Raw genomic sequence first — 56,696 nt, 5'->3', positions numbered from 1 at the left:
TGTTTCTGTGACGCATATCCGTTCGCTGGCAAAACGATTCATCGACGTGCAGATATTGTGATGGCGCAAATGGTGCATGCGAATACCGTGCCACTGGCGACGACATTTTCTTCATCTCTGTATCTATTTTCTTCAATACGGAGTTCGGGTTTACCTTCGATGATTATCGGGCATACTCGCTCTCACGTTGCTGCTTTCAACCGGGTTGGTCGCGCGGCACCGGCCGCGGCCATCCCGGCAATGGCGAAGGTTCCTGGAGGAATGGTGTGGCCCTGTCAGGCAGTGGGGGCCGCAGCGAGTTGCGGATCAACGGGGGGACGACACTGTCATGGTCGATGGTGGGGTAGAAGACAGCGACGACAGCGGCCTGCGATCGATCGATCTGGCGACGCTGGGCGGCGTACTTCGCGTGTGCGATGTCGAACTGCTGCTGCTCGATGGCAACGGGCCGCGGGCGGCCTTCGCTTCGCGCGTGCATGAGGAAGCCCTGTTCTGCAGCATCAGTTGCGGTTTCCACTGCCGCGGCCGCTTCATGCTGCCACCCGACTGGGCGATGCTGGGGTATCTGCACGCCACCGATGAAACACTGAGCTGGTGCCACGGGGTGCCGCTTGCACCGGGGATGGCGCTGACGGTGATGCCCGAAGGCATCAGCGAGTTTACGCTCAGCCCCGGTACGCACATGACCCTGATGCTGGTGCCGGTCGCACGGGTGCAACGCAAGTTGACCGAACTGAGCCTGCGCAGCACACCGCCCGCGGGTCAGGCGCTTTCACTGTTCAATCTGGCGAACGATTCAGCGCCACTCGCCCATCATTATCAGCAGCTGCATCTTCAGCTCGGCCAGGGCGCTGGCCTGCAGCCGCAGGAAACCGAACGATTGCTGCACGAGCACGTGCAGGCCCTGCTCGGTGCAGGCGCCGCCGATCGCCCCGGCTGCAGCCGCGCCCGGCGCACGCATTATCTGATCGCGCAGCGGGCGGAGAACTTCATGCGGCTCAACCTGCGCCGCAATATCTACATGAACGAGATATGCGACGCAGCGGGTGTCAGCGAACGCGGCCTGCGCTATGCCTTCGAGGATCTGTTCGGAACTTCGCCCAACCGTTATCTGTCGATGCTGCGCCTGTGCGCTGCCTGCCGCAGCCTGTCCATGGCCGATTCCAGCCGCCGTTCGGTGAAGGCGATCGCCCTCAGCTGTGGCCTATGGGACCTCTCCCGCTTTGCCGACAACTACCGCAAGGTTTTCGGCGAGCTGCCGCGCGATACGCTGATGCGCGCTCCCGCGCAGATCGGCCAGCCGGCCTGAATCAAGCGCCGCAAGGGTTTCGGGGTGGTTTCTGCCGGAATTGCCCATGCGCTTGCCGATATCGTTGCCGCTTCTGCATAGCCCGCTGCCGATTCCGGCCGTGGATTTGCCGGAATGCGCGATTGCCGTGCCGGAATGAAGTGCGCAGCCACCGTTGCAAACGCTGAAATGTCAGTCACCTGCCTAACGGCAAGTCCACTGACATTCAAGTTGTTCGCCTACGGGGGAAGTGCTCATGAATCGCATCTACCGGCGTGTATGGAACCGCCAGCTCAATGCTCTGGTTGTGGCCTCGGAACTGGCCACCGGCGACAGCGGCGGCAGCGCCGTGCGGGATCCGCGCGCCCTCCTGCTGATGCCCACCACGCTCGCCCTGGCCCTGCTGTGTGTGCTGGCCAGTGGCCACGCGGGAGCATCCGAATCCAATCAGTCGCTGCGTGATCTGCAGGCTCTTGCAGCCAAGTACACCCAGCCGATGCCAGTCAAGGTCGATGCCGAGGTAGCCCTCGCGGCTGCCGCAAGCCAGGCCCAGAGCAGCCCGGCGATCAGCGCGGATGCGCGCGTCGGCCTGCAGTTGAGCACCGCGTCGCTGCCGGTGGTGCGTGACGTGCTGCCGGCCTCCGTGCAGGTCAAGCTGGCCGCGAACACGGCGCCGAAGCAGGTCGCCGTGCCAAGGCTTGCCGGTGATGTCCGAGCGAATGCCAACATCGGTCTTGGCGGCGCGCAGGTGGCATCAATCGATACCGGTGCAAAGGCGGCCGCCGGCATCAGCGGCGCGCCGACGGGCGCACTGCGGGGTCTGAAGGCTTCTGTGGATGGGGCGCTGGATTCGAAGCTGAAGGTGGCAGGCCACCAGGTCGACGCCCAGGGCCAGGTAAAGGCGACGGCGGCGATCACGCTGCCCGCCAAGGAGGAACTGCCGGGAGAAACCCACGATCGCGCGATCACCGCAGCATTCGATGCTGGTGCTGCCGGCAAGGTGCGCGTGCAGGCGCCGAATGGCCAGGAAGTGGTTGCCGATCGCAATCTGAAACTGGCCGGCCAGGCAACGGTTGCGGCGCAGAACAGCGCACTGGGTGTCGGTGGGCTGGTGGGTAGTGCGGTCGGCGCCGCAGGCAATGCAGTCGGTGGTGCGCTCAACGGCACCGTCGGTACGGTCGGCAGCGCGGTCGGTGGTGCCCTCAATGGCACGGTCGGCAGCGTGGGCGGCGCCGTAGGCGGCACGCTCAGCAACACCGTGGGCGCCGTGGGTGGCGCACTGAATGGCACCGTAGGCAGCGTCGGTGGTGCGGTCGGTGGAGCCCTCAATGGCACGGTCGGCAGCGTGGGCGGCGCCGTAGGCGGCACGCTCAACAACACTGTAGGCGTCGTGGGTGGCGCACTGAACGGCACCGTAGGCAGCGTCGGTGGTGCGGTCGGCGGCGCCCTCAATGGCACGGTCGGCAGCGTCGGCGGTGCCGTAGGCGGCACGCTAAACAACACCGTGGGCGCCGTCGGCGGCGCACTGAACGGCACCCTAGGTACCGTCGGTGGTGCGGTCGGCGGCGCCCTCAATGGCACGGTCGGCAGCGTGGGCGGCGCCGTAGGCGGCACGTTAAACAACACCGTAGGCGCCGTGGGCGGCGCACTGAACGGCGCCGTGGGCACCGTCGGTGGTGCGGTCGGCGGAGCCCTCAATGACACGGTCGGCAGCGTCGGCGGTGCCGTTGGCGGCACGCTCAACAACACCGTGGGCGCCGTGGGTGGCGCACTGAACGGCACCGTAGGCACCGTCGGTGGTGCGGTCGGCGGCGCCCTCAATGGCACGGTCGGCAGCGTGAGCGGCGCCGTGGGCGGAACGCTCAACAACACTGTAGGCGCCGTGGGTGGCGCACTGAATGGCACCGTAGGCAGTGTCGGCGGTGCCGTGGGCGGCGCACTGAACGGCGCCGTAGGCAGCGTCGGTGGTACGGTCGGTGGTGCCCTCAATGGCACCGTCGGCAGCGTGGGTGGCGCAGTCGGCGGCACGGTTGGCAGCGTCGGCACTGCGGTCGGCGGCACGCTCAACAACACCGTCGGTTCCGTCGGCGGTCTGCTCAATGGCGCCACCGGCTCCGGCACTGGCCTGGGTGGCCTGCTGGGCAACACGCTCGGCAACGTCGGCAGTGCCGTGGGCAACCTGCTCAACGGCAACCTCAATGGCACCCTCGGCAATCTGGGCAGCGCGGTCGGCGGCCTGGTCGGCGGCACGCTCGGCGGCCTCGGCCTGACCAAGCCCTCGGCGATCCCGCCCACCAGCCCGAAGGCGCCGGCTCCGGCCGATCCGAACGCGGGCCTGATCATCGGCACCGGCGGCCTGGTCGGCAATGTCGGGCAGCTGATCGGCCCGACCACCACCAGCCTGTTCGGTGGCGACGGCTACCTGAGCAACGGCAACCTCAAGCTCAGCAATGCCAACGTGATGCAGACCTACTCGACGGTCAATGTGCTGGGCCTGCCGGTGGTCAACCTGTCGCCCGTCGGCAGCACCCTCAACGGGCTGGGCGGTGCCGCTACCGGTGGCAGCTCGCACCTGACCCTGATCGGTGGCGTCACCTCCGACAGCTACATCTACAACATCAACAACGGCAATCCGGGCGGCCTGCTGGGCCTGCTGCTGCCGAAGGACTCGCCGGCGTGGGCCGCCAAGTGCCTGGACGTCGCCCTGGCTGACATCTCGTGCTGGGCCGTGAACGCCGCGCAGGACTACCAGGTGCTGATGGGCGATGGCGCCTTCGCCAACGGTTCGAAGGAAGTGGTGATCGGTGCCAATGCACGGCACGAATTGCCGAAGGTCGATGCCAACGTCGCCTTCCCGGGTGATGGGGTCAACGACCCGAGCAATCCGACCGGTGTGCCGACCGCCGACTACGCTGCGCGCATGGGCCATTCGGTGATCGTCGGCGACAGTGCCGTCGGTACCGCAAACGGGCAGACCCTGCTCGGTGCTGAAGCCACCTCCAACCAGGCCAACTCGGTCGCACTGGGCTACCGCTCGGCCGCACTGCGCGGCGCGCAGGCCAGCTACAGTGCTTACGGCCTGACTGCTCCGCAGGTTTCGGCGGGCGAAGTGTCGGTGGGCACCGCCGGTGGTGGCGAGCGCCAGATCACCAACGTGGCTGCCGGTAGCGTCAACACCGATGCGGTCAACGTAGCCCAGCTGAAGGGCGCGATCAGCCTGATCAACGGCGTGGCCGATGCCGCCGTCACCTACGACCTGGATGCTGGCGGCAATCCGAACTATCGCCGTGTCACGCTCGGGGCGGGCACCGGCACCACCACCATCGGCAACCTGGCCGGCGGCGCAGTCACTGCTGGCAGTCTGGAAGCGGTCAATGGCGGCCAGCTGGCGGCGACCAATGCTGCCATCGCCAGCTTCTTCGGCGGCCGCGCGGCCTTCGATCCGGCCAGCGGCGCGTTCACTGCACCGCTGTTCGAGATCAGCACCATCTCCACCGGCGGCGCCATCGCCAAGGGCCTGTATGAGAACGCCACCGATGCTTTCGCAGCGGTCGACGGCTCGCTGGTCAATCTCAACACGCAGATCACCGATATCCGCAACGGTGGCACCAAGTACCTGCGGGTGAACTCGACCGGTACCGAGGCGCTGGCCACCGGCGCCGACTCGATCGCGGTCGGTACCAACGCCCGCGCCACCGCCGCCAACAGTATCGCGGTGGGTGCCGGCAGCCTGGCCGACCGTGCCAACAGCGTGTCCATCGGTGCGGCCGGTGCCGAACGCCAGGTCACCAACATGGCCGCCGGTACCGCCGCGACCGATGCGGTCAACCTGGGCCAGCTGCAGGCGTCGGAGCAGGGCGCCCTGCGCTACGACCTCAACGGCGACGGCAGCGTCAACTACGCCAGTGCCACGCTGGGCCAGAGCGGCACCGCCACCACGCTGCGCAACCTGGGCCCGGGCCAGGTCAGTGCCACCAGCAGCGAGGCCATCAACGGTGCCCAGCTGTTTGCGGCCAACCAGGCCGTTGCCACCCACCTCGGTGGTGGCGCGGCGGTCAACGCCAGCGGCGTACTGACCGCACCGACCTATTCGATCAACAACGTGGCCGCCAACGGCACGATTACCAAGGGCAACTACAACGACGTCGGTACCGCGTTCGACGCGGTCAGCAATTCGCTGGCCAACGTTGCCGACCAGACCGGCGAGATCGACAAGCTGGCCGTGAAGTACGACGTCGACGCCAGCGGCAACGTGCTCAACAGCGTGACGCTGACCGGCACCGGCGCGGTGAAGATCACCAACGTCGCCGCCGGCAGCATCCTGGCTGGCAGCAGCGATGCCATCACCGGCGACCAGCTGTTCAGCACGAACGGCACCATTGCCAACTACTTCGGTGGCACCACCTCGTACAACGGCACCACCAACGTGTGGACCGCGCCGAAGTTCAGCATCTCCAGCATCGCCACCGATGGCACTTTCACCAGCGGCGACTACAACAATGTCACCGCCGCCTTCACTGCGGTGGACGGCTCGCTGAAGGTCCTCAACCAGCGCATCACCAACGGCGGCGGTGGCAGTGCCTACCTGGCGGTGAACTCGACTGCAGCGGCCGCAACGGCGGCCGGGGCGGAGGCGGTGGCGGTCGGCCCGCAGGCCAGTGCGGCCGGTGCCAACAGCGTGGCGGTCGGCAACGGCGCCAGCGCCAGTGCCGGCAACAGTGTGGCACTGGGTGCAGGTTCGGTGGCCAGCGTCGGTGCGCAGAGCGGCTACACCGGTGCCTACGGCCAGACCGGTGCCAGCAACTCGGCCGGTGAGGTCTCGGTCGGCAGTACTGGCAGCGAGCGCAAGATCACCCATGTCGCCGACGGTTCCGATACGTACGACGCAACCAACGTCGGCCAGCTGAAGAACGGCGTGAACTACGCCATCGACGAATCGAAGAAGTACACCGACCAGAAGATCCAGAACATCACCAACGTGGCCGGCAGCTTCCGCGCCAACAACACCAACAACCTGGCCGACCCGTCCGCCAGCGGTGCCAACTCGGCCGCCGGTGGTGCAGGCTCAACCGCAGCCGGCGCCAACTCGACCGCGCTGGGCAATGGTTCGCAGGCGCAGGCCGACAACTCGGTGGCGCTGGGTGCGGGTTCGGTGGCGAACCGGGCCAACACGGTCTCGGTGGGTGCCGCTGGTGCCGAACGCCAGGTGGTCAACGTGGCCGACGGTTCGCAGGCCACCGATGCGGTCAACGTACGCCAGCTGCAGGCCTCGCAGCAGGGCACGATCCGCTACGACACCACGGTGAACGGTGCGACCAACTACAACAGCGTCACCCTGGGCAGCACCAACAGCGGCCCGACCACGGTGCGCAACGTCGCCGCCGGCACCGCCGGTACCGACGCGGTCAACGTGGACCAGCTGAAGTCGGGCATGGCGCAGACCCTGGATTGGTCGAAGGCGTACACCGACGAGCGCATGGGCGGCTTCGAGCGCGACCTGCGCAAGACCGACAACCGCGCCTCGGCCGGTATCGCGTCGGCGATGGCCACCGCAGCGCTGCCGCAGCCCAGCGAAGCGGGCCGCAGCATGGCCTCGGTCGCCGCTGGCAGCTACAACGGCGAGTCGGGCGTGGCGATCGGTATCTCCGGTGTCTCTGAAGGTGGTCGCTGGATCTACAAGTTCAGCGGCTCCACCAACAGCCGTGGCGAGGCCGGTGTGGCCGTCGGTGCCGGCATCCAGTGGTGATCCCCGCGGCCGGGCCGCACGCGCGGCCCGGCATCGCGGAAACGTCCAAAGGGGGGAATGACATGAAACAGCATCGCATCGCCCGCACCGGCCAGATGGCCGCAGTGCTGGGCCTGGTCCTGGGGATGGGCCTGCTGGCCGCCTGCCGCAGCCATGCGCCGGCCGCCGACCGTCCTGCCGACACCACCGCCGTGCAGTTCCCGGAGGCGTCGAAGGCTTCGTTGAAGGAGGGCATCTATCCCGACGTCGCCGACCTGCGCAGATTCGCGCCGGGCATGAGCAAGCGGCAGCTGTATAGCTTGCTGGGCACGCCGCACTTCAACGAAGGCATGTGGGGCGTGCGCGAGTGGAACTACCTGTTCAACTTCCGCACCGCGCAGGGCGCGGAGTATTTCACCTGCCAGTTCCAGGTGCGCTTCGACAGCAAGGGCATCGCCCAGGGGGGCTACTGGAAGCCGGAATCGTGCGCGGCGGTGATCGAACCGCCACGGCCACCGGCGCCGCCTGCACCGGCACCGCTGCCGGAGCAACCCCTGCGGCTGTCGGCCGACGCCCTGTTCGGATTCGACAGCGCGGTACTCAGCGCCGAAGGCCAGCAGGCGGTGCAGGGCATCCTGGCGCAGGTGCGCGAGGCCGCGCAGGTGCAGTCGATCCGGGTGACCGGGTACACCGACCGTATCGGCAGTGCCAGCTACAACCAGACCCTGTCGCAGCGACGTGCCGAGGCCGTACGCAGCGCGCTGGTGCAGGGCGGGGTGCCTGCGGCCAGCATCAGCGCCGAAGGGCGGGGCGCAGCCGAGCCGATCGTGCAGTGCGAGCAGCGCAATCGGCGCGAGCTGATCGCCTGCCTGGCGCCGAACCGTCGCGTGCAGATCGCTGGGATCGCCCAACCGCGCTGAGAGTCCCGCACCGGGGCAATGCCCCGGTATCCCGAGTCCCCCCTGACCGTCGGCAGGACGTGGTTACGTCTCCCCCGTTGACCACGCCTGCCGGCGGCTCAGGTTTTCCATGGTGCACGCGATGAACGCTCAATTCCTGCCTCTTTCCATGAAGACGGAAACCACACTCAGCGTGTACGGCCAGCTCGGCAACCATGCCGTGGTACGCATTCCCGGGCGGCGCCTGCCGGGGCTGATCCTGCAGGCCGATACCGTGGCCGGGTTCCTGGCCCAGCTGCAGGAAGCCCAGGCCTGCCTGCGCAGTGGCCGCGCACAGCGTACCGACGCCGAGCTGGACATGCTGATCGACGTGCTGCAGCAGTGGTATGCGCTGATCGAATCGCGCCTGGCCGACGCCGGCGAGGCGCTGTAGGGAAAAAGGGGACGGAGGGGATTAAGTCGTTTCCGGCACACTCGGGGCAAGAACGACTTAATCCCCTCCGTCCCCTTTTCCTAGGCGCGGGCGCGGACCAGCCAGCAGGCGGCATCCACGCGTACGCGGTCGCCCTCGATGAACGGGGTGAATGCCGCTACCGCCTTGTTCCGGAGCGAGGTGGCCCGGTCTTCGGGCAGATTGCGCAGCGCCAGGCCCAACGGGCCCAGCTGGCCGACATAGGTCGGCAGGTCTTCGCGGGTGAGCGAGCAGGGCAGGTCTACCGCAACAACCTCCACGTCCTTCCAGCCGGCGGCCTGCAGCAGGTGCTGCACACGCTCGCCATCGGCAAAGGCGAACTGACCCGGTGCGCCGGGCGCGCGTGGGGGTAGATCGAGTTCATCGCCAATGGCGCGTTCGGCCGTTGTCATGAACGGGTTCTCCGCTGCGCTGCGCCAGGCGATGAAACGCAGGCCGGCACCCGGTCGCGCGGCACGGTGCAGGTTGGCGAAGGCGGCCTCGGTATCTTCGAAGAACATCACGCCCAACCGAGATTGGATCCAGTCGAAGTGCGCGGTGGGCAACGGATGCTGCTGTGCGTCGGCGACGATGAAGTCTGCGTCCAGTCCTGCCGCCTCGGCGCGTTGACGGGCCAGCGCCAGCATCGGCGCGGAGATGTCCAGGCCGGTGCAGTGCGCCGACGGGCGTGCGGCGGCTGAGGCCAGCAGGCTGGCACCGGTCCCGCAGCCTACATCCAGCAGTTGCGTGACGGTGTCGGTCAGTTCGTCGACCAGCAGGTCGGCCAGGGGTTGGAGCAGGCCGTCGAGGATGGCCTGCTGCGCAACCCAGGTCTGACCACCGGGGCCGTTCCACAGCGCGTTCTGATCAACGGGGGATGTACTGGTCATGGTCTTGCCTTGCGGGGAAGTCGCCCATAGGTTGGCGCTTGAAGGTCACTTGAGGTCAAGCCCGTGCGTGAACTGGATATCGGCGAGGTGGTCAAGCGCAGTGGCGTGCCGGCCTCGACCCTGCGCTACTACGAACAGCTTGGGCTGCTGCAGGCATTGGGCCGTCGCGGCCTGCGCCGGCAGTACGACGAGCGCGTGCTGGAACGGCTGGCGCTGATCGGTCTTGGCCAGGCGGCCGGGTTGTCGCTGCAGCAGATCGGGTTGTCGCTGCCGCCGCAGGATGGGTGCATCTCGCTGGACCGTGAGGCGCTGCTGGCACAGGCCGATGTGCTGCAGCGGCAGATCACCCAGTTGCAGCGGGTGCGCCGGCACCTGCAGCGCGCGGCGGCCTGCCCGGAAGCGCAGGACGCGCGGCAGTGCGGTTCATTCCGCAAGCTGCTGCGCGCACAGCAGCGCATGGCGGGTGGGTGAGAGAAGCATCCACGCATGGCGTGGATCTACTTCACCACGACCTCGGTAGATCCACGCCATGCGTGGATGAATCAATCGCGGGTGCTGACTTCCCAGGTGGCGTGCAGCACGCCCGGCACGTGTTCCATCCGCGCCAGCACCACATCCAGCTCATCGGCACTCACGGCGGTACTGACCAGCACCGCGATCACATCGGTGGGTGCATCGGCATGCTCGACGACCTGCACGTCGCCGACCGGATACTGCGCAGCCTCCAGCGCATCGACGAGGCGCTCGCGCACCCGCGGCACGGCTTCGGCATCCACGCTCAGGCGCACTTCGTAGGTCGCTTCGGTGGCGGCCTCGTTGATCGGGATACGGTTGATCGCATTCACCAGCGGCCGCAGCAGGGTGTTGCCGGCGATGATCAGTACGGTCAGCAGCACGCCTTCGGCCAGCATGTCCGCGCCGGTGCAGCTGCCCACCGCCGCCGAGCACCACAGGGTGGCGGCGGTGTTGAGGCCGCGAACGTTCATGCCTTCCTTCATGATCACGCCGGCACCTAGGAAGCCGACGCCGGAGACCACGTAGGAGATCACCCGCACCGCCTCGGCGCTGCCGGCGATGCGCATGCCCAGGTCGACGAAGGCGGCGGCGCCGACGGCGACCAGCACGTTGGTGCGCAGGCCGGCGGTGCGTTGCCGGTACTGGCGCTCGGCGCCGATCAGCGTGCCCAGCACGAAGGCGGCCAGCAGGCTCACCACGGTGTCGGCGAAGGGACCGGCCTGGAAGGTCTCGATGAAGCGCATGGCCGGAGTCTACCCGGTCGAGGTGACAGTAGAGCCACGCCACGCGTGGATTTCCAGCGGTCCACGCCACGCGTGGTTAGTCAGGTGCCAGAAACGACCTAATCCCCTCCGTCCCCTTTCTGCGGGATCAGTCGGTGTCCTCGACGCGCTCGCCCATCAGTTCGCGCTGGCGCTTGTCCAGTTCCTCGGCGTAGCGCTTGCGTACGAAGGCTTCGGAAACCACGCCCAGCACCTGGCCGTCGGCGGCGACCACGGCCAGTTCGTCGGCCTGGGTCTGGTCGAAGCGCTGCATCACGCTGACCACGTCCGCGGCCGGCGACAGCGACACACCACGGTTCTCGGCCAGCTCGCCAATCGTGGTTTCCGGCTTCACGCCGTCGCCGTAGACGCGCGGAATCTGCACGATGCCGGCGTAGTGGCCTTCGCTGTCGATCAGGATCACCCGGCTGCCCGAGCCCAGCGGGAAGCGCTGGCGGAACGCGGCGGCATCGAGATCGGCCGGCGCGGTAGCCACGCCCTTGCGCATCAGCCGGCCGGCGTTGAGGTTCTGCACCCAGCCGACGTCGCGGGCGCTCTTGATGGTCTCGCCCCGCAGGTGCATGCGCCAGGTCGAGAACGAGTAGCCGAACCACTGCCGCACCAGCGTGCTGGACACCAGCACCGCACTCATCACCACGCTGGTCAGCAGGAAGTCGTGGGTGCCTTCCAGCACCAGCATGGCCATGGTCATTGGCGCGCCGACCACCGCCGCGGCCAACGCTGCCATGCCGGCCAGCGCGGCGGACGTGGCGTCGACCACCGGCACGCCGGTGGCCATCGCCAGCAGGCCGGCGAACAGGGCGCCGACCAGGGTGCCCATGAACAGCGAGGCGAAGAACAGGCCGCCACGGAAACCAAACCCGAGAGAGATGCCGGAGGCCAGGCACTTCAGGGTCAGCAGGCCGCCGATCCAGATCAACGGCAGGTGGGTAGTCAGGTCCAGGTGCAGCGCGCCATGGCCGGACGAGAGCACCTGCGGGCTGGCCAGGGCCAGCGGGATCAGCAGCAGGCCGCCCACCACCGGGCGGCCCCACAGCGGCAATGGACTGCGCTTGACCGTGCCTTCGATCGAAGCGATCAGGCGCATGATGACAATGCCGACCATCGCGCAGCAGCAGCCGAGCAGGCCGTAGATGGCGTAGTCGGCGGCGCGCACGTCGATGGTAGAGGCAGCGGGCAGCAGGTAGGCCTCGATGCCAGCCTGGTCGGCCACGAACGCACCGGCCAGCGCGGCGACGGCCACCGGTGCCAGTGCGGCCGGGGTGTAGGCGCCGATGACGATCTCGAAGGCATAGAACGCACCAGCCAAGGGCGCACCGAAGGCGGCGGCGATGGCACCGGCGGCACCGGCACCGACCAGGATGCGCACGTCGTTGCGACGCAGGCGCATCACCCGGCCCAGCTGCGAGCCGCTGCCCGCGCCCATCTGCGTATACGAGGCCTCCAGCCCGACCGACGCGCCGCAGCCGTTGGACAGCAGGGTCTGGGTCAGCACGATCAGGTTGTCGCGCATCGACATGCGGCCGCCGTGCAGGGCATTGGCTTCCACCGCATCGAGCAGGGGGCGTTTAAGCCGCGTCGCCGCAAGGCTGACCAGGCCGACCAGCAGCCCGCCCAGTGGCAGCACCAGCAGCGCGGTCCAGGTCAGCGAGGGCAGGGAGCTCAGGCGCATACCTTCGTCCAGCCCATACAGCGTGCCCTGCAACCAGCGCGCGATGCCCGACTGCAGCAGGGTCAGGTAGCCGGCGATCAGGCCGACCAGCAGCGCGAGTGCGATGAACCACAGATCACTGCCACGCAGTCGCAGGCGCAGGCCCTGGAAGGCCAGATGCAGGCGCGATGGCAAAGCAGACGGTGACATGGTGGCGGCATGATACGCCGCCACCGTGATCGCCACCGTCACTGCATCGGGCGATTACCGCTTCAGAAGCGGTAGCGGCCCTGCACGTAGAAGGTACGCGGCGCGGCCACCATGCGGCCGGCGTTGCCATCGACGTTGCGGGTGTACCAGCGCTTGTCGGCCAGGTTGTTCACGCCCAGTGCGATCTCGCTGTCACCCAGTCCCGGCACCTGCCAGGCCACCTGCGCGTTCCACAGGCGAACACCCGGCACGCGGCCCACGCGCGCATCGGCGCTCTCGGCCCAGGTGTTGGCGGCGTCGGCGTACTGGCCGCTCTGGTGGGTGCTGGAGACATTGAAGGTCCAGCCGGCCAGTGCGTAGCGGGCGCCGACGCTGTCGGTGTCGCGCGCGTAGAAGGGCACGTCCAGGCCACGGTTGTCGCCGGACTGCTGGATCGCCTTGGTCCAGGTGTAGTTGGCGTACAGCTCCAGCCCGGCCAGCGCGCTGTCCTCGGCGAAGCGGTATTCCAGTGCGCTCTCCACACCCTTGTGATCGGTGGCGCCGATGTTCTGGAAAGTCGGCGGAGTGATCCCCGGCACCTGCAGGATCTGGTTGTCGAAGCGCATCTTGAACACGGTTACTTCCGCGCGCAGTGCACCGTCCTGCCAGCGCGCACCGAGTTCGGTGGTCTTTGCAACTTCCGGGTTCAGCGGATTGCTGGCGGTCTGCGAATTCAGCTGGATGTTCTGCACCGGCCCGAACGAGGTGGTGTAGTTGCCGAACACGGTCAGCTGCGGGGTCAGCAGGTAGGCGATGTTGAGCGAAGGCAGGGCCTTGTCGTTGCGGCTGCTGAAGGTCGTCGTGCCACCGGCCTGGCGGCGGTCCATGTCGATCCATTCCATGCGCACGCCCGGGGTGATCCGCCACTGGCCGATCGCAATGCGGTCGTCGATGTAGAACGCGTGGGCGTCGGTGGCGTTGTCGAAGCGGTTGGTGGCGCTGGCCACGCCGGTGCGGCGGGTGACGGTGTAGCTGCGGTCGTTGCCGCGTTCGCGCAGGAAGCGGTAGCCGGCGGTGATGTCGTGCACGCTGGCGCCCCAGTGCAGGCGCTGGGTGTAGCGCGGCTCGATGCCGAGCACGCGGTAGTCACGCGGCTGCACGGTCAGCTGGGTGTTGGCGGCGTTGATCAGCGAGCTGGCGCGGCTGCTTTCGTTGTAATAGGCCAGCACCTCGAACTCGCTGTTGGCCGACAGCGTATTGGTGTAGCCCAGGTCGATGCCGGTGCGGTGGCCCTTCCAGAAATCGGTGGGGCGGGTGTTCTGGAACGGATCGGCCTGGTACTGGGCGCGGGTCAGGCCGCCCGGGGTCAGCGAACGCACATCGTAGTAGGACAGTTTGGCGCGCAGTTCCTGCTGTTCGTCGATGGCATAGGCGAACTTCAGCGCGAGGTCGTTGAAGCGGTCATCGCTGCCCTGGCGCCAGCCGCGCCCGTCCTGGCCCGAGTAGAGCAGCGCCGCGCCCAGACCGTTGCCGCCGGTGCCGCCGAGGAAGGCGTTGTACTGGGTGCTGTCACCGCCGCCATGGTCGTAGGCGCTGTAGCGCACACCCGCTTCGCCGTGCAGGCCCGCGCCGGTCGGAATGGCGCGGGTGCTGAAGTTGATGATGCCGCCCACGTTCTGTGGGCCGTAGCGCACCGCGCCGCCGCCGCGCACCACGTCGATCGATTCGATGTTGGACAGGCTGGTCGGTGCGAACGACAGCTGTGGCTGGCCATACGGCGCCACCGCCAGCGGCACGCCGTCCAGCAGTACGGTCGAGCGTGGCGAGTAGCGCCCGGTCAGGCCGCGCACGCCGATGTTCAGCGAGACCGAGCTGCCGGCCGTGCCGGAGTTGTCGGTGACCTGCACGCCGGGGATGCGGCGCATGGCATCGCCGATGCTGGCCGCGCCGCTGGCCTCGATGCGCTGGCGGTCGACCACCGTGCGCGCGCCGGCGAAGCTCTTGACGCTGTCATGCAGGCCGGTGCCCAGCCAGCTGCCGGAAACCTGGATGCTGTCCAGCGTGGTGGCGCCGTCCTGGGCGAAGGCACGGGTGGCCGGGAGCAGGCACAGGGCGAGGGCGGCAGCCAGGGGCAGGCGGGCCGGTTGCAGGGCGTGGATGGGCATCGGTGCGGGTTGTGGAAGGTCGTAAATGAGAATTATTGCTGATTCCATTCGCTATTGGAATGCGCCTCCGGTTCATGCCGATGCCCCGGTGGTAGAGTGGGCGATTGCTTCCTGACCCGCTGAGATCCGCCATGTCCCAAGCTGCTTTCTACCCCGTCGGAACCCCTGGCCAGCCGTGGGGAGCGGCGGAGCGGGAGGCGTGGCGTGGCCGCCAGCAGCGCCTGCGTCGCTATGACGAAGAGGTGCTGCCGCGCATCGAGGCGTTGGCTTCGCGCTTTGACAAGGTGGCCTACGGCCAGCTCGACTACGCGGGCGAGACCTACACCTTGTTCGCCCTGCGCAGCCGCGACTGGAACCCGGCGCTGCCGGCTGCCCTGGTCACCGGTGGCGTGCACGGCTATGAGACCAGCGGCGTGATGGGCGCGCTGGAGTTCCTCGAAAAGCACGCCGCCGACTATGTCGGCAAGGCCAACCTGCTGGTGACGCCGTGCGTGAATCCGTGGGGCTTCGAGCGCATCAACCGCTGGAACTTCGATGCGATCGACCCGAACCGCAACTTCCGGGCCGACGGCCCGGCCCGCGAATCGACCGCCGTCATCGAACTGATCGCGCCGTACAAGGGCCAGTTCGTGCTGCACATCGACCTGCACGAAACCACAGACAGCGACGAGAGCGAGTTCCGCCCGGCGCTGGCCGCGCGTGACGGCAAGCCGTTCGAGCCGGGCCTGATTCCCGATGGGTTCTACCTGGTGGACGACAGCGAGAACCCACAACCGGCCTTCCAGCAGGCGGTCATCGCCGCGGTGGAGAAGGTCACCCACATCGCGCCGGCCGACGACAAGGGCGAGATCATCGGTTCGCCGGTGGTGGCCCATGGCGTGATCGAGTACCCGCTGGTGAAGCTGGGCCTGTGCGCCGGCATTACCGGCGCCAAGTACACCACCACCACCGAGGTCTACCCGGACAGCCCGCGGGCGACCCCGCAGCAGTGCAACGACGCGCAGGTGGCGGCGGTGTGCTCGGCGCTGGATTACGCGCTCGCCCATCATTGATCGGTAGTGCCGGCCGCTGGTCGGCAACCACGGGACACTGGGATTGCCGGCCAGCGGTCGGCACTACCTCATCCCAGTGCGTCGGCCCGCCACAGTGCGGCCGGTCCCGGCGGCATGTCGCAACGCCACAGCAGTGCAACGACGCGCAGGTGGCGGCAGTGTGCTGGGCGCTGGATTACGCGCTCGCCCATGGTTGATCGGTAGTGCCGGCCGCTGGCCGGCAACCACGGGACACTGGGATTGCCGGCCAGTGGCCGGCACTACCTCATCCCAGCGCGTCGGCCCACCACAGTGCGGCCGGTCCGGGCGGCGTGTCGCGGCGCCACAGCAGTGCAACGACGCGCAGGTGGCGGCGGTGTGCTCGGCGCTGGACTACGCGCTCGCCCATCGTTGATCGGTAGTGCCGGCCGCTGGCCGGCAACCACGGGACACTGGAATTGCCGGCCAGCGGCCGGCACTACCTCATCCAAGCGCGTCGGCCCACCACAGTGCGGCCGGTCCGGGAGGCGTGTCGCGGCGCCACAGCAGTGCAACGACGCGCAGGCGGCGGCGGCGTGCTCGGCGCTGGACTACGCGCTCGCCCATCGTTGATCGGTAGTGCCGGCCGCTGGCCGGCAACCACGGGACACTGGAATTGCCGGCCAGCGGCCGGCACTACCTCATCCAAGCGCGTCGGCCCACCACAGTGCGGCCGGTCCGGGAGGCGTGTCGCGGCGCCACAGCAGGTCGCTGTGGATGCGCCGCGGCCACCCGGGTAGGGTCAGTTCCACCAGTTGCCCGCGGTCGTAGCGTTGCACCAGCGCGCGGGGCAGCTCGGCCCAGCCAATGCCGTCCTCGGCCATCTCCATCACCATCAGGTAGTCGGTGGCGGTCCAGGCCAGGCCGGTGACCACGCGCGATTGATCGACTTCCGCGCTCAGGCGCACCTGCCGATGCCGCGCCAGCTGAGCGGCGGCGCGACGCCCGGCACTGGCCAGCGGATGCTCGCGCGCCACGTACACCGACAGTTCGCTGTGGTGGGCCAGCGGCCGGGCCATCAGGCCATCTGGATAGTGTTCCTGCCGTGGCAGCAGACCGAGCGCGGCGCGTCCGTTGCTCACCAGTTCCAGCACGTCCTCGCCCTCCGCATCCAGCCATTCCAGTTCGATCTCCGGGAAGGCCTCGGAGAAGCGCTGCAGGATCCGCTGTTCGGGATCAAGCTGGTAGACATCGGAGAACACCACGGTCAGTCGCGCTTCGACCGGTGCAGCCAGGCGCACGCTCAACTGCTGGAGGCGCGCATCGGCGGCCAGGATCTCCTGCGCGTGGCCAAGTACCTGTCGCCCGGCCTCGGTCAGCTGCGGGTAGCGCCCGCTGCGATCGAACAGACTCACGCCCAGGTCGGTTTCCAGGTGGGCAATGGCGGTACTGACTGTCGACTGGGTCTTGCGCAGGCGTCGCGCCGCAGCCGAGAACGAGCCCAGCGCCGCAGCTTCCACGAAGGCCTGCAGGGATTCGGGGGAGTAGGGCATTGATACATCGCTCCTGTCGATGGAATCCATTTTGATTCCACCGTAAAAGGCGATGATACTGGCCGCCGTCGCCCCTGTCTGCGGGGCGTTCCGGACCCTCCACGCTCGGCGTGGATCCATTGATGAGGCGGCGTGGTCCCCGCCCTGCAAGGAGCTTCACATGTCCCGTACTGTTCCCGCCCGTGGCGCGCTGGTCGCCTGGGCCTGCCTGACCGTGGCGATCGTCGCCGAAGTGGTCGGCACCTCGTTCATGGCCCACGCCGCCCGCGATGGCGGCTGGACCGGCTATCTGGTCATGGCCGGCGCGCTGGCGCTGTCCTACTTCTTCCTGGCGCAGTCGGTGCGCCGCATCGCGGTGGGCGTGGCCTACGCGGTATGGGAAGGCCTGGGCCTGACCCTGCTGACCGTGGTCGGCCTCGCCGTCTTCGGTGAAAGCCTGTCGCTGCAGCAGCTGGCCGGCCTGGTGCTGGCGGTGGTCGGCATCGTCTGCGTCACTCTCGGGGAGGCACACTGATGAACACCCTGGCCCTGTTTTTCGTGATCTGTTCGGCGCTGATCGACGTCGCCGCCAACATGATGGTGGCCAAGTCGGAGGGCTTCCGCCGCTGGCGCTGGGGCGTTGGAGCGATCGTCATGGTCTGGATTGCCTTTGCCCTGCTGGGCCAGGCTGTGCGCTACATGGACCTGGCCACCGCCTATGCAATGTGGGGGGCGATCGGCGTGATCGGTACCGCCACCTGCGGCCGCCTGCTGTTCGGCAATCGCCTGCGTCCGATCGGTTGGGTCGGCATCGCATTGGTGACCGTCGCGGTACTGCTGCTGAGTACCGCGAAGTAACGCGTCGCCGTGCCAACCAAGGCGGGCATCTACCGGTGCGGAAGCGCTGTGCCAACCCAGGTTGGCACCTGCCAGAGCGTGAGCCGCCGCAGGCAAGCGCCCCGAAGGATCTCTCCGGGGCGTAGCTGTTTCTAGCAGTTAGAACCGTGCGGTGAAGTTCAGCCGCGTGGTGCGGCCCGGGCCGGGCATCAGGCTCATCGCCAGCGTGTCCATGTAGTAGGTGTTGCGCAGGTTGCTGACCACCAGTTCAACTTCGGCCTTCGGGGTGAACTGCCAGCGCGCATAGAAGTCATAGATCGCGGTCGGCAGGTAGATGTTCTGCAGGCCGGTCGAGCCGGTGGTGTTCCAGGGCTTGTCCAGTTCATGGGTGGGGCCGCTGTTGTAGGTGCGGCGGATGCCGGTATCCAATCGCTTGTCGAACAGGCGGACGCCCAGCGTGCTGTGGATCGAGTACTTCGGCGGGTTCTGCGCGTTGACGAACGAGGTGCCGAAGCCGCCGTCCACGCAGTCCGGCGTGGTGTCCAGCTTGCTCCATTTCGCATACGGGTCTTCGCGCAGGCGTTTGGCGGTGGCCGCATCGCAGGTGCGCGCGCGCTGGTAATAGCTGGCCGACAGGTCCAGGTAGGCAATGCCGGCGTCATAACCGGACTGCAGCTCGTAGCCCGACACCGTGTAGTTGTCGACATTGTCGACGTAGAAGGCCCAGTTGCTGGAATCGAAGCGGCGGGTGATGGCGTTGTCGATATCGTTCTTGAACCAGGCCACCTTGAACGCCAGCCGGTCACCGTCGCGCCACAGGTCCTGCTTCAGCAGGCTGAAGCCGATATCCCAGGAGCGGTTCTTTTCCGGCTTCAGGTCGGCCACCGGCGCCGAGGTGCTGTTGCCCAGCGTCGATTCGAACAGGCTGGGCATCTTCCAGCCCTGCGCGTACTTCACGTAGAAGAACGTGTCTGCGTCGAGGTTGAAGCGCGCCTCGGCATAGGGTGCGAAGCCGTGGCCCGAGCGCCGGATCGCCGGCTTGTAGCCCCAGGCGGTGGGAATCTGCTTGGTGTAGAAGCCATTGGCACCCCGCGGATCGCGGATGAAGCCGTCGAAGTCGTAGGTCTGGCCCAGCGTGCTGTCGCCATAGGGCGTGGCGCGCAGCGAGTCATACGTATAGTTGCCCTGTGCATCCGGGTACCACTCCTTGTACCAGCCCGGCAGCAGCTGGCCGCCCTTGCTCAGGCGCGCGAAGGTATAGCGCAGGTCGCGCGATTCACTGACGAAGGCCACGCGGTTGCGGTCGCGGGTGCGGTAGTCGATGAAGCGGCCGCCGGCCGTCAGCGACAGCCAGTCCCACGGCTGCCATTGCAACGACGCCACCACGCTGGCCTCGCGGCGCGTGCCCGATCGCAGGTAACGGTTGTTGTTGTAGTCCACCGGCAGCACCGGCGAGTTGGGTGCGGTGTCTTCATGCTGGAAGGACGCGCCATAGCGCAGCGTCCAGTCGCCCAGATCATTGCTGAAACGCGTGGTATTGCTGCTGTCCACGCCCCAACGCCGGGTCTTCACGTCCGACTGCAGCCCAGGGCCATAGGTCTCGCCCAGCGTGTCGGGCATCTGGTCGGAGGCCATTTCCTTGAACAGCGGCGTATTGGCGATATTGCTGTTGAACATGCGGCTGGTGGCCGTGGTGAACCACAGCGTGCTGCTCAGGTCCAGCCACGGGTGCGCCTCGGGGCGGTAGCGATGGCGCAGCGAAGTGGCGTTGACCCGCATCTTCCCGGGCTCGAACTGGAACATGGTGTTGGCCTTGTCCACGTAGGTCACCCATTCGTTGGACTCACCCACGCGGCCGATCGCGGACGGCATGATTTCGCCGAAGCTGGAGTTGAAGAAGCGGTGGCTCAGCTCCAGGCGCTGGTCGGGGTTGGGTGCCCAGGTGAGTTTCAGCAACGCCGATTCGTTGTCGGTGTGCGTGTTCAGGACTTCATCGCCCGGGTGGTACAGCTTGGAAACGGCCTGGCTGGACATGCCGGTACCGCCGCTGGACAGGTGCTGGTCGTCGTAGCGGTGGGCGCCGTTGCTGCCGGCGAAGTAGTTGCCCTGGCGGCGCCGTGCGTAGGCTGCGACAAGCTGCCAGTCTTCGCCGCGCTGGGCGAAGGCGACGCTGCCGTTCCAGTCGCGCGGGTCGCGCAGGCTGTTGCGGTTGTCGCTGCCGCGCGCGATCTGCTTGAAGGTGCGGGTGCGGTCGATGCTGTTGTCGGCCACGCCGCCGCGCACGCGCAGTCCCCAGGCCTGGCCGTCATCGAGGATGTCATCGACGTTCAACGTTTCCATGTAGACCACGCCACCGATCGCGCTGGCGGCATTGGCGGCCAGGCTCGGCCCCTTCTCGATGCTGACCGCACTGATCAGATCGGGATCGAGATAGCTGCGCTGCTGCACGCCAACATAGCCGCGGTACACGTCGATGGCCTGCTGGCCGCCATCAATGATCACCGGGACCCGGTTCTGGCCCTGCAGGCCACGGATGTTGACGTCCAGCGCGCCGCCATTGCGTACGTCTCCGGTGTGCACGCCGACTGCGCCGGCCAGCACATCGCCGATCGACTGGCCGCGGAAGCGTTCCAGCTGTTGGTGGTCCAGATGCACGCGCGAGCCGCTGTCGCGGTAGACGGCGTCGGCATCGGCCAGCCCCCACGGCGAAGCGCCTTCGCTGGCCTGGCCGGTCACACGCAGGGTGCCGATCTGGCGTACGCCGGCGTCGGTGGCCGGGGCGGCCTGCAGCACCACGCCGCTGGCATCACGCTGGAACGAAAGGCCGGTGCCGGTGAGCAGCTGTGCCAGCGCGGCCTCGGTGTTGAACGAGGCCTGCACGCCACCGCTGTGCCGGCCGCGGGTCAGGCGCGCATCGGCAGCGATGGACAGGCCGGACTGCTGACCGAACGCGGTCAAGGCCTGGTCAAGCGGACCGGCCGGGATCTGCCAGCGAACGGCGGAGGCAGCATTCTGTGCGTGGGCGGCGGCCGGCAACAGGCACGGCGTGGCCAGGGCCAGGCACAGCGCGATGGCAAGCGGGCGAGGGGAAGGGCAGGGTAGTTTCATGGGGGCGGCGACATCCGCAATGGGCTCCCTTGTAGTGCCCGCCGAGCGCGCAGAAAGGGAACCGCGATTTCAACGCGGACGCACAACGGTCCACCATGGCCAGCGCTGCTCGATGCGGATCGGCAGGGCGCGCGCCAGCAGTTTCAGGGCCTGCAGGCTGTCCAGGCGCGGCAATACCGCGGTGACATTCAATGCGGACAGTGCCGGATCACAGCCCAGATAGCCCCGATGGTGACGGGCCAGTTCGTCGATCACCCGGATCAGTTGCGTGTCCTGCACCTGCAGGCGTCCGTCCTGCCAGTCGCCGCGCAGAGGATCGGCAGCGACCGTTGTGAGTCCCCCCATCGGTCCGATCTGCAGCGCACTTCCCGCAGGCACATCCAGCGCCGCGCCGAACATCGGCAGGCACCGCACCACGCCTTCGAACACGTCCAACCGGCTGTGCTGGGCTTCGCGGCCGACCGCGAAGCGGGTGCCGATCGGCTGCAGGCGCGCGCCGGGTACATGCACGCTCAGGGGCAGGCCGACGAATGCGGGGTGGTGGCCGGTCTGCAGCAGCAGTTCGCCGCGCAGCAGATGCAGGGCGCGGTTGCCGTTGCCGATGTCGACGGTCACTTCGCTGCCGGCGTTGAGCCACAACTGGCTGCCATCGGCCAGCGTCCAATGACCGGTGCGCCCGGCAGCGGTGCGTTGCGTCTGCAGGTGGCGCTGCGCCTGCAGCGCGTGCAGGCCGAGAAGCGAGACCGCACCGATGCCGAGGGCGCCACCGAGACTGCGAAGCGCGCGGCGGCGGCGATGGCCGGCGGCATCGAGCGCCGTTGCTGCCGCCGGTGCCGACAGCGGGGCGAACGACTGCCAGACCGCCTCGACCCGGCGCCAGGCGTCGGCGTGACCGGCGTCGGCCTGCAGCCACGCACGCCAGTGTTGCTGGTCGTCGTCGCTCCAGCCCTGTTGGCGCAGCGCGAACCACTCTGCCGCCTGCTCCAGCGCCGGGCCGGCCACTGCCGCGCTCATGCCGCCGCGTCGCCGGACAGGCGCAGGCAATGCAGCATCGCCTGCGCCATGTACTTCTTGACCATGCGCTCGGACACGCCCAGCTGTCGGCCGATCTCCGCATAGCCCAGTCCGGACAGCCGGGCCAGCAGGAAGGCACGCCGTGGCCGCTCGGCCAGGCAGGACAGCATGTCAGCGATGGCATGCAGGAGCTGCAGCGCCTGCGTGCGCTCCTCCGCAGAGGGATGCACCGGCTCCGGTTGTGCGGCCAGCGCGGTCAGATAGGCGCGCTCCAGGTCCGCGCGCTGCCAGTGATTGACCAGCAGCGCTTGCGCGATGGTGCTGAGATAGGCGCGCGGCAGGCGCAGTTCGGACGGATCGACGCGCCGGCTGAGCAGGCGCAGGAAGGTGTCCTGGGTCAGATCGGCGGCGCAGTCGGCGTTGTGGGTGCGGCGGCGCAGCCAGCCCAGCAGCCAGCCATGGTGTTCGCGGTAGAACCCCGCCAGCGCGGTGCTGGAGGCGGCGGGCACGGCCATCGGCACGGGTCATTAATGAGAATGATTCCCATTCTAGGGTGATCGGGCGGCGCACGACAAATCCTGCGCATGCCGCAGCAGGAGAGATCGCCGGATTTGCGATGCCCGGCGTGCTCGCCGACACTGCGGCTTTCCACAAGGAGTGCCCGCATGTTCAGCCACATCACCGTAGGAACGAACGACATGGATGCCGCGCGCCGCTTCTACGATGCCCTGTTCGCCGCGATGGGGGCACGTCCGGGTGTGTTCGACGAAAAGGGTCGGCTGCTGTACTTCAAGGATGGGCGGATGTTCGGCGTCACCGCGCCCATCGATGGGCAGCCTGCATGCCATGCCAACGGCGGCACCATTGGTTTCACCCTCGACAGTGCCAAGGCCGTGCGCGGTTGGCAGGATGCTGGCGTGGCCCATGGCGGTACGGCCATCGAAGACCCGGCTGGCATCCGCAGCATGGCCGGGCGCCAGCTGTTCCTGGCCTACCTGCGCGACCCGGACGGCAACAAGCTGTGCGCGGTGCATGTGGTGCATGTGATGTCGTGATTGGACAGTACGCGCGTGGCCGCGATGCACGCGGTCCGCGCGCGGCTGCGCTCGCAGGTACGCTTCGGCGCGCGCGTGATAACACGGAATGGCGGGCCGGGCCTGTGACCACAGGCCGCAACTTCATGCTCTGTCCACTGCGGTTCAGCCAGAATCGACCGGCTAACCCTTTGATCTACCGGAGAACGCCGCCCCATGGATGTACTGGAGCCGCAACAATCCCCGGTGCGCACCCTTCGGCCTGTGTTCGCCTTCGCGGCGATCGTTGTCGTGGCGTTCGCGCTGTTCGTCAGCCTGTTCCCGCTTGGTGCGGGCCGCCTTCTGCTGAAGGCACAGGACTGGGCCGCACTCAATGTCGGCTGGTATTACCTGCTGGCGATGACCCTCTACCTGGTGTTCGTGGTCGGCGTGGCGCTGTCCAAGTACGGTGGCATCAAGCTCGGCGCCGACCATGACGAGCCGGAGTTCAGCTACCTTTCCTGGGCCGGCATGCTGTTCGCTGCCGGCATCAGCATCACCCTGTTCTTCTTCTGCGTTTCCGAACCGCTGACCCACTACCTGCAGCCGCCGCAGGGCGATCCGGCCGCGGGCGAGGCCGGCGCGCGCCAGGCCATGCAGCTGCTGTTCCTGCACTGGGGCCTGCACGGCTGGGGTGTGTTCGCGCTGGCGGCGATGGCGATGGCCTACTTCGCCTACCGCCACAACCTGCCGCTGGCCCTGCGCTCGGCGCTGTACCCGCTGATCGGCAAGCGTATCAACGGGCCGATCGGCTACACCGTAGACGCGCTGGGCATCGTCGCCACCGTGTTCGGCATTGGTGCCGACATGGGCTTCGGGGTGCTGCACCTGAATGCCGGTCTTGCGCACCTGTTCAACATCCCGCATTCCAACCTGGTGCAGATCATCCTGGTGGTCAGCATGATGGGCGCGGCGGTGGCCGTGGCCGTTTCAGGCGTGGAGAAGGGCGTGCGCTGGATGGCCAACATCAACATGCTGCTGGCGATCGCGCTGGTGCTGTTCATGCTGTGCGCCGGCCCCACCCAGTACCTGCTCAGCACGCTGATGCAGAACCTGGGCGACTACCTCGGCAGCGTGGTCGGCAAGAGTTTCGATGTGTACGCCTATGGCGGCCGACCGGAATGGCTGGGCGGCTGGACGGTGTTCTACTGGGCCTGGTGGATCGGCTGGGCGCCGTTCGTCGGCCTGTTCATCGCGCGCATCTCGCGTGGCCGCACCATCCGCGAATTCGTGTTCGGCGTGCTGCTGATTCCGCTGGGCTTCACCCTGGCCTGGCTGTCGATCTTCGGCAACAGCGCGCTGGACCAGGTGCTGCACCACGGCCAGCAGCAACTGGCACAACTGGCGGTGGATGATCCACCGACGGTGCTGTATGCACTGCTGGATGGCTACCCGTGGAGCCGCACAGTGATCGCAGTGACGGTGCTGGTCAGCTTCATCTTCTTCGTGACCTCGGCCGACTCGGGAGCGGTGGTGTTGTCCACGCTGTCCTCGCACGGCGGCGCGCCGGAGGATGATGGTCCGCGTTGGCTTCGCGTGTTCTGGGGCACGGTGATCGCAGTGCTGACCGCCGGGCTGCTGCTGGCTGGGAGCATCGATGCGCTGAAATCGGCGGTGGTGCTGGCCTCGCTGCCGTTCTCGGCGATCCTGCTGCTGATGATGTGGGGGCTGACCCGCGCCTTCAGTGACGAGTCGCACCGCAAGCGCGCGCTGCAGTACCGGCCCTCGCCGCTGATCGGCGACGATCGCCATCACCAGGGCTGGCGTCAGCGCCTGAGCCAGGCCATGCACTTCCCGGTGCGCGACCAGGTCTACCGCTTCATGGACGATACGGTGAAGCCGGCGATGGAAGCGGTGGCCGAACAGCTGCGCGGGCAGGGCTGGGATGTATCCACCCGCTTCGAGGCCGGCGACATGGAGCTGACGGTGAACCACGGCGAGCAGCAGGACTTCCTGTACCGGGTGATCCTGAGCGGCTACCTGACCCCGTCGTTCGCCGCCCAGCAGCTGCGCAACCAGCGCTACTACCGCGCTGAAGTGCATCTGTTCGAAGGCAGCCAGGACTACGACCTGGTGGGCTACAGCCGCAAGCAGATCATCAACGACATCATCAGCCAGTACGAACGGCACCTGCAGTTCCTGCACCTGAGCCGGTGATGCGGTGGGTGCGGACCGTTGGTCCGCACACCCCTGCAGAGCCGAGCCCATGCTCGGCTCTGCAGGTGGCGCATCAGAACCGGTAGCGCGCCCCCAACGAGACGAACTGCCCGCGCAGGTTGTACTGGCTGATGTCGAAACCATTGGAGCCACCGGCCGGGTCGAACGGCGGGTCCTTGTCGGTCAGGTTCAGCACCGACAGCGACAGCGTGGTGTTGGGAATCCCTTCGTACGCCACGTACAGGTCCAGCTGGTGATACGGCTTGATGCGATCACGCAGGCCGGGGTTGCTGGTCGCTGTCGCCACGCGCTGGTCATAGCCGCTCACGTACTGCAGGCTCAGCGTGCTGCTCCAGTCGCCCACTGCCCAGTTCAGCGACGTAGTGCCGCGGGTGCGCGGCAGTGCGCCGTGGCGGTTGTTGCCGGCCCCTTCATACGGTGCCTGACCGGCCACCAGCGGCTGCTTGAAGCTGAGCAGATGGGTCCAGCTGCCGGCCACGGTGAAGTTGCCCCAGCCTTCGGTGCGGAAGGTGCGGTTGGCTTCCAGGTCCAGCCCCGAGGTAGTCAGCTCGCCCTGGTTGGCATACTGGTTGGTGATGAACTGGATGCGCCCCTGTGCATCACGCTGCACGCGGCCGGGGAACAGCGTCGGGTTGTCGACGATGAACTGCGCGCTGTCCGGCTTGACCAGGTTGTCCTGCTCGATGCGGTACCAGTCCAGGCCGATGTTGGTATCGCCATCGGGCGACCACACCGCGCCCACGTTGAAGTTGCGCGAGCGTTCGGCCTTCAGGTCCGGATTGCCGGTGCGGATGTTGGTCACGCCACGGCTGCCACCGGGCTGCAACGGATCCAGCGGATCGATCACCGAGCCGTAGCTGACGGTCTGGCCCGGCGCGATCTCCGGCAGCGACGGTGCACGGAAGCCACGCGAGAACGAACCACGCAGCAGCAGGCTGTCCAGCGGCTGCCAGCGCAGCGCCACCTTCGGCGAGAACGCGTTGCCGAAGTCGTCATAGTGATCGCCACGACCGGCCACCTGCAGCTCCAGCGTGCGGTGCAGCGGCACGCTCAGTTCGGCGTAGGCGGCGCTGACCTGACGCTCGCCGTTGACCACGTTGATGGCCGGGCGCAGTTCGGTGCCCGACAGCACCTGCGCACTGGTGCGCGCGTCCAGTGATTCCTTGCGGAACTCGGCACCCCAGGCGAAGCCGACCGCGCCGGCCGGCAGCTCCCACAGCGAGGTCGAGGCCTTCACGTTCAACGAATGCAGCTTGTACCAGCCCGGACGCTTGGTCTGCAGGCGCAGTGCATCCAGCGCGCCCGGCGTGCTGGACGGGTTGAGGAAGTTGTAGCTGCCATCGCGCAGGATCTGCCCGAACGCGTAGCGGTTGACGAAGTTGTCGACGTATTCGCGCTGCGCGCTCTGCGAGGTCAGCGCCGCCACTTCCCAGTCCCATCGCTCGCCGCTGCCACGCACGCCGGCCAAGGCGCGGTAGAACACCTGGGTGTTGTCCTTCAGGCGCGGGCCGAGGTCGAAGAACGTGTACTCGAACGGCAGCGGCGTGCTGCCCGGGTTGTTCGGGTGGCCGACCGGCAGCACCGCCGGCACGTCGATCAGGGTGCCGGTGGCCGGGTTGTACGCGCGCAGGCCGGGGCCGACGGTCAGCGGCGCGCTGAAGATCTGGTCGGCCTTGTTGTGGCTGTACAGCACATCGGCGAAGGCTTCGACGCTGTCGTTGAAGCGGTAGGTCGCGCTCAACGACGCCTGCAGGCGCTCGGCGCCGGGCTGCAGGGTCTTGAACGGCTGGGCGTTGAAGGCGCAGGCCTGGCCGGGCAGGGTGCTGCCGAAATCGCTGTACGGGCGCAGCTGGCTGCCATCCGGGCAGTTGGCGAACGGTTGCGGTGCGCGCGGGTTGGACAGCCAGTTGCCACCGGCGGTGGACCAACCGGCCAGGCGACCGCCGGGCTTGTCGCGGAAATCGCCGCTGCGGGTGTAGGCACGCTGGTCGGCGTCGAGGCGATCACGCTTGAGCAGGTCCAGCCCGAACAGCACGTTCCAGCCCTGCTGTTCGAGGTCACCGAAGCCAGCCAGCAGGCTGGCCTTGCGCTCGTTCAGGCCGCCCTGGGTGGCGGTACCGAAGCCGCCGCCGACTTCCACGCCCTGGAAGTTCTTGCGCAGGATGATGTTGATGACACCGGCGATGGCATCGGAACCGTACACCGCCGAAGCGCCGTCCTTCAGCACTTCGATGCGTTCGACCGCGCTGATCGGCAGCGCGTTGAGGTCGACGAAGGTGTCCTGGGTGTTGAGCGCGAAACCGAAGTTGGAGACGCGGTAGCCGTTGACCAGCACCAGCGTGTTCTTCGGAGACAGGCCACGCAGGCCGATCGAGGCCGAGCCGGCGGCGAAGCTGCCGGTGTACTGTTCGTCGAAGCTGTTGCCGGCATTGGCCGACAGGTTGCGCAGCACGTCGGTGAGGGTGGAGCGGCCGGTCTGCTCGATCTGTTCGCGGCTGACGATCTGCACCGGGTTCGGCCCGGCGGTATCGCTGCGCTTGATGTTGGAGCCGGTCACCAGCACGGCGCCGAGGGTGGTGCTGTCCTTGCCGGTGTCGGCGGATTCAGCGGCGCCGGCTGCGCCGGCGGTGAGGCCCAGCGCGATCGCGCCGGCAAGCAGGTTCAGGGTGGTGCGGTACATGGAAGCGACAACGCCGAACGGGGGAGGAGCCGTCAGTACCGCACGCAGGCACGTGCGCCTTCCAATGACGAAAGCGCATTCAGTTATACATCACAGGTTCTTAACGAAAGTCGGTGCCTCCGTTGGAGCAGACCCACTCGGTGGGTGCGGCACCGATCTTTGGTGGGTGCGGACCGTTGGTCCGCACACCCTGCAGGGTCACAGCCCTTTCCCTGTGGAAAGAAGCCTTATCCCCCCGCGCTACGCGCGAGAGTCGACTGACAGTCGACTCTACCGGGACAGCGCCATTACCGGGACAGCGCCATCCGCTGAGGCATCAAGGCCGCAGCAGCACCTTGCCGTTACGGCCCGAACCGGCGCCAGCCTTCGCTGCCTGGGCGATGTCGTCCAGTGCGAAGATCTGCTCCACCGGCAGGGTCAGTTCGCCGCTCGCCGCACGCTTCAGCAGTTCGCCAACCAGCCGGCGCTTGTCCTCCACCGCCATCGCCTGGCTGACCTTGCTGCCCCAGAAACCCTTCACCGTGGCTTCCTTGTAGATCAGGCCGCCGGCGGGAATGCGCATCGGTTCGCCGCTCATCACACCGAACGACACCAGGGTGCCGTGGTGGCCGAGCAGGTCGACCAGGTCACCGCTGGCGTCGCCGCCGATGGAGTCCACCGCGGCCGCGGCCTGTGCTTCGCCGGTCGCTTCACGCACGCGATCCTTCCAGCCGTCCACCGAGGTGTCGAATACATGATCGATGCCCAGCGCCTGCAGCTGCGCGACTGCATCGGCATTGCGCACCAGGTTGGCCACATGCACGCCACGCGCCCGAGCCAGCATCGCCAGCGACTTGCCCACCGCGCCGTTGGCGGTGTTCTGCACGATCCACTGGCCCGGCTCGACGTGCAGGAACTCCAGCAGCATCAGCGCGCTCAGCGGCATGGCAATCAGCTGCGCGGCCATTTCGTCCGGGATCGTCTCAGGCATCGGAATCACCATGCGTGCCGGGGCGATGAAGGCCTCGGCCCAGGTGCCGTGCACCGAGGCAGCGGCCACCCGCTGGCCGATCTGCAGGCCGTCGACGCCATCGCCGAGTGCGTCGACCACGCCCAGTGCTTCACTGCCACCGATCGCCGGCAGGGTCGGCTTGTAGCCGTACAGGCCGCGCACGGTCAGCAGGTCGTGGTTGTGGATCGAGGCCAGCACGGTGCGGATGCGCACCTCGCCGGGGCCGGGCTCGGGCAGGGCGGCGTCGGCGATGGCAAGGACGTCGGCCGGATCGCCGAAGGAGGGGTACTGGGCAGCGCGCATGGGCGGTGTTCCGGGGAAAGTTGATGTTGTACCGAACTGGGGACGCAGGCGCTGTCGACAAGGCGCCGCAGGTGCAACACGGCATCCTGCGACTGATCGTCGCGACATGTGTTGATTACCGCATCTTGTGTTGACGAGTTCGGATATCCCCACTATGTTGTGGCCGTCACTCCCGGTCAGCCGCCGCCGCCGGACATGCAGCAAACGTCCCGCGGCCCGCCCCTGAGGCTTGCCGTGTCGACGCGGCCGCCATCGTGCGGACGCAGGTCGCCCCCACGGCCCGGATACCGGCCGCAGGCGCAGGCAGATGCCGACGACCTACGTTCCCGTGCCCTGGCAATCCACCCGTTCGCCCCGTGCGCCGGTATCGCGTTCAGGGCCGCCATGGCATCGACCGCCAACGCGCGCGCGCGCCTGGAGTTTCACCACCATGACCGACAGTACCTTCCGCGTGGCCGATCTGGCCGGCGCTGGCGACGCCTTGCGCGCCGGTGGCGAGCGCGTGCCGACCTGGATCACCAAGGAGGCCGGCAACCGCCGCCTGCCGTTCGAGGCCGAACGCCTGCAGCGCAGCATCGACGCCGTGCATGCCGAGTTCCCGCAGCTGGACGTGAGCGACTACCGCCGTGTAGTGCAGTCGATGGTCGAACGCAAGCCGAGCATCAGTGCCGATGACCTGGTCGATCTGCTGATCCGCGAGGCCGAGTCGCGGGTGGACCTGGTTGCACCCGAGTGGGAACAGTTTGCCGCGCGCATCTACCTGCGCCGCCTGTACAAGCGCGCCAGCCGCAACCGCTTCTACGACGTCGGCCTGAAGTACGGCTCGTATGTGGGCCTGCAGGAAAGCCTGGCCGACCGCGGCATCTACAGCAACGACATCCTACGCTGCTACTCGAAGGAAGAATTGCAGCAGGCCGGCGAGATGATCGATCCGGAGCGCGACCGACTGTTCGCCTACAACGGCCTGTACCTGCTGGCCACGCGCTATCTGGCCAGCGATCGCAGCCGCGAGGTCTACGAGCTGCCGCAGGAGCGTTGGCTGACCATCGCGCTGTACCTCATGCAGGAAGAAAAACCGCGTGAGCGGCGCATGCAGCTGGTCGGCGAGGCGTATTGGGCGCTGTCCAACCTGTACATGACGGTCGCCACACCAACGTTGGCCAATGCCGGCAAGGTGGGTGGGCAACTGTCCAGTTGCTTCATCGACACGGTGGACGACAGCCTGCAGGGCATCTATGACTCCAACACCGATATCGCCCGTGTGTCAAAGCATGGCGGCGGCGTTGGCGCCTACCTGGGCTATGTGCGCAGCAGTGGCGCACCGATCCGTGGCGTGGCCAATTCCTCTGGCGGCGTGGTGCCGTGGATCAAGCAGCTCAACAACACCGCGGTGTCGGTCGACCAGCTTGGCCAGCGCAAGGGCGCGGTGGCGGTGTACCTGGACATCTGGCACCGCGACATCGAAGCGTTCATGGACCTGCGCCTCAACAATGGCGACCAGCGCCTGCGCGCGCACGATGTGTTCACCTCGGTGTGCGTGCCGGACCTGTTCATGGAGGCGGTGGAGCGCCGCGCCGACTGGTACCTGTTCGACCCGCACGAGGTGAAGCAGGCAAAGGGCTGGTACCTGCAGGACTTCTACGACGAGAAGCGCGGCGCGGGCAGCTTCCGCGACCGCTACGCCGAACTGGTGGCCGACGAGCGCATCAGCCGCCGCACGGTGAAGGCCATCGATCTGTTCAAGCGGATCATGCTCAGCCAGCTGGAGACCGGCAACCCGTTCCTGTTCTACCGCGACGAGGTCAATCGCCGGAACCCGAACAAGCACGCGGGCATGATCTATTCCAGCAACCTGTGCACCGAGATCCTGCAGAACATGAGCCCGACGCGGATGATCCAGGAGATCGTCAGCGGCGACCAGATCGTCACCACACGCCGTGCCGGCGATTTCGTGGTCTGCAACCTGTCCTCGATCAACCTCGGCCGGGCGATCAGCGCACCGGATGACCTGCTGGCCACCGATGTACTGGAGCGCCTGATCCCGATCCAGGTGCGCATGCTCGACAACGTGATCGACCTCAATGCGTTGCCGGTGCCGCAGGCCACGATCACCAATCGCAAGTATCGCGCCATCGGCCTGGGCACGTTCGGTTGGCACCACCTGCTGGCGCAGCAGACAATCCAATGGGAATCACCGGATGCCGAGGCGTTGGCCGACCGGCTCTACGAACGCATCAATTTCCTGACCATCCAGGCCAGCGCGCAGCTGGCGAAGGAGAAGGGCAGCTACCCGATGTTCGCGGGTAGTGACTGGCACAACGGGCGTTACTTCCGTGACCGCGACTACAGTGGCGCCGCGTGGGACAGCCTGGCCCACGAAGTGGCCACGCACGGCCTGCGCAACGGCTGGCTGCTGGCGGTGGCGCCGAACATGAGCACGGCGCAGATTGCCGGTTCCACCGCCTCCATCGACCCGATCTACAGCGCGTTCTACTACGAGGAAAAGAAGGACTTCCGGCGGCCGGTGGCGGCGCCGGGCCTGTCGCTGGAAACCTGGCCGTACTACGAGAAGGGTGCCTACAAGGTCGACCAGTTCGCCAGCGTGCGCCAGAACGCGCGCCGCCAGCGCCATGTCGACCAGTCGATCAGCTTCAACCTGTACGTGCCCAGCACGATCCGCGCCAGCACGTTGCTGGAGCTGCACCTGAGCGCCTGGCGCGAAGGCCTGAAGACCACCTACTACGTGCGCTCCAACGACATCGACATCAGCGAATGCGAGTGGTGCTCCAGCTGATCAATGGTAGTGCCGGCCGCTGGCCGGAAACCCCGTGATCTTCGGTAGTGCCGGCCGCTGGCCGGCAATCCCGCGATCTTCGGTAGTGCCGGCCGCTGGCCGGAAACCCCGTGATCTTCGGTAGTGCCGGCCGCTGGCCGGCAACCCCGTGATCTTCGGTAGTGCCGGCCGCTGGCCGGCAACACGATAGAAAGAGAACGAAGGCAGAAAACCATGGCAACTCCCCTCGACCGCATCAAGATCCTCGAACCGCGCCATCCCAACCGCAGCACCGGCATCATCAACGGCCGCACCAGCGGCATCCTCAACTGGAACGACATCCCGTACCCGTCGTTCTATCGGGCCTACAAGGAGCTGTCCACCAACTTCTGGATTCCCGACGAGGTCGACATGAAGCTGGACGCTCGCCAGTACGGTGAGCTGAACGCGCGCGAGAAGAACGCCTACGACTCGATCATCGGCCTGCTCGCCACGCTGGATTCACCGCAGACGCGCTTCATCTACAACGTCGCGGAGTACATCACCGACCCGGCCGCGCACGCCAATGCGGCGATCATCGGGCAGCAGGAAGTGATCCACAACGAGAGCTACAGCTACGTGCTGGCCTCGATCACCGACCTGCCGAACCAGAACCGCATCTTCGAGATCGCCCGCACCCATCCGACCATCATCAAGCGCAATGCGCCGATCATGGGGGCGTATGACGATTTCATGCGCGAGAAGACCGCCGAGACCTTGCTCAAGTCATTGATCCAGTCCTCGATCCTGGAGGGCATCAATTTCTATTCCGGGTTCGCATACTTCTACAACATGGTGCGGCAGAACCGCATGAACGGCACCGGCAAGATCATCAGCTTCATCAACCGCGACGAGCTGGCGCATACCAAATTCATCAGCGAGCTGATCCGCGCCATCATCGGCGAGAACCCGGAGCTGCAGACCAATGAGCTGACCGCCTACGTACACCAATCGTTCGAGCATGCCATCGAGCTGGAGACGCAGTGGTCGTCGGAGGTGCTGGATGGTATCGACGGCATCGACGTGGACGAGATGGTGCGCTACGTGAAGTACCGCGCCAACAAGATGGCCGGCATGCTCGGCATCGAACGCCTGTACAGCGATACCACCGACAACGTGATGCCGTGGATCAAGGCCTACGCCGACAACTTCACCGAAACCAAGACCGACTTCTTCGAGATGCGCAATGCAAGTTACAAGAAGACCAACGTCGACAACGGCTTCGACGACCTGTGAGTCCGGCGCCGCGCTGAGCATCCTGGTGGTGGTCGCCTCGTTGAGCGGCAACACCCGCGAGCTCGGCCGGCAGATTGCCGAGCGCTGCCGCGCTGCCGGCCATTCGGTTCACTGGCAGGAGGCTGACGACCTGCGCCAGGCGCCGCCGCTGGCGGCCGATGAGGCCGACCTGGTGCTGCTGGGCTGCTGGACCGACAACGCCGGCCGCACGCCGTCGGAGATGAAGGCATGGGTGGCCGGCATCGCCGAGCGCGGCGAGCGGCCGCGGCAGCTGGCGGTGTTCGGCACCGGCGAAACGCAGTGGGGGCAGGAGTACTACTGCGGCGCCGTGCACCGCCTGATCCGCTACTTCCGCAGCGACTATCCGCCGCTGGAAATCGAACAGATGCCGCATGGTAAACGCCATGCGGGGGCCATCGAGGCCTGGACCGACGCGGTCCTGGCCCACTATTGGAGCAACACCGATGCAGATCATCGACGCCACCACGCCTGAGCAGTTCCGGCAGCTGCTGGCCGAGCACCCGCGGGTGCTGGTGGATTTCCACAAGGACCAGTGCCCGGGGTGCCGGATGCTGGAGATGTCGTTGCACCGGGTGGCCAACAGCGTGGCGGGGCAGGGCACGACCCTGCTGCGCGTGCAGCTGGAAGTGCTGGGTGAGGCGTTCTTCAGGGAGCTGGGGCTGCGGCAGACGCCGACGCTGTCGCTGTTCCGTGACGGTGACGAACGTACGCGCCTGGCCGGATTCCAGTCGCCTCAGCAGATCGAGGCCGCGATCGCGTTGCATCTGTAGCGTGGAGATGGTGGGGTCGGATCCCTTGCCAGAGGCAAGGGCTCTGGCCCCGCATCGTGTAAAGGCATCCACGCATGGCGTGGATCTACTTGGGGCAGGACCGAGCCCGGCGTTTGGCATCACCCGCCGCTGAAGGTATCCACCAGCAGCTTCACGTTCAATACCACGATCACCAGCGCGATCACCCAGGCGATCGCGCCCAGCCAGCGCGGTGCGACCAAGGCGCCCATCGTCATCTTGTCGGTTACGATCCGCACCAGTGGGATGATCGCGAACGGCAGCTGCATCGACAGCACCACCTGGCTCAGCACCAGCAGCTTTACCGCGCCCTGGTCGCCGAACAGCATGATCACCACCACCACCGGAATGATTGCCAGTGCGCGCGTGATCAGCCGCCGCAGCCACGGCGGCAGGCGCAGGTGCAGGAAACCTTCCATTACGATCTGGCCGGCCAGCGTGGCGGTCACTGTCGAATTCAGGCCCGACGCCAGCAGGGCCACCGCGAACAACGTCGCCGCCGCCCCCACGCCCAGCATCGGCGCCAGCAGCTGGTGGGCCTGCTCGATGTCTTCCACGTCGAAACGGCCATTGGCATGGAACACCGCCGCCGCCAGGATCAGGATGCTGGCGTTGATGAACAATGCGAGGGTCAGCGCAAGGGTACTGTCGGTCACCGCCCAGCGCAGCGCGCTGCGACGGCCCTCATCGGTGCGCGGGTAGGCACGGGTCTGCACGATCGACGAATGCAGGTACAGGTTGTGCGGCATCACCGTGGCACCAATGATGGCGATCGCGATGTACAGCGCGTGCGGATCGGTCACTACCTGTGCGCGCGGAATGAAGCCGCCCAGCACGTCCATCACCGGCGGTGCGGCCAGCGCGATCTGCACCATGAAGCAGCCGAAGATCACCATCAGCAGTGCGATCACGAAGGCTTCCAGCGCACGGAAACCGCGGTTCATCAGCAGCAGCACCAGCAGTGTGTCCAGGGCAGTGATCACCGCGCCCCACAGCAGCGGCAGGTCGAACAACAGCTTCAGCGCGATCGCGGTGCCGATCACTTCGGCCAGGTCGCAGGCGATGATCGCCGCCTCGCACAGCGCCCACAGCGCCAGGTTCACCGGTTTCGGGTAGCGCGCGCGGCAGGCCTGGGCCAGGTCCATGCCGGTGGCGATGCCGAGCCGCGCCGAAAGCGCCTGCAGGATCACCGCCATCAGGTTGGAGATGAGGATGACCGACAGCAGCAGGTAGCCGAAGCGCGAACCGCCGGCGAGGTCGGTGGCCCAGTTGCCCGGGTCCATGTAGCCGACCGAGATCATGTAGCCCGGGCCGAGGAAGGCCAGCAGGCGGAACCACCAGTGACCCTTGTCGGGCACCGCCACCGAGGCGTTGAGCGCGCCCAGGCTGGCCGCAGTGGAGGCCGAAGGGTCGCGGGGTGCCAGGGTGTTCATGGGTCCGAATATAGCTCCTGCTATAGTCATTAGCAATGTGAAACAATCGTCTTTATCGCGTTACTGGTCCAGAATTCAGGTTCAACACCGGATCACCCCGGAAGGACAGGCGCAGGCGTGGGCAAGACCGACGATTCGACATCGCTGAAAAGCACCCCCTTGATCGAGGCCGAGCGCCAGGTCGAGAGCTTCCGGCAAGTGCGCGAGGCGCACCGGATGGAGCTGGTGGAGGACTATGTCGAGCTGATCTCGGACCTGCTGGCCGACGGCGGCGAGGCCCGCCAGGTCGACATCGCCACCCGCCTGGGCGTGGCCCAGCCCACCGTGGCGAAGATGCTGCGGCGTCTGGCCCGCGATGGCTGGGTGGTGCAGCGGCCGTACCGCGGCGTGTTCCTGACCCCGGAAGGCGAGGCGCTGGCCCATGCCAGCCGCCAGCGTCATCAGACCGTGGAGCGTTTCCTGCTGGCGCTGGGCGTGGACGCGGATACCGCGCGGCGCGATGCCGAGGGCATCGAGCACCATGTGAGCGAGCAGACGCTGGCGTTGTTCGAAGCGTTCGTGCGCAAGGCCGAGGGCGGGGCGCCGTAACGGTAGCGCCGGGCCATGCCCGGCGGCATTTCGCGCGACCCTACAATCCAGGCGGGCAGCGTGCCTGTTCCTGCGCGCACGCCCGTTTCGTCCATTCCTTCAACACCGGCTGCAGGCCTTCATAGCGCCGGCCTTGCCAGCCATTGGCCAGCACCTGGCCGTCGGCATCGATCAGTACCAGATTCGGCGGTGCCAGCCCAGCCAACGCCTGCAGTGCCGGCATGCGCGCGGTGCGGCGCGGGTCCAGCACCGGCCACGGCATGTCCTGCGCGTGCATGTAGCGGCGCAGCGCGGCCTCGCTCTCATCCAGGCTGACGTACACCACTTCGGTATCGGCGCCGGCCTCGCGCAACGCGTCGCGTACGCTGCGCAAGGTGGGTACAAAGGCATGGCACGGTGCGCACCAGTCGGCGCCGAAGTACAACGCCACCAGCTTCGGCGGCGGCGTCCATTGCATCGGCCGCAGCGAGCGCTGTTCCGGCCGCATCAGCGAGGCCGAAACCTGCGCGTGCAGGTCCGTGGCCATTGCGGGTGCGCCCAGCAACAGGGCGCTGACCAGCGACAACGTTCGCAGCAGCTCAGAACGCATAGCGCAGGTTGACGTACCACGAGCGCGCGAAACGCGGCCCGTAGACATAGTCGCTGTCGCGCAGCGCGCCCACTTCCAGATCCTTCTGGCGCTGATCGAACACGTTCTTGACGCCAGCGGCTACCGACACTTCCTGCTGCGCCTGCGCGCCCAGATGCCGGTGCCAGCGTGCCCCGAGATCGGTGACCAGGAACGAGCGCGTACGGTGCAGCTCGCCCAGCCGGTTGTTCAGCACCGACATCGGCCCGGTATGGCGCAGCGCGACGAAGGTCTCCCACGGTTTGGCCGGCATCCAGCTCAGCTGGGCCAGGCCGGTCCAGCGTGGGGTCTTCAGGTAGTCGCGGCTTTCGATCACGGTGTCGCCACCATCGCCGGTGTCGTCGAAGATGCGCTGTGGTTCGCGGAAGCGCGAGCGGTACCACGAGGCACCGGCGGTCAGGCGCCACTGCGGAGACGGCTGCCAGCCGAGGTTGGTTTCCGCGCCCAGCACGTTTGAGCCGGAGGCGTTGTAGCGCAGCTGGCTCAATTGCCCGTCATCGCCACGCTGGATCTCACCCAATGCGAAGGTGTCGCGGATGCGTGCATAGGAGGCCGTGGCATCCCAGCTCCACACCGGATTGGCCGGGTCCGAGCGCCAGTCGAAGCCGAACAGGGTGGTCAACGCGCGCTCTTCCTTCAGGCCGTCGGTATTGCGCACGCGCACCTGCTCGCCCCCCAGCGTGTCGACATGCACGTCCTCGACGAAGATCTCCGGAGCACGGAAGCCGGTGGCGATGCCCGCCCGCCACTTCAGGTTGGATGTGGCCTGCCAGGCCAGTGCGATGCGCGGCGAGAACACCGCGCTGTCCAGCTCCGAGCTCTTGTCCACGCGTGCACCCAACACCAGGTCGACGTTGTCGCGCAGGCTCCACTCGTCCTGGATGAAGGCGCCCAGGTTGTGGAAGGTCGCATCCTCCAGCACCGCAAGACGCTGCCCGTCACCGGTGCGGTTGTCGTCACGCAGCGCCTCGTGCTTGTACTGCACGCCGAAGGCCAGCGCGTGCGCACCCAACCGCCAGTTCAACTGGCTGTCGATGTAGTGCAGCGGGTTGTGGGTGCGGCCGTACTGGCGCCACGAACGCGAGGCCGCGCTGCCGGCCACGTTCGGGTCCAGCTGCGACGGGTCATAGCCGGGCGCGGACGGATCGGTGACTACGTCGCCCAGACCGCCGTAGAAGCTGTCGCGGTCAATGTCGGCGAAGGCGTAGGCGAGGCGGAAATCGACGTTGGCATTGACTTCCTGGTCCCACGACACGCTGCCGCGGCGGTATTTCGTGTCCAGCGATTCGGCGATGTTGGCCAGGTATTCCGGCTGGTCCAGGCGGTTGCCGCCACGCCGGGTTTCATCGGTCACCTGCAGGTCCAGGCGCAGCCGCGTGCCCGGCGTGGGCGCATACCAGGCCTGGAGCCCGCCGACCTTGAGGTTCTTGCGGGTGATTTCGGTGTAGCCGTCACCGTTGTAGTCGATGCCGCTGTTCCAGTTGCGTTGGGCAATCACTGACAGGCCGGCGTCTGCTTCCTTGGCCACCAGGTCCAGTCGCACGTCGGCGTTCTTCTGCGGCGTGCCTTTCAATACATCCACGCCGGCCTGCACATGGCCACCGCTGCGCGCCGGCAGCGGCGGAATCAGGTTGATCACACCGGCAACCGCACCCGGCCCATACAGCGCCGAACCACCACCCTTGACCACTTCGATGCGGTCGACGAACCCGGCCGGGATCTGTTCCAGGCCGTACACGCTGCCCAGCGTGGACAGCAGCGGGATGCCATCGAACAACAGCTGGTTGTAGGCGCCGGGCAGGCCCAGCAGCTGTACTTCGCTGGTGTTGCAGTTCTGGCAGTTGCTTTCCACGCGCAGGCCGTTGATCAGCTCGGCGGCACGCGAGAAGTCGGTGGCCGCGCGCAGCGCGATGTCTTCCTTGCGCAGCACTTCGGTGCGGATCGGGACATCGGACAGCAGGCGTTCGCTGCGGGTGGCGGTGCTGACCTTCACCTGCACGCGATCCAGCTCGGTCGGCTTCGGTGTGGCGGCCAGTGCGGGCAGCGGCAGGGTCAGGGCGATGGCGGCGGCCAGGGGCAGCCGATGGAAGAGGGGTGTGGCAACGGGCATGAGGGCGTCGTCCTTGGGAGAGGAAAGGCGGCGAGGGCGACCTGGCTGACGCATATGAAAGCAGAGGGTTATAGAGATAGCAAAGGCTATATAAATAAGTCGATGCAATCACGAAGCCGAAAGCGGGATCAGAACATCGCGGACGACGGTGTTATAACATTACAAATTAGCGCCAGAACCCTGCCGGATGTCATGCCCGGCAGGGTGCGAGAGGAGTTCAGGAACGCCGCCCCAGGCCTGGGCCCGGGGCGGCGTTGGCCTTACCAGGCGGCGCGCAGGCCCACCTGGGCACCATGGTTGCGGTAGCCGCTGTCGCCACGTTGCACACGCAGGTCACCCCATGCGCTCCAACGCTGGCCCAGCTGCAGCTGGGCACCGGCCTGCACTTCGTAACGGTTCTCCGGCGTCTTCGCGCTCAACGACTCGCTGTTGAAGCGCATGGCCTCATCGCGCTGCCCGCGCAGCCAGTTCGCCGCCAGGAACGGCTGCACGCGGTTGCCCTGCAGCGTGCTCTGGCCAAACAGGCGCAGGCCGAGGCGGCTGTTGAGGCCGCCGCCGCGACCGTCTTCGACCGTGGTGCCATTGTTTTCGACCAGGCTGTCGCCGTCGTAGTCGGTCCAGGTCAGCTGCGCCTGCGGCTGCAGGTACAGCGTGCTGGCCTCACTGCTGCGGATGGCCCAGGCATAACCGGCTTCCAGCGATGCACTGCGGGTCCTGGAATCGTAGGTCTCGCGGGCGATGCCTTCGCCCTGCACCTCGTTGTCGAAGCGCGCCGCCTGCAGCCAGCCGTCCACATACAGGCCGGCACTGCTCTGTGCATCCTGCACCCAGCCCAGGTAGACACCGGCCGACTTGCCCTTGACCTTGCCGCGGGTGCCATAACCGCTCAGCGTCGACACCGCCTGCGTGGTCGCTTCGCCGGTGCCGAGCATCACGCCGACCTGACCGCGTCCATCGCCCCAGCGCCAGACGTCGCTGCCCAGCTGCAGGGTGTTGATGTGGGTACGGGCATCGACCTGGCCGGCCACGTTCGCCTGCAGCTGGTCACGCCCGGCGCGCACCCAGGTGCCGATGCGGGCGCGGTCGAAGCCGGGCTCGCCGCGGTCATGGCGGCGCAACTGGAACATCTGCACGGCCGCGGCCTGGTTGGCCAGGTAGGCGCCCGGTTCCGGACGCAGCACGGGGACCGGATCGGTGGGATCGGTGGGATCAACCGGGTCCACAGGGTCGACCGGATCCACCGGATCCACCGGACCAGTGCCCTGGCACTCCGGCAGCGACGGATTGATATCGCACGGATTGCCGGTGTAGGCCGAGGTCAGGTACCAGTTGCCGTTGGCGGCGCCGGGCATGCCCTTGCGCAGGAAATACTCGTACATGCCGCCGATGGCGCGGCCCTGCATGGCAAAGGTTGCGGTGGAGGTGCCATCGACCTGCACCAGCGGAATGCCGTTGACGGTCTGCGCACCGGCGCCGTTGATGTTGTTGACCACGATCCGGGTGCTGCCGCTGGCATCGCCGGTGACGTGCACCTTGGAGGTTGGCGCATCATCGCCGGCCATCACCGTATTGAAGTGCAGCGTGCCGCCCTGGCCGACATAGTTGCCGTTGACGGTCAGCTGGCGGAACTCACCCGGCCCGAGCAGGATGTCGCTGCCCGCGCCGAGGGTGAGGTTGCCGACGTTGCTGTCACCGGACAGCATCCAGCGGCCGCCCTGGTCGACGATGACGTCGGCCGGGCCGAGGATGCGGCCGGTGAGGTCGAGGCCGTCAAGGAAGCGCAGCGTGCCGCTGGCGGTATCGGCAATGGTGAAGTTCCCGGCCAGCGTGGAAGTTCGGCCGGTAAAGTCGAACAGGGCACCTGCATTGGCCTGCAGGAGGTTGCCGTTGCCACCCTTCAGCGTGGCGCCGTTCTGCACGATGAAGCGGTTGACCTGCGGAGTTGAGCCCGCGGCTTGGGCGCTGAGCGCTGCGCCAGCGGTTCCTTCCACGGAGGAGCCATCGATAAGCACGTACCACCCATCCGGGCCCATGGTGGGTTGGCCGCCGGCGTTGAGTCGGCTGTAGATGCCATCCTGTGCGCCGACGACGGAAGAACCGCTGCGCAGTTCCAGAATGCCCGCCAGCATCTCGACGCCGTGCACATTGCCAGCAAAGGCCGTCGATGAGGCACGGATGGTTCCGCCACCCGAAATGCGCGATGCCGTGAAAGAACTTTCGACGCGGCTGTTTGAAATGGCGATGACTGTGCGCGTCGATGCCGGGTTGGACAGTACGGCACCGGTGTTCAGGCCGACCAGCGTGCTGCCTCGGATGTCGCCTACGGAATCCGTCAACGTGACCTGGCCGGCGGATGCGTTGCTGAGGGTGAGTGCCGAAACTTGCGAATTTACTGAGCCGACGCGAGTGCCATCGACGGTCAGCTGCGAATTGCCGCGGAGCGTGAAGTCCTCCCCGACCCAGACATGGCCCGGAACGACCGTAGCGGATGCGCCGTTGGTCAGATCAACGGCCGCGGCCTCCATGGAGGGCACGAGAATCAGCCCGGCGAGTGCAAGCGCCAACCGCGAACGGACAAAAGTGGAAGGAAACTTCGGCGTGAACTGCATCATGCGCATGGGTGTTTCTCCTTGAAGCTTACTGGGGTGGACCCGCATCCGCAGGACCGGAGGCGGCACTGTGCGGATCGGGTCTTGCCTGGGCCATGCAATTAATCTGAAACGACTGCAGCGGTACTTGCCGGATTCAAACCCCGTTCAATAACTCACCAAACTGAATGGAGTGCGCGGTCTGAATAATTCAGCGTGCATGAGATCTCAGTGAATGGCGCGTGCAGGATCTCCAACCTGCGCATTCGCGACACAGTTCTGTGATGGCGCCCACGGTTCACCGGCACGGCAGTGCCGTGTGGGAGGCTGGAGTCCAGGTGTGTGCGGGTCAGAGCCCTTTCCTCTGGAAAGGGATCCGACCCAGGGGCCTCGATCAGCCGCGGCGGAACGCGGCGGGGGTGCGGGCGCCGACGATGATCATGCGGATCATCGTGGAGATCTGCTCGACCAGTTCCGGATCCTTCTCCGGCGGCAGGTCCATGGCGGTGGCGCCCATCGCGAACACCAGCCGGGTGATGGCCTTGGCCACCAGTTCCGGGGCATGCAGTACGGCGCCATCCAGTGCGGCCAGGCGTACCAGGTCGTGCTGCAGCTCTTCTTCGAAGTAGTGCAGCTCGCGTTCGACCGCGTGCTTGAAGTCGTCCGAGCCGACCGCGCCTTCGCGCAGCAGCACGTGCAGCAGCTTGTCGTCGGCGCGCAGCTGCTCCATGAAGGTCTCCACGGAAACGCGCACCACGCTGGTGGCGGTGGAGGTGGCGCGCTGGCGGGCCTCGCCGATGATGGTGCGCAGCGAGCGGCCGGCGGCGTCGATCAGCGCCACGGCCAGTTCATCCATGTCGCGGAACTGACGGTAGAAGCTGTTCGGCGCGATGCCGGCCTCACGTGCCACTTCGCGCAGGCTGAGCGTGGACAGGCTGCGGTGCGGCCCGATCAGTTTCAGGGCGGCGGCCAGCAGATCCTCGCGGCTCACCGTACGGCGGGCCGGGCTGTTGGCATCTTCGGGCGTCGACAAGGCGGTGGCGGCGGCCATGGGGGTTCCGGTGGGGCGAGGCTGAATCATACCCAATCCGGTTCAATATACACATGTATACACAGGTGTATGTGCGCCCGTATAGTTCGCTCATGAGCGCTGTCGTCCGTCCGTCCCTGTTCTCTCCGTACCGCTGGGTCTCGCCGTCGCTGTTCGATTTCTGGGCGGGCCAGCTCAATCCCCTGTGGACCCTGCGCGAGCCGGTGGCCCGCCTGGTCCGGCGTGAGCCGGCCGGCGAGGGCGCGGCGACCCTGGTCCTGCGCACCAACCGGCACTGGGCCGGCATGCGCGCTGGCCAGCACGTCACCCTCGGCGTCGAGATTGAAGGACGCCTGTGGCAGCGCAGCTACAGCCCCACCGCACTGGGTCGGCGCGAGCTGGCGATCACCGTCAAGGCGGTCGATGGCGGCCGGGTCAGCCAGCACCTGGTGAACCATGCGCAGGCGGGCGAACTGTTTCGCCTCGATGCCGCCTTCGGCGAGTTCCATATGCCGGCCGCGGCGCCGGTGCTGCTGCTGGCTGCCGGCAGTGGCATCACGCCGATGCGCAGCCTGTTGCGCGACGCCTGCCAGCGCCCGCTGGCAGCGCCGGTGGACCTGTTCTACTGGGAGCGCACCGCTGCCCATCTGCAGTTCCGTGATGAGCTGCAGGCGCTGGCCGCGGCGCATCCGAACCTGCGCGTGCACCTGCTGACCACCCGCGAGGGTGAGGTGCCGGCCGCGCGAATCGATATCCATGATCTGCAGGTGGCCGGCGATGACACGCCGCTGGCGCAGCGCCATGTGCTGGCCTGCGGCCCGGACGGCTTTGTTGCCGCCGCGCGTGAACGCCTGGCGCAGCAGGTGGCTGGCTTCCAGGCCGAAGCCTTCACCCCGCCGGCGCCGCTGCGCGGTGCCAGCAGCGAAGGCGAGGTGTCGCTGACGCTTGCGCGCAGTGGCCGCCAGCTGAGCGTGCCGCGTGGCCGCTCGCTGCTGGAAAGCCTCGAAGCCCATGGCATCAAGCCCAAGCATGGTTGCCGCATGGGCATCTGCAATACCTGCACCTGTGATCGCGTCAGTGGCGCCACCCGCCATCTGCGCACCGGCGACCTGCAGTCCGAATCGGCACAGCCGGTGCGGATCTGCGTGAGCGCACCGACCACCGACCTGACTTTGGATCTCTGAGGACGCCTGCCATGACCCGCGCTACCGACCGTGCCCTGAGTACTGCCGAGATGCATGCCTTCGGTGAGGAACTGGACGCGATCCGCGACCGTGTGATCGGCAGCCTCGGCGCCTCCGATACCCGCTACATCCGCCGCGTGGCTGCCGCCGTGCGCTGGTTCGGCGTGGGTGGCCGTGGCCTGCTGTTCCTTGCGGCGTTCTCGCCACTGTTCTGGATGCCGCTGCTGTGGCCGGCTGCGATCACCGGCACGCTGCTGCTGGCGCTGTCGAAGATCCTGGAGAACATGGAGCTGGGCCACAACGTCATGCACGGCCAGTTCGACTGGACCGGCGACCCCAAGCTCAACGGCAACACCTACGAGTGGGACATCGTTGCCACCGCCGACAACTGGCGCAAGACCCACAATTTCCGCCACCACACCTACACCAACGTGCGTGGCATGGACGATGACATCGGCTATGGCCTGCTGCGCATCTTCCCGGAACAGCGCTGGAAGCCGTTCTACCTGCTGCAGCCGATCATCGCACCGATCTTCGCGCTGCTGTTCCAGTGGGGCGTGGCCGCGCAGGACCTGCGCCTGGGCCGTTGGCTGAAGGGCCGCATCAGCGGCCGTGCGATGTGGATGCAGACCCGCCCGGTGGCGCGGAAAATGGCCCGCCAGGTGCTGAAGGACTACGTGTTCTTCCCGCTGCTGGCCGGCCCGTTCTTCCTCACCGTGATGCTGGGCAACATGGTGGCCAACGGCCTGCGCAACATCTGGACCTACGTGATCATCTTCTGCGGCCACTTCACCGCCGAATCGGAAACCTTCCCGAAGGAATGCCTGCGCAATGAATCGCGCGGCCACTGGTACCTGCGCCAGCTGCGCGGGTCGTCCAACATCAGTGGCGGCTTCCTGATCAACGTGCTGTCGGGCAACCTCAGCCACCAGATCGAGCACCACTTCTACCCGGACCTGCCGGCCAACCGCTATGCGGCCATCGCCAAGGAAGTGAAGGACATCTGCCGCCGTTACGGCCAGCACTACAACAACGGCTCGCTGCCGCGCCAGTTCGGGCAGGTGGTCTGGCGCATCCTGCGCCACGCGTTCCCGAGCAAGCCGCGCCGCCTGCCGATGTCGGACATCATGTCCGCACCGGCATCGGCCAACGCGGGCTGATCGACTCAGCCCGCTTTCGCCAGGTCCGCCTGCTCGCGGTCCAGGCGTCGCAGGAACACCTGCATTTCCTTGCGTGCCTGCTGGTCGCCCTTGCTGCCGGCCACGCTCAGGCCGCGTTGCCATGCTTCGCGCGCCGCCTGCGGCTGGCCACTGGCCAGCCAGGCCTTGCCCAGCAGCTTCCACGCCGCCGAGTACTGCGGATCAAGCACCACGCAACGGCCCAGATGGGTGGCCGCGCGCACCGGATTGCCGGCATCCAGCCAGCCCTTGCCCAGGCCGAAGCGCAGCAGCGCGCCGTCCTTGCCGGCGGCGAGCATGCATTCCAGAGCCTCGATGTTCATCAGCGCACCTCCACCAGCAGCTCGGCCGGGCCGGGCTGGAAGCGGCCGCGATGGAACAGCAGCGGCGCGCCGCCGTTCTCGTGCACTTCGATGATGCGGCCGGCCAGCAGCAGGTGATCGCCCACCGGCCACTGGGCGTGGCGGGTACAGGTGAGATGGGCGACCGCACCGGCGATGCGCGGTGGGGCGTCCTCGTCGTCATCCAGCAATGCCAGGCCGTCGAAGCGGTTGCGCACCTGCGGATCGGCAAAGCGCCGGGCCAGCGCTTCCTGGTCGGCCGCCAGCACGCTGATCGCAAAGCGGGTGGCGCGCTGGAAGGTGGACAGGCTCTGCGCGTGCAATGCGAGGTTCCACAGCACCAGGGGCGGCTGCAATGACACCGGCACGAACGAATTGATGGTCAGGCCGATGGGCTTGCCCTGCGCATCGCGTGCGCAGACGATGGCCACGCCGGTAGGAAAGTGGCCGAGCAGCCGCCGCAGTGCGCGCGGCGGCATCTGGACCGACGGCACCGGGGCCGGGGCGGGGAAGACCCCCGCCCACGGCCCGGCGTACGGCAGTGTCTCGCCGCTCATGAGGCCCTGGCCTGGCGGTAGCGCCGGCCGACCTCGGCCCAGTTGATGATGTTGAAGAACGCACCGATGTAGTCCGGGCGACGGTTCTGGTAGTGCAGGTAGTAGGCGTGTTCCCAGACATCCAGTGCGAGGATCGGGGTGTTGCCCGACAGGCCCACGGCTGCACCCATCAACGGGCTGTCCTGGTTGGCGCTGCTTTCCACCTGCAGGCGGCCATCGCGATCGCTGGTCAGCCAGGCCCAGCCGCTGCCGAAGCGGGTCTGGGCCGCCTTGGTGAAGGCGTCCTTGAAGGCATCGAAGCCGCCAAGATCGCGGTCGATGGCGGCGGCCAGCTCATCATCAGGTGCACCACCGTGGGTGCTGAGTACGGTCCAGAACAGGCTGTGGTTGGCGTGGCCACCGCCGTTGTTGCGGACCGCGCCACGCTGGGCCTCGGGCACGGCATCGAGGTTGGCGATCAGCGCCTCGACCGGCTGCTCGGCGATGCCGGCCTGCTCGATGGCGGCGTTGAGGTTGTTGACGTAGGTCTGGTGGTGCTTGCTGTGGTGGATTTCCATCGTGCGCGCATCGAAATGCGGCTCAAGGGCGTCGTAGGCGTAGGGGAGCGGGGGAAGCGAGTACGACATCGAAGCAATCTCCGTGGGGAAGGCCAGAGGGCTGGCCGTGGGGAGATCGTTATCGCACCTCAACATTGGTTGAGGTCAAGGGGCGGGGGGGTGAAATGCGTGAAAGGGAGCAAGAGCGGCATGGTAGTGCCGGCCGCTGGCCGGCAATCAGCGAAGGTCGGGTTGCCGGCCAGCGGCCGGCACTACCAGAACCCGCTTTTCGAACCTCACCGGCGCGCTGACGTGCCCGCTGCCAGCGTTATCATCAACTCAACCAGTCCTTGCACGCACCATCAACCTGTTCGCCGCACGCCTGCTGCATCCGCTGCTGCAGCCGCGCCAGCGTCTCCGCACCCTGGTGCTTGCCGCTCCACGCCTTCAACTGCCCGGCCAGGCGCTCGAAACGCTGGCGGGTGCGCTGGTGGTAACCCGAAGGCTGCGCTTCCAGTTCGGCGATCAGCGACGCGGTGGCCTGCTCGATGCGTGGTGCGTCGTCCGGCGCCAGCTTCAGCAGGCCCTCCACGTACAGCACGCCCCATTGCACGCGGGTGGCCGGGCCCTGCGCACCGTCGTAGGCACGCTTCAACCACTCCAGCGCACCGGCGGTGTCGCCGCGCTGCTCGGCCAGTTCGGCCAGCTCGGGCATGTAGTAGTACGGCTGCTCGCTGCGTTTCAGCTCGGCCAGCAACAGCGCCTCGGCACCTGCGTCGTCGCCAACCTCGCGCAGCGCATGGACCGCGCTGCTGATCGTGGCCTGGCGCGCATGCGCATCGGTGGCGGCGGCATCGGCAGCGGCCACGCGCTGCTTGACCCGCTCAACCAGGGCCGCGGGCAGTGCACCCTTCGGCTGCTGCTGGCGGGCCAGCGATACTTCGGTCAGCGCACGCGACAACGCGTCGTCGGCGCGATCACCGCGCTCGGCGTCTGCGCGCTCCAGTGCGACCAGCAGCTGCTGTCCCAGCGTGTTGCTGGTGGCCGGCCCGGCACTGGCCTGCTTGACCAGCTGCACGCCTGCATAGCCCAGCAACTCACGGTTGCGGCGCACTTCCGCCGGTTGCGCCAGCACCGCCTGCAGCAGCTCGCGTACTTCGGTGGGCGAGGCATCGGGCTTTTCGGCGGTTGCCAAGGCAAGCAGAGCGAAGCGACGCTGCAGGGCCTCATCCGGTGCCGCCTTGGACAACTGGCGCAGTACGTCCTGGCTCTTGCGCTCGCCGGCGAGGCGGTTGGCGTCCACTTCCCAACCGTAGTCGCCCAGTACCTGCCAGTCTTCGGCGGCCAGTCGGTCCGGCGTTGCCAACGCGGTGGCCAAGGTGGCGGCGACGGCACTGCGGCGGCCTGCGGCGATGGTCAGTGCCCGGGTCAGTTCGGCGGCGTCATTGCCGCCGGCCACGCGGGTGATTTCGTTGCGCCGTGGGTCCAGCACGATCAGGGTCGGATAGCCGCGTACGCCGAAGCGCTCACCCCAGGCCTGCGCTCCTTCCTCGTCGCCATCCAGATAGACCGGCACGAATTTGCTGGTCAGCGCGATGAAGGCCGGGTCCTTGAACAGGCCCGCCTTGAGCTGGTTGCACGGTGGGCACCAGACCGCGCCCCAGTACAGCAGCACCGGCTTGCCGCTGTCGGCGGCTTCGGCGAAGGCATCGTCCACATCGCCCTGGCGCCAGGCGATGGCGGACGCCGGCGCGGGTGCCTCGGCGGAGTTGGCGGTGGAAACCGGCGCCGGGGTGCAGGCGCTCAGCGCCAAAGCCAGCAGCAACACGGAAAGCGCGACGCGCATCGGCAGCATCTCGAAGGGCAGGGTGACAGGCCATTGTAGGAACCGCCGGCGAGCCCGCTGATTCAGTTTGCTCATGACGGGCGTGCTGCAGGGCATGACGCCCACCGGGCATTGCCGGGCAACGCCGGGCGGATGCCTTCACGCCGCTGCCCGCACCATCTGCTGATACACCAACCCATTGAACTCGCCGACGTCACCGTCCAGCGCAAAGCCATAGCGCAGGTAGGTCGGTACCGCATTGAGCGAGGCGCGCACGGTCAGGACCGGCTCGCGCACCTGTGGAAGCACCGCTTCGAACAAAGCATGGCCGATGCCCTGGCCCTGGCAGGCGGGATCGACGAACAGCATCGCAAGGTGCCGACCCTCCTTCAGTTCGATCACGCCGACGACGCGACCGTCCTGCTCGGCCACCAGGATGTGGTTGTCACCGTGCAGGCGCGCGCCGAACGCTTCGGCAGCGGCGACACTGCCGAAGGTGGCGATGCCGGCCGCGCTGAGCGAAGGCGCGACCGCCGCAGTGAACGCAGCCAGGCACACCGCACTGATCGCGGGCAGGTCATCGACGTGGGCAGGGCGGATCGTCGGCATGCAGTGTTCTTCCGGTAGTGGGCGGCGCGTCATCGTTGCCGCAGGCCTGCACGCTAAGCTGGCGGCATGAGTGATTTCAATCCTGCTTACGCTGCCTTGTTTCCGCAACAGGGCCTGAGCCTGGGCCTGATGACGCCTGTCGCCGCGCATGGACTGGCCGATCCGCATGAGGCGCGGCGCATTGCGCGACTGGCCGATGATCTGGGCTTTGCCGCATTGTGGACGCGTGATGTACCACTGATGGTGCCGCAGGGTCCGGACGCGACAGCAAGCGCGCTGGATGACCCGTTTCTGTGGCTGGGCATGCTGGCTGCCGCGACCGGACGCATCGTGGTCGGCAGCGCGGCCATCGTGCTGCCATTGCGGCAGCCGCTGCAGGTGGCGAAGTCGGCCTTGAGCCTGGACCGGATCAGCGGCGGACGGTTCGTGCTGGGCCTGGGTTCGGGGGACCGCCCGGAAGAGTTCGCCGCATTCGGCGAGGATCTGGAGGGCAGGGCGGCGACCTTCCGTGCGCGTTGGACCTTGTTGCGCGCGGCGCTGTCACTGGAGGCCGATGAGCGGACCGCCGTACTGCAGGCGACGGGTGGCTTCGACGTGCTGCCGGCGCCGGCAACCCGCATCCCGATGCTGGTGGTGGGTACCGCGCGGCAGAGCCTGCAGTGGATCGCGCGCGAGGCCGAAGGCTGGGCCACCTATCACCGCGAGGAGGCCGCGCAGGAAGGACGCATCGGCCTGTGGCAGCAGGCGCTGGTGCAGCGTGGTGGGCCAGCCAAGCCGTTCGTGCAGTCGATGCTGCTGGACCTGCAGGCCGATCCGCAGGCGCCAGCCGAGCCGCTGCCGCTGGGCCTGAAGGTCGGCCGCGATGGCCTGCGTGACTACCTGCTGCGCGTGCATGCGCAGGGCGTGGCGCACGTGATGTTCAACCTGGTCGACAACGGGCGGCCGATGGACGCGGTGCTGCGTGAGATCGGGGAGCACGTTCGGCCACACGCGCTCCGGTAGCTGTCCACCTCGGTGGGCTCCAGCGGTCGAGCACGGCTCGACTCTACATGGGGTTCGCATCTGCGTATCATTCGCATTTGATACCCCCATGCCGGAGCCCCACGTGACCCAACATTCCCCCATGCACCCGACCGGACGTCTGTTCGCCGCGGTCGCTTTCATCGAGGCCGTGACCTGGGCCGGCCTGCTCATCGGCATGTGGATGAAGTACGGCCCGATGGCCAACGTGGCGCTGGTGAAGGTGTTCGGGCCGCTGCACGGCGTGGCCTTCCTGGTCTATGTGGCAGTCACCCTGTTTGCGGCGGTGCGCCTGCGCTGGCCGTGGTGGGCCAGTGCCCTGGCCCTGTTGGCGGCGATCCCGCCGCTGGTGACGCTGCCGCTGGAGTGGTGGTTCAAGCGCCGTGGCCTGCTCGGCCTGCTTGCAATGCGCTGAACCCGTTGTTGCATGCCCATTCAAGAGAATGGGTATCAAATGCAAATACGAGCCGTTATCATTTAAGGGTGGTGCCTGGTCCTGAGCAGGGCCGGTGCCGGGTGGGGCGCGCGGGTGCGCCCGCCCATCCTTTCCTGTTACGGCTGGTGTTCCATGCACGCACGTCCCGTCGTTCCCGGCTTGCCGGCGCTGGTGTTGGCTGCCTTGATCGGCACCATGGCGATGATGTCCTTCGTCGCCGTGATCGGCCCGGTGGTCCGCATGCTCGGTTTGTCCGAGTGGCATGCCGGCCTGTCGGTCACCGCCGCCGGCGTGTTGTGGATGCTGGCCGCGCGCCCCTGGGGCCAGCTCAGCGACCGCATTGGGCGCAAGCGCGTGCTGATCCTGGCGATGAGTGCCTATACGGCGGTTTACATCGCACTGGCGGTGTTCATCGACGTCGCCCTGCAGGCGGTGCCGCCGGTACTGGTGTCGGTGCTGGTGCTGGTCGGCGCGCGCGGCTTGATCGGGCTGTTCTACGCGGCCGTGCCGCCCACAGCCGCTGCGCTGATTGCCGACAAGGCACCGACCGGGCAGCGCGCCAGTTTCCTCGCCCGGCTGGGCAGTGCCAACGCGCTGGGCATGGTACTGGGTCCGGCCGCTGCCGGCTGGCTGGCCTATACCAATCTTTCGCTGGCGCTGTACGTGGCCGCGTTGCTGCCGTTGCTGGCACTGGCATTGCTGGCTTGGCGGCTGCCAGCGACGCCGCCGGTGGTGGGCGCGTCCGCACAGCGCCGCACGCCGATGAGCCGCCTCGACGCGCGCCTGCGCCTGCCGCAGCTGGCGGCGTTCATCGCCATGGTCTCGGTGACCATCGCGCAGGTCACGGTCGGCTTCTTCGCGATTGATCGCCTGGGCCTGGATGCGGCTGCGGGCGCGCGCATGGCCGGCATTGCACTCACAGCGGTTGGCGTCGGCCTGATCCTGGCGCAGGCACTGGTGATGAAGCTGGAGGTGCATCCACGCCGCTGGATCGTCCTTGGCGCCCTGATTTCCGGCATTGGCTTTGCCTCGGTGGCAGGCGTGCAGCAGGCCTGGCAGTTGCCGGCGGCGTATGCGCTGGCCGCGTTTGGCATGGGCTTCGTATTCCCCTCGTTCCAGGCGCTGGCCGCCGATGCGGTGGAGGCGCACGAGCAGGGCGCCGCCGCCGGCACCGTCGCTGCTGCGCAGGGGCTGGGCATGGTGGCCGGGCCGATGCTCGGCACGCTGTTGTATCGCGGCGGGCCAAGCCTGCCTTACCTGCTGGTCGGTGCGCTGCTGCTGTTGCTGTGCGCGCTGGCTGCAGCGCATCGGATGAAGGAGAACCCATGAACGATTCCCTGATGCAGGGCGCGTGGCCGGAGGCCGCGCCGGCGCCACTGGACAGCACCGACGACGCGTCGCTGTTCCTGCTGCAGCATGCCGGCCAGCACGTGCACGCGCGCGGCTGCCGCGCCACGCTGCCGGCCGGTGCACTGGCGACATTGGCAGAACGCGTCTCGGCGTTCTTTGCCCGGCAGCGTGGCGGTCCGGGCCTGCTGGTTGGCGCAGTGCCGTTCGAACCGCGTGCGGACGATGCGCTATTCCAGCCCGAGCGCCTGCTGCCGGCGCTGGCACTGCAGCCGCAGGCCGCACCGCCGCTGGACGGTGCCCTGCGCGCCGAGCCTGCGCCGCAGGACTATGCGTCAGCGGTTGCCGCAGCGGTGCAGGTACTGCGCGCGCCCGAACTGAACCTCCAGAAGGTGGTGCTGGCGCGCAGCCTGCTGGCACGGACCCGCCAGGCGCTGTCTCCGGACGTGCTGCTGGCACGCCTGGGCGCAGATCCGTCGGTGGCGACCTACGCGGTGCCGTTGCCGGTGGAGCTCGGCCAGGCACCGGCCTGGCTGGTGGGGGCGACGCCGGAACTGCTGCTGCGCAAGCGCGGCGCCGAGCTGTTGTCGCATCCGCTGGCCGGTTCCGCGCGGCGCAGCGCCGATGCCGCCGAGGACGAGCGTGCGGCGCAGGCGCTGCTGGCCTCGACCAAGGACCACGACGAGCACCGCCACGTGGTCGAAGCCATCGTCGAGGGCCTGGCACCGTACTGCAGCCACATCGATGCGCAGCCGCGCCCGGTGCTGCATGCCACCGCCAGCATGTGGCACCTGGGCACCCGCATCCACGCCACCCTGAAGGATCCGCAGACGTCTGCCGCCGAACTGCTGGCGCAGCTGCACCCCACGCCGGCAGTCTGCGGTACGCCACGGTTGGCGGCGCTGCAGCGCATCCGCGAGCTGGAACCGGTGCCGCGCGGCTTCTACGCCGGTGCCGTGGGCTGGTTGGACGCGCAGGGTGACGGCGACTGGTACGTGGCGATCCGCTGCGCGCGCCTGCAGGGCACGCAGCTGCGCCTGTATGCCGGTGCCGGCATCGTCGCCGAGTCACACCCCGAGGCCGAGGTGGCCGAAACCGCAGCGAAGTTCGCTGCCCTGTTGAACGCGCTGGGTGTCCATGAATCCGCGCCCGCCATCGAGCCTGCCGCATGAGTACCTCCACTGACTCTTCCCGCCTGCCGCTGCAGCAGGTGTGGCCCGACACGCTGGTGGCGCGCTATCGCGAAGCCGGTCACTGGCGTGGCGAGACCTTCCCGGGTTTCCTGCGCGAGCGTGCAGAACGCTATGCCGATGACATCGCGGTGGTCGCCGGCGACGTACGCCTGAGCTATGCGCAGCTGTGGCATGAGGCAGGCCGGATCGGTGCGGGCCTGCTGGCGCTCGGCCTGCAGCCTGGCGAACGGGTGCTGGTGCAGCTGGGCAATACCGCCGGGTTCATCACCACGGTCTGCGGCCTGTTCCGCGCCGGCCTGGTGCCGGTGTATGCGTTGCCGGCGCACCGCATCACCGAGCTGGTCCACTTCGCCAGCAAGGCGGAAGCCAGTGCCTACATCACCACCGCACTGCGCGATGGCTTCGATCATCGCGGGTTGGCAAGGGCGCTGCAGGCCGAAGTGCCGGCGGTTCGCCATGTGGTGATCGACGGCGATGCGGCGGAATTCATCGCGCTGGAGGCACTGCACGGCGATCGCAGCCAGCTGCCGTCCGATCCGGACCCGCAGTCGGTGGCGTTCCTGCAGATTTCCGGAGGCAGCACCGGGCTGTCCAAGCTGATTCCGCGCACCCACGACGACTACATCTACTCGTTCCGCGCCAGCAATGACCTCTGCGGCATCGACCGCGACAGCGTCTATCTGGTCGCGCTGCCGGCCGCGCACAATTTCCCGATGAGTTCGCCGGGCTTCTTCGGCGCACTGTATGCCGGCGCCCGCGTGGTGCTCAGTCCCGGCCCCGGTCCGGATGCGGCCTTCCCGCTGATCGCCCGCGAGCAGGTGACCTGCTGCGGGCTGGTGCCGCCGCTGGCGTTGCTGTGGGCACAGGCCACCGCCACCAGCAAGCATGACCTGTCCAGCCTGCAGGTACTGCAGGTAGGCGGCGCCAAACTGGTGCCGGAAGCCGCACGGCGGGTGATCGATGGCCTTGGCTGCACGCTGCAGCAGGTGTTCGGCATGGCCGAAGGCCTGGTCAACTACACGCGGCTGGATGACCCGGAGGAACTGATCGTGGCCTGCCAGGGCCGGCCGATCAGTCCGGATGATGAAGTGCGCGTGGTCGATGACCATGACCAGCCGGTGGCCGAAGGCGAGGTAGGGCATCTGCTCACCCGTGGGCCGTACACCATCCGCGGCTACCACAACGACGCGGTGGCCAATGCGCGCTCGTTCACCGATGACGGCTTCTATCGTACCGGTGACCGTGTGCAGCAGCTGCCCGGAGGCTACCTGGTGGTGCAGGGCCGCGCCGGTGATCACATCAACCGTGCCGGCGAGAAGATCTCCGCCGAAGAGATCGAAGATCACCTGCTGGCCCACCCCGGTGTGTTCGATGCGGCCGTGGTCTCCATTCCCGACGAGTACCTGGGCGAGCGCAGCTGTGCCTTCGTGATTCCGCAGGGCGAACCGTTCAAGGCGCCGGCGCTGAAGTCCTGGATGCGCGGGCGCGGCCTGGCGGCGTTCAAGGTTCCCGACCAGGTCGTGTTCGTCGACAGTTTCGATACCACCGCGGTCGGCAAGATCAGCCGCCGCGAACTGCGCGCGCAGTTGCGTGCGCGTCATCTGCAACAGACAGGAGGAACGCGCTGATGGCGCTGCCCCGTATCACCGATTACCCCTTGCCGACTGCCGCCGAACTGCCACAGGCACGCGGCCCGTGGCGCCCGCAGCGCGATCGCCTCGCGCTGCTGGTACACGACATGCAGCGCTACTTCCTGGCCGCATTCGACGCCGGCAATGCACCGCTGCGGCCGGCCGTGGACAACATCGCACGCCTCCTGGCGCATTGCCGCGCACACGGTATTCCGGTGTTCTACACCGCCCAGCATGGCGACCAGGATCGCCGTGACCGTGGCCTGCAGGCCGACCTGTGGGGACCGGGCATGCGCCGCAGCGCCGACCATGAACCGATCATCGACGCGCTGGCACCGCAGCCGGGCGAGCACGTGCTGGTCAAGCACCGTTACAGCGCGTTCCAGCGCAGCAACCTGGAGACGCTGATGCGGGTGCGCGGGCGCGACCAGCTGCTGGTGACCGGCGTGTACGCCCATATCGGCTGCACGGCGACCGTGGTCGAGGCGTTCCAGCGTGATATCGAGGCCTTCATTGCCGCCGATGCCGTGGCGGACTTCTCGCGCGCCGATCACGATCAGGCGCTGCACTGGATCGCGCGCACCAGCGGGGTGCCGATGACCACCGACCAGTTGCTGGAGGTGCTGTGATGGCTGCCACCGCTGAGATGCTGGATCTGGAGCGGATGCGTGCCGACGTGGCACGCGTTCTGGAATGTACGCCGGCCGAGATCGGTGACGACGACAACCTGATCGACCTGGACCTGGACTCGATGCGCATGCTCGGCCTGGTCCTGGCCTGGGGCAACACCGGCCTGCCGATTGAGTTCTCGCAGTTGGCCGAGCACACCACGCTGCGCCAGTGGTGGAACGTGGTGCAGACGCTGCAGGCCGCGCAGAACGCATGAACGCCGCTGCGCTGGCCACGCCGTTGGCATTGACCGAGGCCCAGACCGGACTGTGGTTTGCACAGCGGCTGGCGCCGGACAATCCGTCATTCAATACCGCGCACGCGGTGTGGATCGATGGCCCGCTGGACGTGGCCGCGTTCGTCACAGCTGCAGACCAGGCTGCGTTCGAAGCCCAGGCATTTGCGCTGCGCTTTGCCGAAGGGGCCGATGGCCAGCCGCTGCAGTGGCATGACCCGGCACACGTGCCGCTGCTTTCGGTGCGTGATGTGTCCGCCGAGGCTGATCCAGCCGCTGCGGCACGCAGCCTGATGCACGCCGACCGGCTGAGCCCGGTCGACCCCGCCCGCGACCGGATCAGCCAGCAGGTGCTGCTTGAGCTGGGCGGGCAGCGCTGGGTCTGGTACCTGCGGGTGCATCATCTGGCCGCCGATGGCTATGGCATGGCGCTGTTCACCGATCGCGTGTGCGCGTTGTACGCCGGTCGCATGGGTGAGCCACTGCCGGGGCTGGCGGGCGTGCTGGCCGATGATGCCGCTTATCGTGCCGATCCGCGCCGCGCGCTGGCCGGGCAGTGGTGGCGCGAGCACATGCAGGGCGCACCGGCAGGCGTGGGCCTGGCCGGCACGCTCGCGGCCAGTGACGACGCGCTGCGCTGGGTGCAGCCGCTCGATGCGGCCTTCCGTGAGCAGCTGCTGCAGGCATCGGTGCGTTGGCTGCAGCCCTGGCCGGATGTGCTGGCCGCGTTGTCGGCCGAGTACCTGCGGCGGATGAGCGCGGCCGGTGAAGTGGTGCTGGGCGTGCCCTACATGGGGCGGCTCGGCAACGCGTCGGCGCGGGTGCCGGCGATGGTGATGAATGTGTTGCCGCTGCGCGTGGCGGCCGGCGAGGGCAGCGTGGAGGCCTTCACCCGCGGCCTGGGCCTGCAGCTCAGCCAGGGTCGCAAGCACGGCCGTTACCGCGGTGAGCAGCTGCGCCGGGACCTGGGCCTGGTCGGCGCGCAGCAGCGCCTGCACGGTCCGTTGGTGAACGTGCAGCCGTTCTACAGGCCGCTGGCGCTGGCCGACGTGCAGGCGACGCTGGAGGTGCTGTGCACCGGGCCGGTGGATGACCTGACGCTGGGCTTCCGTGGCGATGGCCAGGCGCTGCTGGATCTGGAAATCGAGGCCAATCCCGCGCTGTACAGTCGCGAGGATGTCGAGGCGCACGCGGCGCGGCTGCTGCATTTCGTATCGGCGGCGCTGCAGGCTGACGATATCGCAGCCGTGCCCCTGGCGACGCCCGAGGAGGCGCAGCAGGTGCTGCAGGAATTCAATGCCACCGCGCACGCGCTGCCGGAGACGACCCTGGTCGAGCTGCTGCAGCAGGGCATGGATCGGGACCCACACGCGCCTGCGCTGGTGTTCGGCGACGCTGCTTTGGATTACGCAACGCTGG

Annotated in this window: 46 protein-coding genes (1 of these 46 running past the window's edge); 26 read left to right on the top strand and 20 right to left on the bottom strand. The window is 67.4% G+C overall.

Annotated features, from left to right (window positions below):
- Positions 1-328: 328 nt before the first annotated feature.
- The 4 genes from JLDANKMP_RS13645 to JLDANKMP_RS13630 all read left to right on the top strand — a co-directional run bounded on the left by JLDANKMP_RS13645 (position 329) and on the right by JLDANKMP_RS13630 (position 8,345).
- Entirely contained in the window at positions 329-1,309 is a 981-nt protein-coding gene (locus JLDANKMP_RS13645; protein ID WP_005409990.1) for a helix-turn-helix domain-containing protein, read from the top strand.
- A gap of 235 nt (positions 1,310-1,544) precedes the next feature.
- The gene (locus tag JLDANKMP_RS13640; protein ID WP_212561406.1) at positions 1,545-7,034 is read left to right on the top strand and encodes an ESPR-type extended signal peptide-containing protein; all 5,490 of its coding nucleotides are present in this window, start codon (positions 1,545-1,547) and stop codon (positions 7,032-7,034) included.
- Positions 7,035-7,096: 62 nt separating this feature from the next.
- A complete protein-coding gene (locus tag JLDANKMP_RS13635) occupies positions 7,097-7,933 on the top strand; it encodes an OmpA family protein (protein ID WP_212561405.1) in 837 nt (278 codons plus the stop codon).
- A gap of 109 nt (positions 7,934-8,042) precedes the next feature.
- On the top strand, positions 8,043-8,345 hold the full coding sequence (locus tag JLDANKMP_RS13630) for a hypothetical protein (protein ID WP_008265168.1): 303 nt from the start codon (positions 8,043-8,045) through the stop codon (positions 8,343-8,345).
- 80 nt (positions 8,346-8,425) lie between these two features.
- Here the strand turns inward: JLDANKMP_RS13630 and JLDANKMP_RS13625 are convergent, their stop codons facing one another.
- Positions 8,426-9,253, bottom strand: a complete 828-nt coding sequence (locus tag JLDANKMP_RS13625; protein WP_212561404.1) for a class I SAM-dependent methyltransferase — start codon at positions 9,251-9,253, stop codon at positions 8,426-8,428.
- Between the two features lie 63 nt (positions 9,254-9,316).
- Between JLDANKMP_RS13625 and JLDANKMP_RS13620 the strand changes: the two genes are divergently transcribed.
- On the top strand, positions 9,317-9,724 hold the full coding sequence (locus JLDANKMP_RS13620; protein WP_005413733.1) for a MerR family transcriptional regulator: 408 nt from the start codon (positions 9,317-9,319) through the stop codon (positions 9,722-9,724).
- 71 nt (positions 9,725-9,795) lie between these two features.
- On the opposite strand, the gene JLDANKMP_RS13615 is transcribed toward JLDANKMP_RS13620, so the two are convergent.
- The 3 genes from JLDANKMP_RS13615 to JLDANKMP_RS13605 all read right to left on the bottom strand — a co-directional run bounded on the left by JLDANKMP_RS13615 (position 9,796) and on the right by JLDANKMP_RS13605 (position 14,556).
- A complete protein-coding gene (locus tag JLDANKMP_RS13615; RefSeq protein ID WP_005409984.1) occupies positions 9,796-10,512 on the bottom strand; it encodes an MgtC/SapB family protein in 717 nt (238 codons plus the stop codon).
- A 127-nt stretch (positions 10,513-10,639) separates the two neighbouring features.
- Positions 10,640-12,412, bottom strand: coding sequence for a chloride channel protein (locus tag JLDANKMP_RS13610; RefSeq protein WP_049453441.1), 1,773 nt, complete (start codon positions 12,410-12,412; stop codon positions 10,640-10,642).
- A gap of 62 nt (positions 12,413-12,474) precedes the next feature.
- Entirely contained in the window at positions 12,475-14,556 is a 2,082-nt protein-coding gene (locus JLDANKMP_RS13605; protein ID WP_212561403.1) for a TonB-dependent siderophore receptor, read from the bottom strand.
- Positions 14,557-14,687: 131 nt separating this feature from the next.
- On the opposite strand from JLDANKMP_RS13605, the gene JLDANKMP_RS13600 reads away from it, so the two are divergent.
- Complete coding sequence (locus JLDANKMP_RS13600) at positions 14,688-15,608, top strand: M14 family metallocarboxypeptidase (RefSeq protein ID WP_212561402.1); 921 nt, start codon at positions 14,688-14,690, stop codon at positions 15,606-15,608.
- Positions 15,609-16,267: 659 nt separating this feature from the next.
- Here JLDANKMP_RS13600 and JLDANKMP_RS13595 read toward each other — a convergent pair.
- Positions 16,268-17,119: a LysR family transcriptional regulator gene (locus JLDANKMP_RS13595; protein ID WP_111108725.1), complete on the bottom strand. Its 852-nt coding sequence runs from the start codon at positions 17,117-17,119 to the stop codon at positions 16,268-16,270.
- Between the two features lie 160 nt (positions 17,120-17,279).
- Here JLDANKMP_RS13595 and JLDANKMP_RS13590 point away from each other — a divergent pair, with 160 nt between their 5' ends.
- Positions 17,280-17,633 (top strand): SMR family transporter, encoded by a 354-nt coding sequence (locus JLDANKMP_RS13590; RefSeq protein ID WP_212561401.1) that lies wholly within the window; start codon positions 17,280-17,282, stop codon positions 17,631-17,633.
- Positions 17,633-17,956, top strand: coding sequence for an SMR family transporter (locus JLDANKMP_RS13585; protein WP_005409978.1), 324 nt, complete (start codon positions 17,633-17,635; stop codon positions 17,954-17,956). The genes JLDANKMP_RS13590 and JLDANKMP_RS13585 overlap by 1 nt, the downstream gene beginning before the upstream one ends.
- Before the next feature lie 138 nt (positions 17,957-18,094).
- Here JLDANKMP_RS13585 and JLDANKMP_RS13580 read toward each other — a convergent pair whose 3' ends face one another.
- From JLDANKMP_RS13580 to JLDANKMP_RS13570, 3 genes are all read right to left on the bottom strand, one after another.
- Positions 18,095-21,043, bottom strand: a complete 2,949-nt coding sequence (locus JLDANKMP_RS13580) for a TonB-dependent receptor (protein WP_212561400.1) — start codon at positions 21,041-21,043, stop codon at positions 18,095-18,097.
- Between the two features lie 69 nt (positions 21,044-21,112).
- Positions 21,113-22,057, bottom strand: a complete 945-nt coding sequence (locus JLDANKMP_RS13575) for a FecR domain-containing protein (RefSeq protein WP_212561399.1) — start codon at positions 22,055-22,057, stop codon at positions 21,113-21,115.
- Positions 22,054-22,572, bottom strand: a complete 519-nt coding sequence (locus tag JLDANKMP_RS13570) for a sigma-70 family RNA polymerase sigma factor (protein WP_212561398.1) — start codon at positions 22,570-22,572, stop codon at positions 22,054-22,056. The genes JLDANKMP_RS13575 and JLDANKMP_RS13570 overlap by 4 nt, the downstream gene beginning before the upstream one ends.
- A gap of 150 nt (positions 22,573-22,722) precedes the next feature.
- Here JLDANKMP_RS13570 and JLDANKMP_RS13565 point away from each other — a divergent pair, with 150 nt between their 5' ends.
- Complete coding sequence (locus JLDANKMP_RS13565) at positions 22,723-23,112, top strand: VOC family protein (protein ID WP_212561397.1); 390 nt, start codon at positions 22,723-22,725, stop codon at positions 23,110-23,112.
- A gap of 195 nt (positions 23,113-23,307) precedes the next feature.
- A complete protein-coding gene (gene betT / locus JLDANKMP_RS13560; RefSeq protein ID WP_212561396.1) occupies positions 23,308-25,287 on the top strand; it encodes a choline BCCT transporter BetT in 1,980 nt (659 codons plus the stop codon).
- A gap of 73 nt (positions 25,288-25,360) precedes the next feature.
- On the opposite strand, the gene JLDANKMP_RS13555 is transcribed toward betT, so the two are convergent.
- Both JLDANKMP_RS13555 and JLDANKMP_RS13550 read right to left on the bottom strand, forming a co-directional pair.
- Positions 25,361-27,988, bottom strand: a complete 2,628-nt coding sequence (locus JLDANKMP_RS13555) for a TonB-dependent receptor (RefSeq protein ID WP_212561395.1) — start codon at positions 27,986-27,988, stop codon at positions 25,361-25,363.
- A 316-nt stretch (positions 27,989-28,304) separates the two neighbouring features.
- Entirely contained in the window at positions 28,305-29,282 is a 978-nt protein-coding gene (locus JLDANKMP_RS13550) for a zinc-binding dehydrogenase (RefSeq protein ID WP_212561394.1), read from the bottom strand.
- A gap of 430 nt (positions 29,283-29,712) precedes the next feature.
- Here JLDANKMP_RS13550 and JLDANKMP_RS13545 point away from each other — a divergent pair, with 430 nt between their 5' ends.
- From JLDANKMP_RS13545 to JLDANKMP_RS13530, 4 genes are all read left to right on the top strand, one after another.
- Entirely contained in the window at positions 29,713-32,076 is a 2,364-nt protein-coding gene (locus tag JLDANKMP_RS13545) for a ribonucleoside-diphosphate reductase subunit alpha (RefSeq protein ID WP_212561393.1), read from the top strand.
- A 213-nt stretch (positions 32,077-32,289) separates the two neighbouring features.
- Positions 32,290-33,330, top strand: a complete 1,041-nt coding sequence (locus tag JLDANKMP_RS13540) for a ribonucleotide-diphosphate reductase subunit beta (RefSeq protein WP_024957408.1) — start codon at positions 32,290-32,292, stop codon at positions 33,328-33,330.
- A 25-nt stretch (positions 33,331-33,355) separates the two neighbouring features.
- Positions 33,356-33,823: a flavodoxin gene (locus JLDANKMP_RS13535; protein WP_343237741.1), complete on the top strand. Its 468-nt coding sequence runs from the start codon at positions 33,356-33,358 to the stop codon at positions 33,821-33,823.
- Positions 33,795-34,121 carry a thioredoxin family protein gene (locus JLDANKMP_RS13530; protein ID WP_212561392.1) on the top strand — a complete coding sequence of 109 codons (327 nt, stop codon included), beginning with the start codon at positions 33,795-33,797 and terminating at the stop codon, positions 34,119-34,121. Before JLDANKMP_RS13535 ends, JLDANKMP_RS13530 begins: the two co-directional genes overlap by 29 nt.
- Before the next feature lie 119 nt (positions 34,122-34,240).
- Here JLDANKMP_RS13530 and JLDANKMP_RS13525 read toward each other — a convergent pair whose 3' ends face one another.
- The gene (locus JLDANKMP_RS13525; protein ID WP_212561391.1) at positions 34,241-35,572 is read right to left on the bottom strand and encodes an Nramp family divalent metal transporter; all 1,332 of its coding nucleotides are present in this window, start codon (positions 35,570-35,572) and stop codon (positions 34,241-34,243) included.
- A 117-nt stretch (positions 35,573-35,689) separates the two neighbouring features.
- Here JLDANKMP_RS13525 and mntR point away from each other — a divergent pair, with 117 nt between their 5' ends.
- Complete coding sequence (mntR, locus tag JLDANKMP_RS13520) at positions 35,690-36,160, top strand: manganese-binding transcriptional regulator MntR (protein WP_005413716.1); 471 nt, start codon at positions 35,690-35,692, stop codon at positions 36,158-36,160.
- Positions 36,161-36,200: 40 nt separating this feature from the next.
- Here mntR and JLDANKMP_RS13515 read toward each other — a convergent pair whose 3' ends face one another.
- The 3 genes from JLDANKMP_RS13515 to JLDANKMP_RS13505 form a co-directional block, all read right to left on the bottom strand.
- Complete coding sequence (locus JLDANKMP_RS13515) at positions 36,201-36,749, bottom strand: thioredoxin-like domain-containing protein (RefSeq protein WP_212561390.1); 549 nt, start codon at positions 36,747-36,749, stop codon at positions 36,201-36,203.
- Positions 36,739-38,898 carry a TonB-dependent receptor gene (locus tag JLDANKMP_RS13510; protein WP_212561389.1) on the bottom strand — a complete coding sequence of 720 codons (2,160 nt, stop codon included), beginning with the start codon at positions 38,896-38,898 and terminating at the stop codon, positions 36,739-36,741. The genes JLDANKMP_RS13515 and JLDANKMP_RS13510 overlap by 11 nt, the downstream gene beginning before the upstream one ends.
- 260 nt (positions 38,899-39,158) lie before the next feature.
- Positions 39,159-41,027, bottom strand: coding sequence for an autotransporter outer membrane beta-barrel domain-containing protein (locus tag JLDANKMP_RS13505; protein WP_249336915.1), 1,869 nt, complete (start codon positions 41,025-41,027; stop codon positions 39,159-39,161).
- On the opposite strand from JLDANKMP_RS13505, the gene JLDANKMP_RS22300 reads away from it, so the two are divergent.
- Positions 41,014-41,532, top strand: a complete 519-nt coding sequence (locus tag JLDANKMP_RS22300) for a hypothetical protein (RefSeq protein ID WP_249336914.1) — start codon at positions 41,014-41,016, stop codon at positions 41,530-41,532. The genes JLDANKMP_RS13505 and JLDANKMP_RS22300 overlap by 14 nt on opposite strands.
- A 348-nt stretch (positions 41,533-41,880) precedes the next feature.
- Here JLDANKMP_RS22300 and fabR read toward each other — a convergent pair whose 3' ends face one another.
- Positions 41,881-42,537: an HTH-type transcriptional repressor FabR gene (gene fabR, locus JLDANKMP_RS13500; RefSeq protein ID WP_005409961.1), complete on the bottom strand. Its 657-nt coding sequence runs from the start codon at positions 42,535-42,537 to the stop codon at positions 41,881-41,883.
- Positions 42,538-42,629: 92 nt separating this feature from the next.
- Between fabR and JLDANKMP_RS13495 the strand changes: the two genes are divergently transcribed.
- Both JLDANKMP_RS13495 and JLDANKMP_RS13490 read left to right on the top strand, forming a co-directional pair.
- Positions 42,630-43,700, top strand: a complete 1,071-nt coding sequence (locus tag JLDANKMP_RS13495; protein ID WP_212561387.1) for a ferredoxin reductase — start codon at positions 42,630-42,632, stop codon at positions 43,698-43,700.
- Positions 43,701-43,711: 11 nt separating this feature from the next.
- On the top strand, positions 43,712-44,860 hold the full coding sequence (locus JLDANKMP_RS13490; RefSeq protein WP_005413710.1) for an acyl-CoA desaturase: 1,149 nt from the start codon (positions 43,712-43,714) through the stop codon (positions 44,858-44,860).
- Positions 44,861-44,865: 5 nt separating this feature from the next.
- Here JLDANKMP_RS13490 and JLDANKMP_RS13485 read toward each other — a convergent pair whose 3' ends face one another.
- The 5 genes from JLDANKMP_RS13485 to JLDANKMP_RS13465 form a co-directional block, all read right to left on the bottom strand.
- On the bottom strand, positions 44,866-45,201 hold the full coding sequence (locus tag JLDANKMP_RS13485; protein ID WP_005409958.1) for a tetratricopeptide repeat protein: 336 nt from the start codon (positions 45,199-45,201) through the stop codon (positions 44,866-44,868).
- Positions 45,201-45,776 (bottom strand): flavin reductase family protein, encoded by a 576-nt coding sequence (locus JLDANKMP_RS13480; protein WP_212561386.1) that lies wholly within the window; start codon positions 45,774-45,776, stop codon positions 45,201-45,203. The genes JLDANKMP_RS13485 and JLDANKMP_RS13480 overlap by 1 nt, the downstream gene beginning before the upstream one ends.
- The gene (locus tag JLDANKMP_RS13475) at positions 45,773-46,402 is read right to left on the bottom strand and encodes a superoxide dismutase (RefSeq protein WP_049451607.1); all 630 of its coding nucleotides are present in this window, start codon (positions 46,400-46,402) and stop codon (positions 45,773-45,775) included. The genes JLDANKMP_RS13480 and JLDANKMP_RS13475 overlap by 4 nt, the downstream gene beginning before the upstream one ends.
- 244 nt (positions 46,403-46,646) lie before the next feature.
- Positions 46,647-48,167, bottom strand: a complete 1,521-nt coding sequence (locus JLDANKMP_RS13470) for a thioredoxin family protein (RefSeq protein ID WP_212561426.1) — start codon at positions 48,165-48,167, stop codon at positions 46,647-46,649.
- A gap of 129 nt (positions 48,168-48,296) precedes the next feature.
- Positions 48,297-48,746, bottom strand: a complete 450-nt coding sequence (locus tag JLDANKMP_RS13465) for a GNAT family N-acetyltransferase (protein ID WP_049451603.1) — start codon at positions 48,744-48,746, stop codon at positions 48,297-48,299.
- 66 nt (positions 48,747-48,812) lie between these two features.
- Between JLDANKMP_RS13465 and JLDANKMP_RS13460 the strand changes: the two genes are divergently transcribed.
- From JLDANKMP_RS13460 to JLDANKMP_RS13425, 8 genes are all read left to right on the top strand, one after another.
- On the top strand, positions 48,813-49,748 hold the full coding sequence (locus JLDANKMP_RS13460) for a TIGR03571 family LLM class oxidoreductase (protein WP_212561385.1): 936 nt from the start codon (positions 48,813-48,815) through the stop codon (positions 49,746-49,748).
- A 121-nt stretch (positions 49,749-49,869) separates the two neighbouring features.
- Positions 49,870-50,181 carry a DUF3817 domain-containing protein gene (locus JLDANKMP_RS13455; RefSeq protein ID WP_212561425.1) on the top strand — a complete coding sequence of 104 codons (312 nt, stop codon included), beginning with the start codon at positions 49,870-49,872 and terminating at the stop codon, positions 50,179-50,181.
- A 153-nt stretch (positions 50,182-50,334) separates the two neighbouring features.
- The gene (locus JLDANKMP_RS13450; RefSeq protein ID WP_212561384.1) at positions 50,335-51,531 is read left to right on the top strand and encodes an MFS transporter; all 1,197 of its coding nucleotides are present in this window, start codon (positions 50,335-50,337) and stop codon (positions 51,529-51,531) included.
- Entirely contained in the window at positions 51,528-52,721 is a 1,194-nt protein-coding gene (locus tag JLDANKMP_RS13445) for an isochorismate synthase (protein WP_212561383.1), read from the top strand. The genes JLDANKMP_RS13450 and JLDANKMP_RS13445 overlap by 4 nt, the downstream gene beginning before the upstream one ends.
- Complete coding sequence (locus JLDANKMP_RS13440) at positions 52,718-54,370, top strand: AMP-binding protein (protein WP_212561382.1); 1,653 nt, start codon at positions 52,718-52,720, stop codon at positions 54,368-54,370. The genes JLDANKMP_RS13445 and JLDANKMP_RS13440 overlap by 4 nt, the downstream gene beginning before the upstream one ends.
- The gene (locus JLDANKMP_RS13435; protein ID WP_212561381.1) at positions 54,370-55,002 is read left to right on the top strand and encodes an isochorismatase family protein; all 633 of its coding nucleotides are present in this window, start codon (positions 54,370-54,372) and stop codon (positions 55,000-55,002) included. The genes JLDANKMP_RS13440 and JLDANKMP_RS13435 overlap by 1 nt, the downstream gene beginning before the upstream one ends.
- A complete protein-coding gene (locus JLDANKMP_RS13430; protein ID WP_005409947.1) occupies positions 55,002-55,259 on the top strand; it encodes a phosphopantetheine-binding protein in 258 nt (85 codons plus the stop codon). The genes JLDANKMP_RS13435 and JLDANKMP_RS13430 overlap by 1 nt, the downstream gene beginning before the upstream one ends.
- A protein-coding gene (locus JLDANKMP_RS13425) for an enterobactin synthase subunit F (protein WP_212561380.1) crosses the window boundary here: on the top strand, positions 55,256-56,696 show its 5' portion. It continues 2,450 nt past the right edge of the window; the window shows 1,441 of its 3,891 coding nt (coding positions 1-1,441); the start codon lies at positions 55,256-55,258; the stop codon falls past the right edge of the window. The genes JLDANKMP_RS13430 and JLDANKMP_RS13425 overlap by 4 nt, the downstream gene beginning before the upstream one ends.

Origin of the sequence: Stenotrophomonas sp. PE591 (assembly GCF_018320795.1) — a bacterium.
GTDB lineage: Bacteria > Pseudomonadota > Gammaproteobacteria > Xanthomonadales > Xanthomonadaceae > Stenotrophomonas > Stenotrophomonas maltophilia.
This window is presented reverse-complemented; position numbering and strand designations above follow the sequence as displayed.

What these genes read in the sequence shown, in the direction of transcription:
- JLDANKMP_RS13645 (WP_005409990.1), top strand. Translation starts at nt 329, where the DNA reads ATGGTCGATGGTGGGGTAGAAGACAGCGACGACAGCGGCCTGCGATCG.
- JLDANKMP_RS13640 (WP_212561406.1), top strand. Translation starts at nt 1,545, where the DNA reads ATGAATCGCATCTACCGGCGTGTATGGAACCGCCAGCTCAATGCTCTG.
- JLDANKMP_RS13635 (WP_212561405.1), top strand. Translation starts at nt 7,097, where the DNA reads ATGAAACAGCATCGCATCGCCCGCACCGGCCAGATGGCCGCAGTGCTG.
- JLDANKMP_RS13630 (WP_008265168.1), top strand. Translation starts at nt 8,043, where the DNA reads ATGGTGCACGCGATGAACGCTCAATTCCTGCCTCTTTCCATGAAGACG.
- JLDANKMP_RS13625 (WP_212561404.1), bottom strand. Translation starts at nt 9,253, where the DNA reads ATGACCAGTACATCCCCCGTTGATCAGAACGCGCTGTGGAACGGCCCC.
- JLDANKMP_RS13615 (WP_005409984.1), bottom strand. Translation starts at nt 10,512, where the DNA reads ATGCGCTTCATCGAGACCTTCCAGGCCGGTCCCTTCGCCGACACCGTG.
- JLDANKMP_RS13610 (WP_049453441.1), bottom strand. Translation starts at nt 12,412, where the DNA reads ATGTCACCGTCTGCTTTGCCATCGCGCCTGCATCTGGCCTTCCAGGGC.
- JLDANKMP_RS13605 (WP_212561403.1), bottom strand. Translation starts at nt 14,556, where the DNA reads ATGCCCATCCACGCCCTGCAACCGGCCCGCCTGCCCCTGGCTGCCGCC.
- JLDANKMP_RS13600 (WP_212561402.1), top strand. Translation starts at nt 14,688, where the DNA reads ATGTCCCAAGCTGCTTTCTACCCCGTCGGAACCCCTGGCCAGCCGTGG.
- JLDANKMP_RS13595 (WP_111108725.1), bottom strand. Translation starts at nt 17,119, where the DNA reads ATGCCCTACTCCCCCGAATCCCTGCAGGCCTTCGTGGAAGCTGCGGCG.
- JLDANKMP_RS13590 (WP_212561401.1), top strand. Translation starts at nt 17,280, where the DNA reads ATGTCCCGTACTGTTCCCGCCCGTGGCGCGCTGGTCGCCTGGGCCTGC.
- JLDANKMP_RS13585 (WP_005409978.1), top strand. Translation starts at nt 17,633, where the DNA reads ATGAACACCCTGGCCCTGTTTTTCGTGATCTGTTCGGCGCTGATCGAC.
- JLDANKMP_RS13580 (WP_212561400.1), bottom strand. Translation starts at nt 21,043, where the DNA reads ATGAAACTACCCTGCCCTTCCCCTCGCCCGCTTGCCATCGCGCTGTGC.
- JLDANKMP_RS13575 (WP_212561399.1), bottom strand. Translation starts at nt 22,057, where the DNA reads ATGAGCGCGGCAGTGGCCGGCCCGGCGCTGGAGCAGGCGGCAGAGTGG.
- JLDANKMP_RS13570 (WP_212561398.1), bottom strand. Translation starts at nt 22,572, where the DNA reads ATGGCCGTGCCCGCCGCCTCCAGCACCGCGCTGGCGGGGTTCTACCGC.
- JLDANKMP_RS13565 (WP_212561397.1), top strand. Translation starts at nt 22,723, where the DNA reads ATGTTCAGCCACATCACCGTAGGAACGAACGACATGGATGCCGCGCGC.
- betT (WP_212561396.1), top strand. Translation starts at nt 23,308, where the DNA reads ATGGATGTACTGGAGCCGCAACAATCCCCGGTGCGCACCCTTCGGCCT.
- JLDANKMP_RS13555 (WP_212561395.1), bottom strand. Translation starts at nt 27,988, where the DNA reads ATGTACCGCACCACCCTGAACCTGCTTGCCGGCGCGATCGCGCTGGGC.
- JLDANKMP_RS13550 (WP_212561394.1), bottom strand. Translation starts at nt 29,282, where the DNA reads ATGCGCGCTGCCCAGTACCCCTCCTTCGGCGATCCGGCCGACGTCCTT.
- JLDANKMP_RS13545 (WP_212561393.1), top strand. Translation starts at nt 29,713, where the DNA reads ATGACCGACAGTACCTTCCGCGTGGCCGATCTGGCCGGCGCTGGCGAC.
- JLDANKMP_RS13540 (WP_024957408.1), top strand. Translation starts at nt 32,290, where the DNA reads ATGGCAACTCCCCTCGACCGCATCAAGATCCTCGAACCGCGCCATCCC.
- JLDANKMP_RS13530 (WP_212561392.1), top strand. Translation starts at nt 33,795, where the DNA reads ATGCAGATCATCGACGCCACCACGCCTGAGCAGTTCCGGCAGCTGCTG.
- JLDANKMP_RS13525 (WP_212561391.1), bottom strand. Translation starts at nt 35,572, where the DNA reads ATGAACACCCTGGCACCCCGCGACCCTTCGGCCTCCACTGCGGCCAGC.
- JLDANKMP_RS13515 (WP_212561390.1), bottom strand. Translation starts at nt 36,749, where the DNA reads ATGCGTTCTGAGCTGCTGCGAACGTTGTCGCTGGTCAGCGCCCTGTTG.
- JLDANKMP_RS13510 (WP_212561389.1), bottom strand. Translation starts at nt 38,898, where the DNA reads ATGCCCGTTGCCACACCCCTCTTCCATCGGCTGCCCCTGGCCGCCGCC.
- JLDANKMP_RS22300 (WP_249336914.1), top strand. Translation starts at nt 41,014, where the DNA reads ATGCCCGCCAGCATCTCGACGCCGTGCACATTGCCAGCAAAGGCCGTC.
- JLDANKMP_RS13505 (WP_249336915.1), bottom strand. Translation starts at nt 41,027, where the DNA reads ATGCTGGCGGGCATTCTGGAACTGCGCAGCGGTTCTTCCGTCGTCGGC.
- fabR (WP_005409961.1), bottom strand. Translation starts at nt 42,537, where the DNA reads ATGGCCGCCGCCACCGCCTTGTCGACGCCCGAAGATGCCAACAGCCCG.
- JLDANKMP_RS13495 (WP_212561387.1), top strand. Translation starts at nt 42,630, where the DNA reads ATGAGCGCTGTCGTCCGTCCGTCCCTGTTCTCTCCGTACCGCTGGGTC.
- JLDANKMP_RS13490 (WP_005413710.1), top strand. Translation starts at nt 43,712, where the DNA reads ATGACCCGCGCTACCGACCGTGCCCTGAGTACTGCCGAGATGCATGCC.
- JLDANKMP_RS13485 (WP_005409958.1), bottom strand. Translation starts at nt 45,201, where the DNA reads ATGAACATCGAGGCTCTGGAATGCATGCTCGCCGCCGGCAAGGACGGC.
- JLDANKMP_RS13480 (WP_212561386.1), bottom strand. Translation starts at nt 45,776, where the DNA reads ATGAGCGGCGAGACACTGCCGTACGCCGGGCCGTGGGCGGGGGTCTTC.
- JLDANKMP_RS13475 (WP_049451607.1), bottom strand. Translation starts at nt 46,402, where the DNA reads ATGTCGTACTCGCTTCCCCCGCTCCCCTACGCCTACGACGCCCTTGAG.
- JLDANKMP_RS13470 (WP_212561426.1), bottom strand. Translation starts at nt 48,167, where the DNA reads ATGCTGCCGATGCGCGTCGCGCTTTCCGTGTTGCTGCTGGCTTTGGCG.
- JLDANKMP_RS13465 (WP_049451603.1), bottom strand. Translation starts at nt 48,746, where the DNA reads ATGCCGACGATCCGCCCTGCCCACGTCGATGACCTGCCCGCGATCAGT.
- JLDANKMP_RS13460 (WP_212561385.1), top strand. Translation starts at nt 48,813, where the DNA reads ATGAGTGATTTCAATCCTGCTTACGCTGCCTTGTTTCCGCAACAGGGC.
- JLDANKMP_RS13455 (WP_212561425.1), top strand. Translation starts at nt 49,870, where the DNA reads ATGCACCCGACCGGACGTCTGTTCGCCGCGGTCGCTTTCATCGAGGCC.
- JLDANKMP_RS13450 (WP_212561384.1), top strand. Translation starts at nt 50,335, where the DNA reads ATGCACGCACGTCCCGTCGTTCCCGGCTTGCCGGCGCTGGTGTTGGCT.
- JLDANKMP_RS13445 (WP_212561383.1), top strand. Translation starts at nt 51,528, where the DNA reads ATGAACGATTCCCTGATGCAGGGCGCGTGGCCGGAGGCCGCGCCGGCG.
- JLDANKMP_RS13440 (WP_212561382.1), top strand. Translation starts at nt 52,718, where the DNA reads ATGAGTACCTCCACTGACTCTTCCCGCCTGCCGCTGCAGCAGGTGTGG.
- JLDANKMP_RS13435 (WP_212561381.1), top strand. Translation starts at nt 54,370, where the DNA reads ATGGCGCTGCCCCGTATCACCGATTACCCCTTGCCGACTGCCGCCGAA.
- JLDANKMP_RS13430 (WP_005409947.1), top strand. Translation starts at nt 55,002, where the DNA reads ATGGCTGCCACCGCTGAGATGCTGGATCTGGAGCGGATGCGTGCCGAC.